This window comes from Gordonia sp. 852002-50816_SCH5313054-c (assembly GCF_001665925.1).
Taxonomy (GTDB): domain Bacteria; phylum Actinomycetota; class Actinomycetes; order Mycobacteriales; family Mycobacteriaceae; genus Gordonia; species Gordonia jacobaea.
The window spans coordinates 57,672-111,411 of record NZ_LZTE01000063.1 but is presented as its reverse complement, the minus strand read 5'-3'; the positions used below and the strand labels follow the sequence as shown (position 1 = coordinate 111,411).

General features: G+C 65.2%; 54 protein-coding genes (1 of these 54 running past the window's edge). 16 read left to right on the top strand and 38 right to left on the bottom strand.

The annotated features are described in order from the left end of the window. Window positions 1-204: 204 nt before the first annotated feature. On the top strand, window positions 205-1,185 hold the full coding sequence (locus A5788_RS16670) for an alpha/beta hydrolase (RefSeq protein WP_231894171.1): 981 nt from the start codon (window positions 205-207) through the stop codon (window positions 1,183-1,185). A gap of 29 nt (window positions 1,186-1,214) precedes the next feature. Here the strand turns inward: A5788_RS16670 and A5788_RS16665 are convergent, their stop codons facing one another. Further along, entirely contained in the window at window positions 1,215-1,976 is a 762-nt protein-coding gene (locus tag A5788_RS16665) for a siderophore-interacting protein (protein WP_049699344.1), read from the bottom strand. 147 nt (window positions 1,977-2,123) lie between these two features. On the opposite strand from A5788_RS16665, the gene A5788_RS16660 reads away from it, so the two are divergent. From A5788_RS16660 to A5788_RS16645, 4 genes are read left to right on the top strand one after another with little or no spacing between them, the layout of a single operon-like run. Continuing rightward, window positions 2,124-2,816, top strand: coding sequence for a hypothetical protein (locus A5788_RS16660; protein WP_064865001.1), 693 nt, complete (start codon window positions 2,124-2,126; stop codon window positions 2,814-2,816). After that, window positions 2,813-3,613 carry a carotenoid biosynthesis protein gene (locus tag A5788_RS16655; RefSeq protein ID WP_064864998.1) on the top strand — a complete coding sequence of 267 codons (801 nt, stop codon included), beginning with the start codon at window positions 2,813-2,815 and terminating at the stop codon, window positions 3,611-3,613. The genes A5788_RS16660 and A5788_RS16655 overlap by 4 nt, the downstream gene beginning before the upstream one ends. Beyond that, complete coding sequence (locus A5788_RS16650) at window positions 3,597-4,769, top strand: glycosyltransferase family 2 protein (protein WP_082937938.1); 1,173 nt, start codon at window positions 3,597-3,599, stop codon at window positions 4,767-4,769. Before A5788_RS16655 ends, A5788_RS16650 begins: the two co-directional genes overlap by 17 nt. Continuing rightward, window positions 4,766-6,256 (top strand): phytoene desaturase family protein, encoded by a 1,491-nt coding sequence (locus A5788_RS16645; protein WP_064865045.1) that lies wholly within the window; start codon window positions 4,766-4,768, stop codon window positions 6,254-6,256. The genes A5788_RS16650 and A5788_RS16645 overlap by 4 nt, the downstream gene beginning before the upstream one ends. Before the next feature lie 23 nt (window positions 6,257-6,279). Here A5788_RS16645 and crtI read toward each other — a convergent pair whose 3' ends face one another. Genes crtI through idi form a run of 3 tightly spaced genes read right to left on the bottom strand, consistent with a single transcriptional unit; the run spans window position 6,280 to window position 9,361 of the window. After that, the gene (crtI, locus tag A5788_RS16640) at window positions 6,280-7,890 is read right to left on the bottom strand and encodes a phytoene desaturase family protein (protein WP_082937937.1); all 1,611 of its coding nucleotides are present in this window, start codon (window positions 7,888-7,890) and stop codon (window positions 6,280-6,282) included. Continuing rightward, a complete protein-coding gene (locus tag A5788_RS16635) occupies window positions 7,887-8,801 on the bottom strand; it encodes a phytoene/squalene synthase family protein (protein WP_064864996.1) in 915 nt (304 codons plus the stop codon). The genes crtI and A5788_RS16635 overlap by 4 nt, the downstream gene beginning before the upstream one ends. Beyond that, window positions 8,798-9,361, bottom strand: a complete 564-nt coding sequence (gene idi, locus A5788_RS16630) for an isopentenyl-diphosphate Delta-isomerase (RefSeq protein ID WP_064864993.1) — start codon at window positions 9,359-9,361, stop codon at window positions 8,798-8,800. Before idi ends, A5788_RS16635 begins: the two co-directional genes overlap by 4 nt. Before the next feature lie 222 nt (window positions 9,362-9,583). On the opposite strand from idi, the gene A5788_RS16625 reads away from it, so the two are divergent. Together A5788_RS16625 and A5788_RS16620 are read left to right on the top strand one after the other, a co-directional pair. Beyond that, window positions 9,584-10,444: an LLM class flavin-dependent oxidoreductase gene (locus A5788_RS16625; protein WP_064864989.1), complete on the top strand. Its 861-nt coding sequence runs from the start codon at window positions 9,584-9,586 to the stop codon at window positions 10,442-10,444. A gap of 46 nt (window positions 10,445-10,490) precedes the next feature. Then, on the top strand, window positions 10,491-11,798 hold the full coding sequence (locus A5788_RS16620) for a competence/damage-inducible protein A (protein ID WP_064864986.1): 1,308 nt from the start codon (window positions 10,491-10,493) through the stop codon (window positions 11,796-11,798). A gap of 11 nt (window positions 11,799-11,809) precedes the next feature. Here A5788_RS16620 and A5788_RS16615 read toward each other — a convergent pair whose 3' ends face one another. From A5788_RS16615 to A5788_RS16600, 4 genes are all read right to left on the bottom strand, one after another. Continuing rightward, window positions 11,810-12,634, bottom strand: a complete 825-nt coding sequence (locus A5788_RS16615) for an SHOCT domain-containing protein (RefSeq protein WP_064864982.1) — start codon at window positions 12,632-12,634, stop codon at window positions 11,810-11,812. 224 nt (window positions 12,635-12,858) lie between these two features. Continuing rightward, window positions 12,859-13,923, bottom strand: coding sequence for an NAD(P)H-dependent flavin oxidoreductase (locus A5788_RS16610; RefSeq protein ID WP_064866689.1), 1,065 nt, complete (start codon window positions 13,921-13,923; stop codon window positions 12,859-12,861). A gap of 114 nt (window positions 13,924-14,037) precedes the next feature. Next, entirely contained in the window at window positions 14,038-15,144 is a 1,107-nt protein-coding gene (locus A5788_RS16605; protein ID WP_064866691.1) for an ABC transporter permease, read from the bottom strand. Between the two features lie 79 nt (window positions 15,145-15,223). After that, window positions 15,224-15,844, bottom strand: coding sequence for a TetR/AcrR family transcriptional regulator (locus A5788_RS16600; RefSeq protein ID WP_064866693.1), 621 nt, complete (start codon window positions 15,842-15,844; stop codon window positions 15,224-15,226). A gap of 79 nt (window positions 15,845-15,923) precedes the next feature. Here A5788_RS16600 and A5788_RS16595 point away from each other — a divergent pair, with 79 nt between their 5' ends. After that, entirely contained in the window at window positions 15,924-16,328 is a 405-nt protein-coding gene (locus A5788_RS16595) for a DoxX family protein (RefSeq protein ID WP_049699333.1), read from the top strand. After that, complete coding sequence (locus A5788_RS16590; RefSeq protein WP_064866695.1) at window positions 16,325-16,750, top strand: HIT family protein; 426 nt, start codon at window positions 16,325-16,327, stop codon at window positions 16,748-16,750. The genes A5788_RS16595 and A5788_RS16590 overlap by 4 nt, the downstream gene beginning before the upstream one ends. Window positions 16,751-16,783: 33 nt before the next feature. Here A5788_RS16590 and A5788_RS16585 read toward each other — a convergent pair whose 3' ends face one another. The 4 genes from A5788_RS16585 to A5788_RS16570 form a co-directional block, all read right to left on the bottom strand. Then, entirely contained in the window at window positions 16,784-17,395 is a 612-nt protein-coding gene (locus tag A5788_RS16585; RefSeq protein WP_331436313.1) for a TetR/AcrR family transcriptional regulator, read from the bottom strand. 14 nt (window positions 17,396-17,409) lie between these two features. Beyond that, window positions 17,410-19,575: a 3-hydroxyacyl-CoA dehydrogenase NAD-binding domain-containing protein gene (locus A5788_RS16580; protein ID WP_064866697.1), complete on the bottom strand. Its 2,166-nt coding sequence runs from the start codon at window positions 19,573-19,575 to the stop codon at window positions 17,410-17,412. A gap of 79 nt (window positions 19,576-19,654) precedes the next feature. Continuing rightward, on the bottom strand, window positions 19,655-20,794 hold the full coding sequence (locus tag A5788_RS16575) for an acyl-CoA dehydrogenase family protein (RefSeq protein ID WP_064866699.1): 1,140 nt from the start codon (window positions 20,792-20,794) through the stop codon (window positions 19,655-19,657). 36 nt (window positions 20,795-20,830) lie between these two features. Beyond that, window positions 20,831-22,609, bottom strand: a complete 1,779-nt coding sequence (locus tag A5788_RS16570) for an AMP-dependent synthetase/ligase (protein ID WP_064869635.1) — start codon at window positions 22,607-22,609, stop codon at window positions 20,831-20,833. 117 nt (window positions 22,610-22,726) lie between these two features. Here A5788_RS16570 and A5788_RS16565 point away from each other — a divergent pair, with 117 nt between their 5' ends. Beyond that, the gene (locus tag A5788_RS16565; protein WP_064868651.1) at window positions 22,727-24,082 is read left to right on the top strand and encodes a flavin monoamine oxidase family protein; all 1,356 of its coding nucleotides are present in this window, start codon (window positions 22,727-22,729) and stop codon (window positions 24,080-24,082) included. Between the two features lie 7 nt (window positions 24,083-24,089). Here A5788_RS16565 and A5788_RS16560 read toward each other — a convergent pair whose 3' ends face one another. Beyond that, complete coding sequence (locus A5788_RS16560) at window positions 24,090-24,641, bottom strand: YceI family protein (RefSeq protein WP_064868654.1); 552 nt, start codon at window positions 24,639-24,641, stop codon at window positions 24,090-24,092. Between the two features lie 60 nt (window positions 24,642-24,701). Between A5788_RS16560 and A5788_RS16555 the strand changes: the two genes are divergently transcribed. Beyond that, complete coding sequence (locus A5788_RS16555) at window positions 24,702-25,559, top strand: D-hexose-6-phosphate mutarotase (protein WP_064868657.1); 858 nt, start codon at window positions 24,702-24,704, stop codon at window positions 25,557-25,559. A gap of 10 nt (window positions 25,560-25,569) precedes the next feature. Here the strand turns inward: A5788_RS16555 and A5788_RS16550 are convergent, their stop codons facing one another. The 5 genes from A5788_RS16550 to A5788_RS16530 all read right to left on the bottom strand — a co-directional run bounded on the left by A5788_RS16550 (window position 25,570) and on the right by A5788_RS16530 (window position 29,437). Further along, entirely contained in the window at window positions 25,570-26,610 is a 1,041-nt protein-coding gene (locus A5788_RS16550; RefSeq protein WP_064868661.1) for an NAD(P)-dependent alcohol dehydrogenase, read from the bottom strand. 199 nt (window positions 26,611-26,809) lie between these two features. Continuing rightward, window positions 26,810-27,337: a hypothetical protein gene (locus A5788_RS16545; protein ID WP_152930085.1), complete on the bottom strand. Its 528-nt coding sequence runs from the start codon at window positions 27,335-27,337 to the stop codon at window positions 26,810-26,812. A 59-nt stretch (window positions 27,338-27,396) separates the two neighbouring features. Next, window positions 27,397-27,981: a DUF6611 family protein gene (locus A5788_RS16540; RefSeq protein WP_064868807.1), complete on the bottom strand. Its 585-nt coding sequence runs from the start codon at window positions 27,979-27,981 to the stop codon at window positions 27,397-27,399. A 228-nt stretch (window positions 27,982-28,209) separates the two neighbouring features. Beyond that, complete coding sequence (locus A5788_RS16535) at window positions 28,210-28,509, bottom strand: YiaA/YiaB family inner membrane protein (RefSeq protein WP_064868664.1); 300 nt, start codon at window positions 28,507-28,509, stop codon at window positions 28,210-28,212. 91 nt (window positions 28,510-28,600) lie between these two features. After that, window positions 28,601-29,437, bottom strand: coding sequence for a Cof-type HAD-IIB family hydrolase (locus tag A5788_RS16530; protein WP_064868810.1), 837 nt, complete (start codon window positions 29,435-29,437; stop codon window positions 28,601-28,603). A 137-nt stretch (window positions 29,438-29,574) separates the two neighbouring features. Between A5788_RS16530 and A5788_RS16525 the strand changes: the two genes are divergently transcribed. Next, complete coding sequence (locus A5788_RS16525) at window positions 29,575-30,228, top strand: hypothetical protein (protein ID WP_064868667.1); 654 nt, start codon at window positions 29,575-29,577, stop codon at window positions 30,226-30,228. Window positions 30,229-30,325: 97 nt separating this feature from the next. On the opposite strand, the gene A5788_RS16520 is transcribed toward A5788_RS16525, so the two are convergent. The 5 genes from A5788_RS16520 to A5788_RS16500 all read right to left on the bottom strand — a co-directional run bounded on the left by A5788_RS16520 (window position 30,326) and on the right by A5788_RS16500 (window position 36,709). Further along, window positions 30,326-31,057: a DUF1206 domain-containing protein gene (locus A5788_RS16520; protein WP_064868670.1), complete on the bottom strand. Its 732-nt coding sequence runs from the start codon at window positions 31,055-31,057 to the stop codon at window positions 30,326-30,328. Window positions 31,058-31,272: 215 nt separating this feature from the next. Further along, on the bottom strand, window positions 31,273-32,895 hold the full coding sequence (gene mhpA, locus A5788_RS16515; protein WP_064868673.1) for a bifunctional 3-(3-hydroxy-phenyl)propionate/3-hydroxycinnamic acid hydroxylase MhpA: 1,623 nt from the start codon (window positions 32,893-32,895) through the stop codon (window positions 31,273-31,275). A gap of 60 nt (window positions 32,896-32,955) precedes the next feature. Next, a complete protein-coding gene (locus tag A5788_RS16510) occupies window positions 32,956-34,818 on the bottom strand; it encodes an acetoacetate--CoA ligase (RefSeq protein ID WP_064868676.1) in 1,863 nt (620 codons plus the stop codon). An 82-nt stretch (window positions 34,819-34,900) separates the two neighbouring features. Then, entirely contained in the window at window positions 34,901-35,824 is a 924-nt protein-coding gene (locus A5788_RS16505) for a VOC family protein (RefSeq protein ID WP_064868680.1), read from the bottom strand. A 21-nt stretch (window positions 35,825-35,845) separates the two neighbouring features. Further along, complete coding sequence (locus A5788_RS16500; RefSeq protein WP_049699474.1) at window positions 35,846-36,709, bottom strand: fumarylacetoacetate hydrolase family protein; 864 nt, start codon at window positions 36,707-36,709, stop codon at window positions 35,846-35,848. Window positions 36,710-36,886: 177 nt separating this feature from the next. On the opposite strand from A5788_RS16500, the gene A5788_RS16495 reads away from it, so the two are divergent. Further along, complete coding sequence (locus tag A5788_RS16495) at window positions 36,887-37,588, top strand: GntR family transcriptional regulator (protein ID WP_064868683.1); 702 nt, start codon at window positions 36,887-36,889, stop codon at window positions 37,586-37,588. 39 nt (window positions 37,589-37,627) lie between these two features. On the opposite strand, the gene A5788_RS16490 is transcribed toward A5788_RS16495, so the two are convergent. From A5788_RS16490 to A5788_RS16445, 10 genes are all read right to left on the bottom strand, one after another. Next, window positions 37,628-38,734, bottom strand: a complete 1,107-nt coding sequence (locus tag A5788_RS16490; protein WP_064868686.1) for an MSMEG_0565 family glycosyltransferase — start codon at window positions 38,732-38,734, stop codon at window positions 37,628-37,630. After that, window positions 38,735-39,580, bottom strand: a complete 846-nt coding sequence (locus A5788_RS16485; RefSeq protein ID WP_005203415.1) for a carbon-nitrogen hydrolase family protein — start codon at window positions 39,578-39,580, stop codon at window positions 38,735-38,737. A gap of 57 nt (window positions 39,581-39,637) precedes the next feature. Next, window positions 39,638-41,077, bottom strand: coding sequence for an MSMEG_0567/sll0787 family protein (locus A5788_RS16480; protein ID WP_064868690.1), 1,440 nt, complete (start codon window positions 41,075-41,077; stop codon window positions 39,638-39,640). A 1-nt stretch (window position 41,078) separates the two neighbouring features. Then, window positions 41,079-42,146 carry an MSMEG_0568 family radical SAM protein gene (locus tag A5788_RS16475; protein ID WP_064868692.1) on the bottom strand — a complete coding sequence of 356 codons (1,068 nt, stop codon included), beginning with the start codon at window positions 42,144-42,146 and terminating at the stop codon, window positions 41,079-41,081. A 25-nt stretch (window positions 42,147-42,171) separates the two neighbouring features. Next, window positions 42,172-43,617, bottom strand: a complete 1,446-nt coding sequence (locus A5788_RS16470; protein ID WP_064868695.1) for an AMP-binding protein — start codon at window positions 43,615-43,617, stop codon at window positions 42,172-42,174. Window positions 43,618-43,638: 21 nt separating this feature from the next. Further along, window positions 43,639-44,934: an MSMEG_0569 family flavin-dependent oxidoreductase gene (locus tag A5788_RS16465; RefSeq protein ID WP_064868698.1), complete on the bottom strand. Its 1,296-nt coding sequence runs from the start codon at window positions 44,932-44,934 to the stop codon at window positions 43,639-43,641. Between the two features lie 18 nt (window positions 44,935-44,952). Next, complete coding sequence (locus A5788_RS16460) at window positions 44,953-45,249, bottom strand: MSMEG_0570 family nitrogen starvation response protein (protein WP_064868701.1); 297 nt, start codon at window positions 45,247-45,249, stop codon at window positions 44,953-44,955. Then, window positions 45,242-46,141: a carbon-nitrogen hydrolase family protein gene (locus A5788_RS16455; RefSeq protein WP_049699300.1), complete on the bottom strand. Its 900-nt coding sequence runs from the start codon at window positions 46,139-46,141 to the stop codon at window positions 45,242-45,244. Before A5788_RS16455 ends, A5788_RS16460 begins: the two co-directional genes overlap by 8 nt. 34 nt (window positions 46,142-46,175) lie before the next feature. Next, window positions 46,176-46,700: an MSMEG_0572/Sll0783 family nitrogen starvation response protein gene (locus A5788_RS16450; RefSeq protein ID WP_005203430.1), complete on the bottom strand. Its 525-nt coding sequence runs from the start codon at window positions 46,698-46,700 to the stop codon at window positions 46,176-46,178. Window positions 46,701-47,073: 373 nt separating this feature from the next. Continuing rightward, window positions 47,074-47,457, bottom strand: coding sequence for a DUF5997 family protein (locus A5788_RS16445; protein WP_064868813.1), 384 nt, complete (start codon window positions 47,455-47,457; stop codon window positions 47,074-47,076). 46 nt (window positions 47,458-47,503) lie between these two features. On the opposite strand from A5788_RS16445, the gene A5788_RS16440 reads away from it, so the two are divergent. Next, complete coding sequence (locus A5788_RS16440; RefSeq protein WP_064868704.1) at window positions 47,504-48,265, top strand: LysR substrate-binding domain-containing protein; 762 nt, start codon at window positions 47,504-47,506, stop codon at window positions 48,263-48,265. A 134-nt stretch (window positions 48,266-48,399) separates the two neighbouring features. Here A5788_RS16440 and A5788_RS16435 read toward each other — a convergent pair whose 3' ends face one another. From A5788_RS16435 to A5788_RS16415, 5 genes are all read right to left on the bottom strand, one after another. Then, window positions 48,400-49,680, bottom strand: a complete 1,281-nt coding sequence (locus A5788_RS16435) for an FAD-binding oxidoreductase (protein WP_064868707.1) — start codon at window positions 49,678-49,680, stop codon at window positions 48,400-48,402. Next, window positions 49,680-50,447 (bottom strand): SDR family NAD(P)-dependent oxidoreductase, encoded by a 768-nt coding sequence (locus A5788_RS16430; protein WP_064868709.1) that lies wholly within the window; start codon window positions 50,445-50,447, stop codon window positions 49,680-49,682. Before A5788_RS16430 ends, A5788_RS16435 begins: the two co-directional genes overlap by 1 nt. Further along, window positions 50,444-50,923: a MarR family winged helix-turn-helix transcriptional regulator gene (locus A5788_RS16425; protein ID WP_064868712.1), complete on the bottom strand. Its 480-nt coding sequence runs from the start codon at window positions 50,921-50,923 to the stop codon at window positions 50,444-50,446. The genes A5788_RS16430 and A5788_RS16425 overlap by 4 nt, the downstream gene beginning before the upstream one ends. Before the next feature lie 91 nt (window positions 50,924-51,014). Next, on the bottom strand, window positions 51,015-51,464 hold the full coding sequence (locus A5788_RS16420; protein ID WP_231894350.1) for a winged helix-turn-helix transcriptional regulator: 450 nt from the start codon (window positions 51,462-51,464) through the stop codon (window positions 51,015-51,017). A gap of 80 nt (window positions 51,465-51,544) precedes the next feature. Then, on the bottom strand, window positions 51,545-52,480 hold the full coding sequence (locus tag A5788_RS16415) for an NADP-dependent oxidoreductase (protein WP_064868718.1): 936 nt from the start codon (window positions 52,478-52,480) through the stop codon (window positions 51,545-51,547). A gap of 241 nt (window positions 52,481-52,721) precedes the next feature. On the opposite strand from A5788_RS16415, the gene A5788_RS16410 reads away from it, so the two are divergent. Together A5788_RS16410 and A5788_RS16405 are read left to right on the top strand one after the other, a co-directional pair. Continuing rightward, complete coding sequence (locus A5788_RS16410; RefSeq protein ID WP_064868721.1) at window positions 52,722-53,384, top strand: SDR family oxidoreductase; 663 nt, start codon at window positions 52,722-52,724, stop codon at window positions 53,382-53,384. A 58-nt stretch (window positions 53,385-53,442) separates the two neighbouring features. Then, window positions 53,443-53,740, top strand: partial view of a MaoC family dehydratase gene (locus tag A5788_RS16405; protein WP_064868724.1) — the 5' portion only. 182 nt of this gene lie beyond the right edge of the window; 298 of the gene's 480 nt are visible here — the first part of the coding sequence; the start codon lies at window positions 53,443-53,445; its stop codon lies off the right edge, out of view.

The window sequence follows — 53,740 nt, the reverse complement described above, 5'->3', positions numbered from 1 at the left end:
TCCACTGCACCCGCGCCCAGCGGGCCAACAACCAGCAATTCCACTGCTGAGCAGTGCCCGGCTAACTTCGAAGAGCCGCCAAACTCGTATTACCAATTGATAACGACACGCTGTAGGCTCAATCGCGATTCCTGAATCGACTGTCACCGATCGGACGATCGGATGACTCTCGAATTCACGTTCTTCTAGTGGAAGTGATTGCTCGTGTCCCACACACGTCGTCGGGTTTTGCCCGGTGCAGTCTTGATGGTGGCGCTGGCCCTCGTGGTCGGCTTGATCTCTGGCGCAGGCAGCGCACGTGCGTGGGGTCCGCCCGCCAAGCAGATCAAGGGCTTCATCAACGAGCAGATCTACAACTACGGCATGGACCACCCGGTCTCTGTCCGCGCATGGCCGTCGCAAACCACCAACCCGCGCAATGCGCCGACGGTGATCTTCCTCGACGGCCTGCGCGCCACCAATGACTTCAACGGCTGGGAGCGGGAGACCAACGTCGCCTACCTGGCACTGCGTGGCTACAACGTAGTCATGCCGATCGGTGGCCAGTCGTCGTTCTATGCCGATTGGCAGCGAGCATCGGCCAGCGCGGGCCAGCGCAATCCGTACCGCTGGGAGAGCGTGCTCAAGGGCAGCCTTCCGCGGTTCCTCGACAACCACGGCTTCCGTAACCGCACGCTCGTCGGCCTCTCGATGTCGGCGAGTCAGGCCGTGATCATCGGCAACGAACGGCGTGATCTCTACCAGCGTGTGGTCTCGATGTCGGGCTTCATGAACCTCGTCGCGACCGGCATGCAGACCATGCTGCGCGCGGCGGCCTGGGATGCCGGCCACTACAACCTCAACGACATGTGGGGCTGGTTCCCCAACGGCCAAGCCTTCCAGCATTCGCCGACGGAAAACCTTCCGGCGATGAACGGTCTGCACCTGTGGATGTACGCGGGCACCGGCGTGTGGGGCGATCACCAGCCTCCCGGCGCCAACAACACCGACTTCTACATCACCGGATTCAACTCGACGGCGATCGAGGCGGTCTCCGGTGAGCAGAGCCGCACCTTCGCGCTCGCAGCACCGCTGTTCGGCGTGAACCTGCGCACCGACTTCCCGATCACCGGAACCCACGCGTGGGGTTACTGGCAGCAGGCGATCTGGAACATCTACAACAACGGTTGGTTCCGCAACGGATAAGCGGTGCGCTACCGGCGCCCCCGGATCGGTCAGGACGGATCGATACCGGTGCGCCAGTACGCCTGAGCTTTGACCGCCTTCTTGTCGAGCTTGTAGTCGGTCTTGAACACGCCCGCGATCGCGCGTGTCGCGGTCATGTCCAGCGCCACCCACGCGAAGTGGTCCGACGCGTCGAACGCCGCTGCCCGCACCTGCTCGACGATCGCGCTGCCGTCTGACCCGCGGTCGACGTAGCTCAGCGTGTCGTGCTCACGCACCGCGATCGGCAGTTCCTTGTCGTCGCCGTGGGAGACCTCGAACCAGATCGTCGCGGGAACAGTCGGCGTCGACGCAGTCAGGGCTTCCAGGAGTGAGTTGATCGCCGGTAGCGCTGCGGGATCACCCGCGATGAGCCACCCCTTAGGCGCGGGTTCGGGAAGCGCGAACTTCGATCCCATGAACGTCGCGCTGATCACGTCTCCCGGCTGTGCCGAGAGCGCCCAGCGAGGCGCAGCGCCGTCGTGGATCGCGAACTCGATCGAGAAGGTGTCGGATGCGGGGTCGGGATCGACGAGGGTGTATCCGCGCTGGTGGATCTTGCCGTGCTTGTTCACGAACCACATACGAATCCACATGGTCGGATGCACCGGGCGATCCTTGAGCAGTCCCCCGCCGACGAAATCGACGCGGACATAGTGATCGGTGATCTGCCGCATACCGGTCACGGTGAGTTCGTAGTCGTCGGCCCCCATGAGCTTGAGGACCGCGCCCTGCCAGCCACGCGACTTATTCTTCGTGGGTGATTCGACCATTTCTCGACCTTCCGTCCGCGCATCGCCGCCTGTTTGTGAGGGTAGCCTACCTTTTCTCGGTGTCGTGACCGCTCTCCGTCTCACCCATCCCGACCGATGGCCACTCCGAAGAACGTGTGTGAGTTTCCAGCCAGGCAAGGGTGCGCAATGAGCGGACAGGTCGTTGAGCTGCGAATTTGGGAAACTCCGCGGGTGAGCCGAGCAGTGAGCCGCGTGGCGATCAGCCGGCTGCAACTGCGGCGCATATCCGGTCTACGGTTCGCCAAGCTTCTCGGGACCGGTTCGGGAGAGACTTTCACCATGCGCGACGCCGACCCACATCACTGGGCACTGCTCACGGTCTGGGAAGACGGTCATGCGGCAGATGCGGGAGCGGCGTCGACGGCGATCGGTGACTGGTCGGATGTGAGCACGAACGAGTTGAGGGTTCGCATGATGCCCCTCGCCACCAAGGGTCGTTGGTCGCGTCGAGAACCGTTCACGGTCGACGATCCGTCCCGCAAACGCGAGTGGGACGGCCCGGTCGCCGCCATCACCCGCGCCCGACTCCGACCGACCCGCGCCCTTTCGTTCTGGCGCGCGGTTCCGCCCGTCGTCGCCGACCTCACCGGTAGCGATGGACTGCGCCTCGCCGTCGGAATCGGAGAGTCGCCCATCGGATTGCAGGGCACCTTCTCGCTGTGGGAGAACGCCGCCGCCCTCACCGACTTCGCCTATCGGTCCCCCGCCCACGCGAATGCGATCCGCGAGACCCGGCCACAACGCTGGTACGCGGAGGATCTGTTCGCACGCTTGGCCGTGCTCGATGTCGAGGGCAGCTACACAGGAGTCCGCCCGTGACATCGCGACTGGCGTTGCTGCTCCTGGCGGCCACCATCCTTGTGCAGATCTGCTTTCCGCTGACGTCCGGCGGTACCCCTGCCCTGACCACTGCGGCGGTGCTCCTGTTCGCCTCGGCAATGCTTGTCGACGCCGCGACGACTCGGGGCCTGGGTGCCGCGGCGGTACTGCTCGTCGTCGCGGGCGGTGGCGGACTGCTCGCGGAGGCGATCGGTGTTCACACAGGATTTCCGTTCGGCGAGTACGACTACACCGGAACACTCGGGCTGGAGATCGCGGGCGTACCGATCCTGGTTCCGCTGGCCTGGATCATGATGGCGTGGCCCGCGTGGAACGTCGCCCGACGACTCGTCGGCAGACACGGACACATCGCGACGGTTGCCGTGGGCGCGTGGGCACTGACAGCATGGGACGTCTTCCTCGACCCACAGATGGTCGACGCCGGGCACTGGTACTGGCTCCACACGACTCCGAATCTTCCAGGGGTTGAGGGCATTCCGCTGACCAACTTCGGAGGGTGGCTCCTCGTGTCGGTGTTGATGATGACCGTGCTCGAAGCCACCGTCGGGCGCACCGATAGCGTGCCCACGCTGCACACCGATGCCGTGCCCGTCGCCGCATACCTGTGGACCTACTTCTCGTCGGTGCTCGCCCACGCGGTGTTCTTCGGTCGAGCGCCGGTTGCGTTGACCGGGGCGCTGGTGATGGGGGTGATCGCGGTGCCGCTTGCGGTCTTGGTGGTACGGGAGATCCGCACGGCCCGACGGTCGGGAGGTCACCGTGTCCACGCGGCGTGACCATCGGCTCGCGCATCGGCTGTGGCGCAATCTCATCCGCGTCGGTGCGGTCGGCGCACTTGGTGGTCTGGCCCTGACCGTCGACAACGCACGCCGCATCCGCGTTCCCGACGCCACGCTGCCGTGCGAGCCCGAGCCGCTGTGGGTGCTACTTCCCGTCCGCGACGAAGCCGCTGACGTGACGGACTGCGTTCGTTCCCTGCAGAGCGCCGCCGCGCGCTGGCCCGGCCCGTCGCGGATCGTCGTACTCGACGACGAATCGACCGATGCGACACCGGATTTGCTCGCCCAGTTGAGCGCTGACGACGACGGCCTGGTCGTGCTGCGAGGCGAACCACGCCCCGACGGATGGCTCGGAAAACCCTGGGCCTGTGCCCAATTGACCGCGTTCGCCGCCGCCGATACGGATCCGGACCGAGCTCCCGGTGGAGTCCTCGTCTTCGTCGACGCAGACGTCCGCCTGGCCGCCGACGCGCTCGTGGCGACCGTCGCCACGATGCGCGCCGCCCACCTCGATCTGTTCTGCCCCTATCCCCTGCAGGAAACCAACGGTGCCGCAGAGCGATTGGTGCAACCGCTGCTGCAGTGGTCGTGGATGAGCACTCTGCCGCTTGGACTCGCGGAACGGTCGCCGAGACCGAGCCTGTCGGCGGCGAACGGACAATTCCTCGCCGTCGACAAGAACGTGTATGAACGTGCGGGCGGTCATAGGGCCGTCCGTGCCGACGTTCTCGAAGACATCGGACTTCTCCGTGCCGTCAAGAACGCTGGCGGGCGCGGCGTGGTCGGCGAGGGCAGTGCTGTGGCGAATTGCCGGATGTACGACGGCTGGGAGCAGGTACGTGCCGGCTATCGAAAGTCGTTGTGGGCGGCCTTCGGTTCACCCTCGGGCGCCGTCGCGGTGATGACGTTCTTGATCGTCTCCTACGTCGCGCCGGCCGCAGCGGCCCTCGGAGGCTCGCGGATAGGTCTCGTCGGCTACCTCGCGGGCGTCGCATCGAGAGTCGTGACGGCTCGACGCACCGGCGGCCACGCGTGGCCCGACGCCCTGCTCCATCCGGTGTCGGTGGTGTCGCTGGCGACTCTCACCGCAGATTCGATCGTCGGACATCGACGAGGTGCGCTGCGGTGGAAGGGCCGCCCGGTGCACGCATGAGCGCGATCATCGTCGTCGGAGCAGGTGTCGGAGGACTCGCCGCTGCCGTCCGGCTTTCCGCGCTCGGACATGAGGTCACCGTCCTCGAACAGGCGCGTGAGATCGGCGGCAAGCTCGGCGTGATCTCGCACGACGGGTTCGTCTTCGACACCGGTCCGTCGTTGGTGACGTTGCCGCACATTCTGGAAGAGCTGTTCGCAGATACCGGTGCACCACTGTCGGATTCGCTGACCCTGCAACGACTCGAGACAGCCGCACGCTACCGCTTTCCCGACGGGACAACCTTCGACATGCCGGGCGAGGTGTCGGAGATTCCGGCCGCACTCGACGCCGCTCTCGGTGCAGGTACCGGCCACCAGTGGGCATCGTTCCTTGCGCGTGCAGAACGCATCTGGGACGCGACGCACCGCCCGTTCCTGGAATCACCGATCACCCTGCGCAACATGGCCTCCGGCGCTCTCGATGTGCGCGATCTCGCCACCGTCGCACCGTGGCGTACGCTGCGCGGGTTGGGCAATCAGTATCTGCGCGATCCCCGTCTGCGGATGCTCCTCGACCGCTACGCCACCTACACCGGGTCCGATCCCCGGCGCGCACCCGCGGCGCTCGCGAGTGTCCCCTATGCCGAACAGCGTTGGGGATCGTGGTACGTGCGTGGGGGACTCGGCTCGATCGCGACGGCACTCGCCGATAGGTTGACCGCGCTCGGCGGGAGCATCGAGCTGGGCGTCGAGGTGTCTGCGCTGACCACCGATGCTCGTGGACGCGTCGACGGTGTACGCACTGCCGATGGCAGCGTGCGTGGTGCCGATCTCGTCGTCGCCAATGCCGATGCCGCACAGGTGTATCCGGCACTGGTGGCAACTCGTCAGGCACGGCGCGCCGCACGACGACTGGGCAAGACCACGCCGTCGTTCTCCGGTTTCGTACTCTTGCTCGCGCTCGATGATCCGCCGACCGATCAGCCCCATCATCACGTCCTGTTCACCGACGACTACGACGACGAGTTCGACTCGGTCTTCGGACGCGGCGGTCGCGCTCGTCCGGTCGCGAATCCGACGATCTACATCGCTGCGGCCGACGATCCGGCGGTCAGCCCCGGACCCGGCACCGCCTCCTGGTTCGTGCTGGTCAACGCTCCCCGCCACGATCCGGCGGGCGGAACCGACTGGGACAGCGGCGGATTGGCCGACTCCTACGCCGACCACATCCTCGATCTGATGGCGCACCGCGGGGTCGATGTTCGAGACCGAGTGCGCCACCGCATCGTCGTCAGTCCCGCCGATCTCGAACGCCGGACGCTCACGCCCGGCGGATCGATCTACGGATCATCGTCGAACGGTACGCGCGCGGCATTCCTGCGGCCCGCCAACGCATCTGGTGTACCGGGCCTCTACCTGGTCGGAGGGTCGGCCCACCCGGGCGGGGGTCTTCCGCTGGTAATGCTCTCGGCGAACATCGTCACGGGACTGATCGGACCGGCATGAATCCCCGGGCAAGGATCGCTGCGTCAGCCCTGCGATGGCCCGGGTGAATGATCGCCGCGCAGGCGCTTGCGGATCAGTTCTGCGCTGATCAGACACATCGGCAGCCCGATACCGGGGCGCGTCGTGCCGCCCGCGTAGTAGAGCCCGCCCACTTTCGCGGATCGGTTGTTCGCGCGCAGAAATGCGCTCTGCCACAACGTGTGTGCCGGCCCGAGCGCGCCGCCCGACCACGAGTTGAGATCTGCCTCGAAGTCGCCTGGCCCAGTCGTACGTCGGACGACGATCCGCTCGGCGAGATCGTCCACCCCGGTCCACGAGGCGACGAGGTCGATGGCACGATCAGCGATCTGCTCGATGACCGGGTCGCCCGCGCCGTCCACACCGCCACGTCCCAGGCCGGGGTCGGCAGGTACCGGAATCAACATGAACAGATTCTCGTTACCATCGGGAGCAACGGAGTCATCGGTCGCCGACGGTCGGCACACGTACAACGACGCGGGATCTGGCACAGCCGTTGGTGTTTCGAAGATATCGTCGAAGTTGGCCGTCCAGTCGGCGGTGAAGAAGAGCGAATGATGTTGTAGCTGCGGCAGTTCGCCACGCACACCGAGGAAGACGAGCACCGCACCCGGCCCGGACGTGCGCCTGTTCCACCACCGTTGCGGAAAGGTCTGGAGCGCGCGAGGTAGCAGCCGAGTCTCGATGTGGTGGAGGTCGGCGGCACCGATCACCACGTCGGCGTCGACGATCCGCTCGTCGCCGTCGGCGTCGCTTACGCGCAGACCCGACACGTCGGCCCGGCGTCGGGATACCGAGCGCAGCTTTCCCGCGTGTTCGGTTGGGCGCGTGCGGATCTCCGACACTGCGGTGCCCGTGTGCAGCCGCGCACCCTTTTGTTGCGCCAGCGCGGCGAGCGACTCGACGAGTCGGGTGAACCCTCCGTCGGGGTAACGCACCCCCTCGTCGAGGTCGAGCCAGCTCATCAGGTGGTACATGGCGGGCGCGCGCTCGGGAGACGAGGCGAGGAATACCGCGGGATAGCCGAGGATCTGTCGCAGTCTGCGGTCGGTGAAGCGTTTCGCGATGAACGTGTCCAGGCTGGTGCCCAGCAACTGCACGAGCGTTTTCGCGTGGCGCAGCACCTCCGGGTCGACGAACGCCCGGGGTGTGTCGAAGTTGGTGTAGAGGAATCGGCGGACAGCGATGTCGTAGGCGTGTCGCGCCGACGCAAGGTACTCCGACAGCTGTTGTCCTGCACCGTCTTCGAGCTTCTCGAACAGTTCGACGGAGCGTCGTTCATCGCTGTGGACGTCCACCGGATCGGTGTGGCCCTCGAAGAACACCCGGTAGCCGGGGTCGAGTCTGATCAGATCGAGTTGCTCTGCGGTCGATGTGCCGAGTAACTCGTAGAAGTGGTCGAAGACCTCAGGCATCAGCCACCACGACGGTCCTGTGTCGAACCGGAAGCCGTCGGATTCCCACGACCCCGCGCGCCCACCGAGATCGGCGCGCTGTTCGTAGAGATCGACCTCGTATCCGTCGTCGGCGAGCAGCGCTGCCGTCGCGAGTCCTGCAACGCCGCCGCCGATGATCGCCACGCGCTTCCCCTGGGGTTTAACACGCACTGCTTTCACGCGCCCACCACCACGGTCGTCGTCGTGCGGGGGTGGCCCCGCCGCAGCAAAGCAGTCGCCGCGATACGTGTCTTGGTGGCGGTGGGAACCCGAACACGCTGGCGCGCAGCCATACTCGCCGGTGTCGCGCGCAGTCTGGCGTTGAGTTCCGCGAAGAGATCATGGGCGACACACACCGCTACTCGACTTCCGCGGGGAAGTCGGGGGATGGTGTCAGCGGCGATGGTGAGGTCGGCGTCGATCTCGTCGAGCCAGCGCGTCCACGCGGCGTCGGTGGGGTCGGCAGGGTCGAGACCGATCAGGTATCGACGCCCCAGATCGCCACTGTCCGTGCCGAAGTCGCGCAAGAAGTTCACCTTCTGGAAGGCTGCACCCAGATGCTTTGCACCGGTGTACAACTCGTCATAACGCTGGTCCGGCGCGGCTTCGTCGGCGACGAATGCGCGCAGGCACATCAACCCGACGACCTCCGCCGAACCGTAGATGTACTCGGTGAGGCTGGCTTCGTCGTGGACGGTGCGGGTCAGGTCGGTCCGCATGGATGCGAAGAACGGTGCGGTGAGAGAGGTGTCGATGCCGACATGTCGCGCCGAACGCGCAAACGCATGGACGACGAGATTGGTGCTCGATCCCCGTTCCATCGCCGCGTTCGTCTCGGCTTCCAGCTCGTCGAGCGCCACCTGCCGTTCGTCGACGCCCTGTCCTGGTCGCGGAGAGTCGACGATCTCGTCTGCCACACGGACCAGCGCGTAGATGTTGCGGACGTGCGATCGCGCCGGTTCGGCGAGCAGCCTCGACGCAAGACCGAACGACGACGAGTACGAGCTGATGACCAACGCCGCGCTGGCGTCGGCGACCTCGTCGTATCTGGCGTGCGGTCGCACCAGATCGACACGCGTGCGTCTGCTCATCGGGCATCCCGAAGGTCTGACGCGCTGCGTCCGTAAGCACCGACCGCCGGACCCAGTTCGGCGATCTGGTCGACGAACCACGGGCTGAGCATCCACGGCGTGCGTCGTGCGATCTCCCAGATGTCGTCGATCGACGCCCAGGTGTATTGCATGACCTCGTCGGGGTTGGGCGCCACTTCGCCGACCGGTCGCGCCGCGTAGACCGGGCACACCTCGTTTTCGACGACGCCGCTGGCGTCGACCGCCCGGTATCGGAAGTCGGGGATGACCGGCCGCAGATCAGCGACGTCCATTCCGAGTTCGCGCTGTGAATAGCGCGCTATCGCGTCCTCGACGCTCTCGCCCGGGCGGGGATGTCCACAGAATGAGTTGGTCCACACGCCTGGCCAGGTCTTCTTCTCCAGAGCACGGCGTGTCATGAGAATGCGCCCGTCCGCGTCGACGAGGTGACACGAGAATGCGAAGTGCAACGGGGTGTCGGTGCCGTGCACGGTGAGTCGATTCGCGGTGCCACGCGGGTGGCCGTTGTCGTCGACGAGCACCACCAGGTCGTCGTTCATCGATGCTCGCAGTTCATCGATCCTCGCAGTTCATCGATCCCCACACCTCTCAATTGTCCGTTGCGGAAGCGATTCGTGCTTCGCGGGGGCTTACGGGCGTGCTCAACAGCGTCTGAACTCACGTCGGGCGAGCTCGGAAGTGTTTCGACGCCGCGCCATTTCTGGATGGGAACTCGCGTCTGGACGGGAATTGCTGTCGGGGTCGAGCACTAGGCTGACTGCGTGCGCTTTGGAATCTGCATTCTCCCTGATCTGGACTGGCGGCGCTCCCGCCCGCTGTGGCAACGGGCCGAGCAGATGGGCTTCGACCACGCCTGGACCTACGACCACCTCGTCTGGGGTGGTCTGCCCGATTCCCGCTGGTTCTCCTGCATGCCGATACTGACCGCGGCGTCGACCGTCACCAGCACCATCGGCCTCGGGGCATTCGTCGTCTCCCCCAACTTCCGACATCCGGTCGCCTTCTCCCGCGAGGTACAGACCCTCGTCGACATCTCCGATGGCCGATTCCTACTCGGACTCGGCGCCGGCGGAACCCCCGACGACCGGCTACTCGGTCAGCCGGAGCTCACCGCACGTCAGAAGGTGGATCGCCTGCAGGAATTCTCCCGACTGCTCGACCGCACACTGCGAGACGATCACGTCGACGCCGACGGCGAGTACTACACCGCGCGCGACATGCGGCTTGTCGGCGGATCGGTGCGAGACCGGGTCCCGCTACTGATGTCGGGCAACGGACCGCGATCGGTTCGATTCGCCGCGAGCTTCGGCGACGGTTGGATCACCACCGGTAACACCACAGCCGCCACAACCGAGGAGTGGTTCGCGGGCATCGCCCGCAATTGCGAGATCGTCGACGCCGAGCTCGCGAATCGACCAGACGGCTCCGGCTTCGCCCGGTACCTCAGCATCGATTCCGGACCCGCGCAGTCGATGGAGAGTATCGGGATGTTCGACGAGCTGACCGGCCGCGCGGCCGAGCTGGGTTTCACCGACGTCATCATGCATTGGCCACGAAGCACCCCACCGCACGTCGCCAGCGATGCGGTGCTCGACGAGGTCGCCGCATCGAGACTCTCCTGACCTGCATGGATGCCTCGGCCGTCGCCTCAGCGATAGGCTTTTGCCCGTGACGGTACGCGCGGGCATCGTGGTGACTGGGACCGAAGTCCTGACCGGACGAATCACCGACAAGAACGGCCCGTGGGTCGCCGAGCGGCTGTTCGCGATGGGCGTCGACGTCGCTCACATCACCATCTGCGGCGATCGACCGGAAGACCTCACCGCCCAGCTACGGTTCCTTGCCGACGAGGGCGTGTCCTTGATCGTGACAACGGGCGGACTCGGACCCACCGCCGACGACCTCACCGTGGCCACCGTCGCCGAGTTCACCGGCCGACCACTGCAACTCGACGAACCGCTCCGCGACCACATTGCCGACATCATCCGACGCTGGCAGGGCCGCGGCGGTAGTGAGTCCGCCAGCGCGGCAACCCTGGCCGGCATCGACAAACAGGCCATGATTCCGCAAGGCGCACAACCCATTCCACCGACAGGCACCGCACCGGGAGTTGCCGTGCCCGCCGGTGAGGACCCGCGCGCCCGCGGTCGGCTACCTGCTGTCCTCGTGCTCCCCGGACCGCCACCCGAGTTGCAGGCCATGTGGCCCAACGCCATCACGGCACCGCCGATCGTCGACGCTGTCGCCGGTCACCCCGACATGCGCCAGGACACGATCCGCATGTTCGGGCTGCCCGAGGCCGACCTGGCCGAGGGGCTGCGCGCAGCACCCGACCGCGTCCCGGGTTTCGATCAGCTCGAGATCACCACATGCCTACGACGCGGCGAACTCGAAATCGTCACGCGCTACCCGACTTCCGCCGCCGAGGATTACACCGCCCTGGCCGACTTTCTGACCGAGCTGTATCCCACTCAGACCTTCTCCACCGACGGCTCGACCATCGACGACCAGGTCGCCGCACTGCTGGCCGGGCGACTGATCGCCACAGCGGAATCATGCACGGGCGGGATGGTTGCCGCACGACTCACCGATCGAGCGGGATCGTCGGCCTACGTGCAGGGCGGCGTCGTCTCGTACTCGAACGACGTGAAGATCAACAGCCTCGGCGTACCGGCGTCGATGCTCGACGAGTTCGGTGCTGTGAGCGAACCGGTTGCGGCAGCGATGGCCGAGGGCGCCATGGCTCGCCTGGGCGTCGACACCGCGATCTCCACCACCGGCATCGCGGGCCCCGGCGGCGAGACTCCCGGAAAGCCGGTCGGCACAGTCTGTTTCGGTATCGGCGTCGCGGGCAGGCCCACACTCACCCGGACACTGCACCTCCCGGGCAACCGGGCAGCCGTGCGCGAACGCTCGACGACGATCGCGTTCCATCTCCTCGCCGGCGCGCTGCGCGCGGCTGGGGCGTCGTCGTAAGCGATTCGGGCTCAGAGCCTGCCGAGCAGTTCCGCCTTCTTCGCGGAGAACTCATCGTCGGAGAGAATTCCGCGCTGGTGCAGACCGGCGAGCTGCTCGATGGCCGCGATAATCGCGTCCGATCCCGCGGGCGCGGGCGATGTCGCGGAGCTGTCCGGTGCCGGGGCGTACTGCTGCGGCGCGTCGAACTGCTGCGGCGCGGCGTCGAACTGTTCGGGTGCCGCGTGGCGTGGTTCCGGGGCGGCAGTTGGTGTCGCGGCGACGTCGTTGACGCCGAGTTCTCGCAGGCTCGTGGTGTCGAAGGTGCCGAACTGGCTTGTGAAGCTGACCGTCCCGGGCGGTCCGCTCTGCTGCTGTTGCACGCCGCCGATCTGGTGCTCGCCGGTGTCGAAGACTCGGACCACGCCGTTCACCTGCGTCGCGAGGCGTCGAGTCGCAGGGAACACCGCATACCGCGAGTCGTTCTGACCTCCTGACGAGCTGGGTACTCCCAGGTCAGCGGGCCACCAGGTGTTGGGGGCGGCGTATCCGAACGGCGTGCTGGTCGTCGCTGCCGGCGGGAACACCTGGGTGGTGTTGAGCAGTTGGGAGAGCTCGTTGCAGAGTCCGTCGACGCGGGCTTTGAGGCCGTTGTTGAACATGTCGCCGACCATCGTCATGCCGCCGCGCATCCACTGCCCGGAGCCGCCGAGCTCGGGGATGTTGAACTGGGCCATCGTGCCCCCGCCCGAGTTGACCGCGTAGAGCATGGCCACGACGGCGTCCTGCGAGAGACCGTAGCGCGCGGAGATATCGGAGATGACCTGCTGTGCCTCAGCAGTGACGCCTGGCTCCATTGTGTGCTCTTTCGTCAGCGGAATGTCGCCTACAGCGTAGTGGCCCGCGCCCGCCGGGGTCGGGGCGGAGTGGCCCGCCCGCCGCAGAAACTAGGGGAAGGGTTCTTTCCTCGGGTTTCACACCCTTCCCCGCGAAGCAACTCGAGGAAACGTACAGAACCCGCGGAAAGAACCCTTCCCCTACTTTCTGCCCAGCCGCGCACCCGCGCAGAAGCCCGAGCCGCTCAGCGCCCCGACCCGCGCGCGGCGGCAGTCTGCGACCAGACGCGCGCGATGATCTCGGCGGCGGGGCCGAAGTCGCTCTCGCGGAACGATGTCCCGGCCCACAGGTTGAGGAACTCCGGATCGCCGGCGAGAGCTGCGGCAGAGCGGAGTGGACTCGTCAGATGGTGCAGCTGTGGGTACTCGGCGGGGGCGAGTGGCGAGTAGCGATCGGTGAACTCGTTGCGCAGCGCACGCGCCGGTCGGCCGGAGAACGCTCGGGTCACCACGGTTTCGGTGAACCGCGAATTTCGCAGGGCTGCACGATGCGTCGGCTTGGTGCCGGCCTCCGCACTGTCGAGGAACGCTGTCCCCAACTGCACTGCGACGGCGCCTGCGGCCAGTGCGGCGTCGACGTGCGCGCCGGTTGCGATCCCACCGGCGGCGATGATCGGGATGTCGACGAGTTCGGCGACCTCACGCACCAACTCGACAGTGGACGTCTGCGAAGGTTCCGCCGTCGCAGACAGTGTTGCACGGTGCCCACCGGCTTCGACGCCCTGCACGCAGAGCGCATCAACCCCTTGCGCCGCAGCAGCTTTCGCGTCGATCGGATCGGCCACGGTGGCAACGGCAGCGATTCCGGCGCCGTGCAGACGGTCGACGACGCTCTCGCCCGGCAGCCCAAACGTGAACGACACCATGGGAACTCGTCGATCGATCACCAGATCGACCTTGTCCGCATACGCATCGTCATCGGATTCGACGACCCGCCCGACGTCGACGTTGTACCTTCGCCCGACGGGCTCCAACTCCTCTCGGTAGCGGAGAACCGCACCCAGATCGCGAGCCGGTCCGCCCGGGACGAAGAGGTTCACGCCGTACGAACCCACACCCGACGCGGCAACCTCATCGATCTCGCCGGCAAGGGCGTTGACCGACTTGTAGCCGCCAGCCAATAAACCGATGGCCTCCGCTTGTGCAGCCGCGATCACCAGCGCAGGCGTCGACGGACCGCCGGCCATAGGTGCGACGACGATCGGCACACGCAGGCTCATCAGGTCGAATACCTCTGCGCTGTGAGGCATCTGCAGCTCCCGTCGTACGAGTTGTGGCGGTTGATCCGACCACTGCCACCGTCGCGGCTACTCACCGCAGCCTCGTCTGGGAGCTACTCGCTGAACATGAACTGCGCCCCTGGGTCACGAGGACGCGGACTCACCAGCCTCACGGCGATGCTCGTGATCACCATCATGATGGTGGTGCTCGTGCGTGATCGGGTACAGGACGTCGACGTCGACGGCGGATGTGCGAGAGCTTCTGTTACCCAAGATGTTCCAGACCAGGACCGTCACCGTGCCCAGACCGGCGTAGAGCCCGAGGCAGATCAGCGCAGTCCCCGACCCCGCTTCAGGGAAGTAGAGCGAGTTGCGAATCAGTTGCGCACCGCCGCCGGTGGGTAGCCACTCGCCGAGCCACGCCCAGAAGGCCGGCATGAAGTTCCACGGGATCGACGCACCCGAAAGCGTCGCGCCGATAAGGAAGTAGAAGCCACCTGCCAACGATCCGATCGGCCCGAACAGCGTCACCAGGCCGGCGGTCGATCCCGCGATGGCCAGCGAGATCAGGGTGTACGTGCCGAAGAGCCGCCACTGGTCCGCAGAGCTGCCGACACCGTAGAACCAGGAGAACAGGAGCACGATCCCCGCCGACACCGCGGCATAGGCGATCAGCGCCGCCACGTGGCCGAACCCGCGTCGTAGCGACTGCGGCACTCGCGGCATCAGCCGCCCGAGGCCCAGTGATGCGATACTTCCACCGAGCGAGATCACCTGCAGGATATAGCCGATCGACGCACCGTTGATGTCGTCTTCGGAGAGTTTGACGACGTCGACCGCCAGCGTTTGCGGGAGATTGTTGCTCACATTGGCTTCTGAGGCAACGGTTTTCAATGCAGTTGCGGGTAACGCGCCGCCGGCACTCGCCACCACCGGAACGATGCCCTGCTGCGTCACCTCGAGGCCGCCGTCGACCTCCCGATCGACGATCGCCGCCCGCAACGAGTCCATGGAGGCATAGGTTCGAGCATCGAACTTGCCGTCGGCTTCGACTGCGGCAGTGAGCTTTTGCACCTGCTGCTCCGGGCCGACGATCCCGATGGGTGCGTTTCGCGGCGACGGAGAATGTCCGACGCCGAGATAGAAGGCACCCAGCCCGAGCTGGGTGAGCGCACCGAGGACAACGACGGCGAGCAGCAAGCGCCGGTACTTTGCGCCGAATGACAACGGCTCGGCTTCAGTTTGGAGCATGGTCAACTACCTCAAGGTTTCGTGGACTGGATTCTCGCGAAGAACGGGAAATGAACGAGAAGTACTGGGGAAGATCTGATTACGCGCGGAACCCGTCGACGGCGATGCTCACCTGGGTGCGCACGTCGTCGAACGGATCGCGATCCGAATGCGCACCTGTCGACGCACGGGCGATTGCCAGTGCGGCGACAGCGAAGATCATGTTGGCCGTGAGCGTTGCCCTGTCTGACACCGCGTCGTCACCGGAATCGGCAACGAGTCTCTGTGCGATCCGGTCCTGCAGTTCGGCGACCAACGCGAGTCCCGCTGCGCGGTAACGATCACCGGAGCCACCGAAGAGCAGCTCCCGGTGATAGGCGTTGCCGTTCTCGGGGTTGGCGCGTGCGTATGCGAGCAGTGGACGAACCATCTCGTAGATCGCCTCGGCTGTATCCGTTGTCGACGCCGCCGAGGCCGCGCCGACGTCGAGTGCCCGACGCAACTCTTCGTTGAGCACCATTAGGAGCAGTTCACCCTTGGTCGACGCGTAGCGAAAGACCGTGCCCGCCGCGACGTCGGCGCGGTCGGACACCTGGCCCGTCGACACCGACTCGAAGCCGCGTTCGGCAAACAGGTCGGCTGCCGCGCGGAAGATGCGGTCCTGCTTGTCGCGCATATTGCGGGCGCGCCTACCGTCGGCGGTCGCTGCGTCGGGTGTCATGTCACCTCCAATAATGAGTGGACTCAGGAATGAGTCTACTCATTGCTACGCGCATGACAACGGCGTTAGGCTCGATTTCATGTCACCTCGCACCCTTGTCCGAATCGTCCTCGGCGCATTTATGACCTTTGCCGGAATCTCCCACCTGACCTTCGCGCGCGACGAGTTCCAGGCCCAGGTTCCCGATTGGTTTCCCATCAACACCGACGTCACCGTCCTCGCATCCGGCGTCGCTGAAATCGGCCTCGGAGCGTCGTTTCTGGCGCTGCCCAAGCACAAGCGTGTGATCGGCATCCTGCTCGCGCTGTTCTACGTCGCCATCTTCCCCGGCAACATCGCGCAGTACGTCGAGCACAAAGACGCGTTCGGACTCGACACCGACCGCAAGCGGCTCATCCGGCTGTTCTTCCAGCCGGCACTGATCGCAGCAGCGCTCTACGGGGGCGGCGTCGGTGCGAGTGGCAAGGGCGCAAGCAAGTCATGACCGACTGCGTCTTCTGCGGCATCGTCTCAGGCGACGTACCCAGTGTGAAGGTCGCCGAAACGGCGTCGACCTACGCATTCATGGACATCAACCCCGCCAACGACGGCCATCTGCTGGTGATCCCCAAGCAGCACAGCACCGACCTGCTCGACATCGGCGCCGACGATCTGAGCGCAGTCACGCTCGAGGCTCAGCGGATCGCGCAAGCGATGGTCGACGACGCAGGCGCCGATGGCGTGAACCTACTCAACTGCTGCAAAGCTCCCGCGTGGCAGACGGTGTTCCATTTCCACCTCCACGTGATCCCGCGCTATGCGGACCGCAGCGTCGACCGCCTGTCGCTGCCGTGGCAACCGGGTGTCGCGGGTGATCGGGTCGTCATGTCGGAGTACGCCGAGACGTTGGCAACAGCGCTGCGCTGAGCGGAAACGAACTCCGGGGCGAGACTCGCGAGTTCAGACAGAACCCGACATGACCCGCTCGGCGAGCGGGACGAGCGTCTCGACGAGAATCGTGCGGGCCTGCTTGCGGGAGAGCGTCTTTCGATCGACCCATTCACGGGCGGTAGCCTTCATCATGCCGCCCCAGCTCCGGAACACGGCGAGCGCCACCTGGTGCTCGCTGCCCGACCCGTCGAAACCGATAGCGTCGAGCACGCGTTGGGCCGCGCGATCGTCGGCCTCGTTGAGGATCGCCGCGATCTGCGGGTCGTCGCCGATCCCCTCCACGCCGACGGCAAGCCACGTCTTTCCGTGGGTGTCGAGGACGGTCATCAGCCAGTCGACCGAGGCCTCGACCCGCTCGCGCAGGGTGCCGCCCGGCAGATTCACCGTGTCGATCTCGGGCACGATCATCATGGCACGCACGACTTCGACGTAGAGGTCGCGCTTGGTGCCGAAATAGTGGTTCAGCAGCCCGCGCGCCACTCCGGCCTCACGGGCGAGCTCGGCCATCTGCACCGTCGCGTAGGGCTGCTCACCGAACATCCGGATGGCGACAGCCAAAATTTCATTGCGCCTGGCGTCGGGGCCGAGTCTGCGCCAACGCGGTTCATCTGCGGTGGTCACAGTGTGTGATGTTGTCACACAAGCTCGCTGCCGTCTGCCGCACGGGCGCGCAGAGCCTCACTGACGACGAATCTGTCGCCGTAGCGCGCACGGAGCTCGTCTGCGCGCGCAACGAATCCGCCCATCCCGCCCGGATACTGATTGATGTACTGCAGCGCACCGCCGGTCCACGCGGGATAGCCGATACCCATGATCGAGCCGACGTTGGCCTCGGCCACCGACCCGATGGTGCCCTCGTCGTAGCAGGCGAACGCCTCGAGGGCCGCGGCGACGAGCATCCGTTCTTTCGCGTCGTCGAACGGGATCTCGACGTCGGACCTCGTGTAGAGCTCCGCGAGGTGTGGCCACAGTCCCAGTCGCTTTCCACCGGGACCGTCGTAGTCGTAGAACCCGCGACCCTCCAGGCGACCCGGGCGATCGAACTCCTCGAGCATCCTGTCCACCAACGGATACGACGCACTGGGTACGAATTCGACGCCCCGCGCAGCGGCGTCGGCGATGAATCCCGCACGGATCTTCGCGATGGTCTTCATGTTGATCTCGTCGAACAAAGTCAACGCGCCGGCCGGGAAACCTGCCTGCAGCGCAGCTTGTTCGGCGCTGGCGGGATGCATGCCCTCGGCCACGAGCGAGAGCGCCTCGTCGACGAACTTCGCGATTACCCGATTGGCGTAGAAGCCGTACGTGTCCTGCACGACGATGGGCGTCTTGCGGATCTGCTTCGCGAAATCCAGTGCACGAGCCAGTGATTCGTCTGAGGTCTGCTGTCCGACGACGATCTCGACGAGCGGCATCTTGTCGACCGGTGAGAAGAAGTGCAGACCGATCACGTCGGAGGGCCGGGTCACCGCACCCGCCATCTCGGCGATCGGCAGTGCCGAGGTGTTCGACGCGAGTAGGGCATCGTCGGCGACGTAGCCTTCGACCTCGGCGAGAACCTTCTTCTTGAGTTCGACGTCTTCGAACACGGCCTCGACGACGAGGTCGGCACCCTTGACGTCGGAGATGTTGTCGGTGGCCAGGATTCGGTCGAGGACTCGATCGCGACCCTCCTCGTCGAGGCGGCCCTTGGCGACCTTGGCGTCGAGGATTCGTCGGGAGTAGTCCTTGCCGCGTTGCGTGCCTTCGACCGTGACGTCACGCAGCACGACGTCGACTCCTGCCTGCGCGGTGACGTACGCGATCGCCGCGCCCATCATGCCCGCGCCGAGGACGGCGACCTTGGTGGCCTTGCGTACCGGAACGTCGGCGGGGCGGGCGGTTCCCTTGTTGACCTTGCCCAGGTCGAAGAAGAGCGCCTTGATCATGTTCGCCGAGATCTGGCCACAGATCAGTCGCGCGCAGTAGCGCGTCTCGATGGTGAAGGCGGTGTCGATGTCGACCGACGCGCCCTCGACTGCGGTGGCCAGCACCGAGATCGGGGCGTTCATCGGCGAGCCCTTGAGTTGCTTGCGCAGTGTCGCGGGGAATGCGGGTAGGTTGGCCGCAAGTGCGGGCGACGACGGCGTGCCACCCGGAATGCGAAATCCCTTGCGGTCCCACGGTTGTGTGGCGTCGGGGTTGGCTTTGATCCAGGTGCGTGCGGCGTCGAACATTCTTTCTCGGGTCGAGACGACCTCGTCGATCACGCCGACCTGTAATGCCTTGCGCGGCGTCATCCGCTGTCCCTGGCCCACCACGTTGAGCATCGCGTCGACCACCCCGAGCATGCGCACGACGCGCGTCACACCACCGGCGCCGGGCAGCACCCCGAACGTGACCTCGGGAAGGCCGAGCAGACTTCCTCTGGCGTCCAATGCAATTCGACGATGCGCCGCCAACGCGACCTCGAATCCGCCTCCGAGTGCTGTGCCGTTGATCGCCGCGACGACGGGTCTGCCGAGGGTTTCGAGTCGGCGGAACGTCTCCTTGTAATGGTCGAGCCCTGCCGAGATGGCTTCGATGTCATCGGGGCCCGCGGTCATCAGCAGGTTGAGGTCGCCACCCGCGAAGAACGTGTCCTTGCCCGACGTGATGATCACGCCGGTGATCGAGTCCTTCTCATGCTCAAGGCGTTCGACGACGCTGCGCAGAGCTGCAGACATATCGTCGGTCATCGTGTTGGTCGACTGGGTCTTGTCGTCGATGGTGACCGTGACGATGCCGTCCGCGTCGACGTCCCAGCCGATGATGCCGGACATGTGAGTGGTGAAGTCGGTCAAGGGTTTCGCCTTCGTGAGTGTGTGAATCAGATCGCCCGCAGAACTAGAGGCTGCAGAATCAGAGACTGCGCGCGATGAGGTCTTTCATGACCTCGTTGGCGCCCGCGTAGATCTTCGCGATGCGCCCGTCGACGAAGAGCCGCGCGATGGGGTACTCCTCCATGTAGCCGTAGCCGCCGTGCAACTGCAGGCAACGGTCGACGACCTGCGTCTGCTGCTCCGAACACCACAGCTTGATCATCGCGGCGCCCTTGACGTCGAGTTCGCCACGCACGTGCTTGTCGATGGCATCGTTTACGAAAGCCCGCATCACCTCGACGGTGGTAGCGATGTCGGCAAGCTCGAACCGCGTATTCTGCAGTGCGAAAAGCGGTTTGCCGAAGGCGTGGCGCTCACGCACGTACTCGAGCGTCAGCTCGTACGCTGCTTCGACGACGCCGAGCGCAGCGACGCCGACGATCAGTCGCTCCTGCGGGAGTTGCTGCATCAGTTGGACGAAGCCGGTGCCCTCCGTGCCGCCGAGCAGATGCGTCGCCGGTACGCGGAGCCCGTCGAAGAAGAGCTCTGTGGTGTCCTGGCCCTTCTGGCCGATCTTCTTGAGCTTGCGTCCGCGCTCGAAACCCGGCGGGTTGTCGCCTACTTCGGCGACGAGCAGTGAGACGCCCTTGGCCCCGAGCTCCGGGTCGGTCTTGGCCGCGACGATCAGTAGGTCGCACGTTGCGCCGTTGGAGATGAAAGTCTTTGCGCCCGTGATGACGTACTCGTCGCCGTCGCGCACCGCGCGGGTGCTGATGGCCTGCAGATCCGACCCGGTGCCCGGCTCGGTCATGGCGATGGCGCCGATCCACTCACCCGAGACGAGCTTGGGAATCCACCGCTTCTTCTGTTCCTCGTTCGCGTACGAGAGCAGGTAGTGGGGAACGATCCCGGAGTGCACACCGAGTTGCATGGAAAGGTCGGCGCCGCGGGCCTGCTCGCGGAAGAGTACGGCCTCGTGCGCGAATGTCGCTCCGCCACCGCCGTATTCCTCGGGGATCGACATACCGAGCAGACCGAGTTCGCCCGCACGACGGTAGAGCGCACGGTCGGGTTGACCGGCCGCCGCGAACTCCTCGTGGCGCGGCGCAACCTCTTTGGTGAAGAACTCGCGGGCGAGCGCAGTGAGGTCGGCGAGTTCGGTTGTCAGATCGTTTGTCATCGTGGTCTGCCTTCGTGGTGCTGGTCGGGAGCGCGTTCAGCGCTGATAGAGCGCGTCGATCTCGTCGGCATACTTTTTGGCGATCGGCGAACGCTTGAGCTTCATCGTCGGCGTGAGTTCGTCGCCACCCGGGGCCCAGTACGTCGGCAACACCTGCCACGCGCGGATGTGTTCGACGCGACTGAGCCGCGAGTTGGCCTGTGCTACTGCGTCTTCGATGGCGCCCTGGATCGTCGGGTGCAGTGCGAGCACTTCTGGTCGGACGTCGACGATGCTGGCCTTCTGACCGAAAGCTGCCACCGCATCGGGGTCGAGGGTGATCAGCGCCGACACGTAGGGGCGGTTGTCGCCGATGGCGACGACGCTGCCGATCAGTGGACTGGCCGCGGTGAGCGCGCCCTCGATATTCGACGGTGACATGTTCTTTCCGCCGGAGTTGATGATCAACTCCTTCTTGCGGTCGACGATCGTCAGGAAGCCGTCGGCGTCGAGCGTCCCGATGTCACCGGTGTGCACCCAGCCGTCGGCGTCGAGTGTCTGGCCGGTGCGCTCTGGATCGTTGCGGTAGCCGCGCATCACACCTCCGCCGCGCACCATCACCTCACCGTCGGACGCGAGCGTCACCTCCGTGCCCGGAATTGCCGTACCGACGCTCCCGTACCGCGGTCGGGCGACCGGGTTGACCGTGGTGACCGCGGACGTCTCCGACATGCCCCACGCCTCCATCACCGGAATGCCCAGTGCGAGCATGAATTCGAGCGCCGCGACGTCGACCGGTGCGGCGCCGGAGACGGCGGCGACGAGCGAATCCATCCCGAGCTTTGCACGTAGCTTCGACAGCACCAGCTTGTCGGCGATCGCTGCGGCGACGGTGTCGCGCAGGCCCAGTCGCCGTCCGCCGACCGTCGCCGCAGCCTTCTTCTTGCCTGCAGCGAGAGCCCACGTGGCCAGTGCGCCTTTGATTCCCGGCTCGGCGTCGAGCGTCGTCTCGATGCTGCCCTTGATCTTGTACCAGAGCATCGGAACGGCGACGAAGAACGTCGGGCGGACCTGACCAAGCGTCCCGACGAGTTGTTTGGTGTCGGGGAGGTCGGTGACCGTGATGCCGAAGTACATGGGTGCGTACTGGCAGATCCACCGGTTGATGAGGTGTGCGTCGGGCAGGTACGAGATGACGCGGCCGTCGGAGAGGTCGCCGACCACGTCGGTGATCACCTCGAGTTGGTAGAGCAGGTTGGCGTGCGTGAGCTCTACGCCCTTTGGGTTGCCGGTGGTGCCGCTCGTGTAGATCAGCGTGAGCACGTCCGAGCGTTCGACCTGCTCATACGTGGCGTCGAAATCGAAGTCAGCTGGTGCGGGCGCGGCGATGAGTTCGGCGAGTGTCGTGACGCCCGCGGTTCCGTCCGGCGCGTCGACGACCACGACGGCGGCGGAGCCGTCACCCGCCTCGACGATCCTCTCGAGGAACTGTGCCTCGGTGATGACGACCGACGGCTCCGCGTTGTGGAAGAGGTAGGCGATCTGCGGGGCGGCGTTGGTGTTGTAGACCGAGAAGGTCACAGCGCCGAGGTGCATCGCCGCGGCGTCGACAATGTGGAACTCGGGTCGGTTGGTGAGCATGATGCCGACGGTGTCGCCGCGTGTGACCCCGAGTGCGGCGAGGCCTGCAGCCACCTCGCGCACCCGTTGCCCGTACTGCGCCCAGGTCAATGACGTCGTGCCGTCAGCGGTGCGGATGGCCACCCGATCCGCATGGTCGACCACACGCCGCTGGAAGTGCGTGCACAAGGTGTCTGGTTTCGGGGTACCGGTCATCGTCGTCCTCACTCTATTGGCGTCGCGCCAACAATCATCGAGGCTCGTTGGCGGGATGTCAATAACTCGGTCGACGCTGCGGTGGCCCCACCTCTCGTCGCGGTGTAGACCGATCTCATGGAGACCTCACGGGCCGGATCGCCACTCGACTACGACACCGTCGTTGTCGGGGCGGGAATCGCGGGCTTGACCGCCGCCCGACTACTCGCCCGCGCCGGCCAGCGGGTCACTGTTCTCGAAGCGCGTGACCGGATCGGCGGACGCGTGCACAGCGACCGATCGGGTGGCACGGTGACCGATCGTGGCGCCTCGTGGATTCACGGGATCAACGACGCCCCGCTGCACACCGTCACCGAGGCCTTCGGCATGCGCACCGTCGAATTCACGGTTGGTAGTTACCAACCCGACAGTCGGCCGATCGCCTACTACGACCCTGACGGCAGACGACTCGACGACGACGCCGTTGCCGCCTTCGCTGCCGACGTGCATGCCTTCGACGACGCGCTGTCGAAGTTCGTCGCAACGATCGGCGCCGGGGTGTCATACGGCGAGGCGACGGAAACGACGCTCACCGCGCTCGATTGGGATGACGCACGAGCACAACGTGTTCGAGAGTTCGCTCGCCATCGCACCGAAGAACAGTACGGCGTGTGGATCGACGAGCTCGATGCCCACGGACTCGACGACGACGAGACGGATGGCGACGAAGTCGTGTTTCCCGACGGCTACGACCAGCTGGCCACCCACCTGGCAGACGGGCTCTCGGTGACACTCAATCGTTCTGTCGCCCACATCCATTGGGATGAGAACGGCGTCACCGTGATCGATGCCGCGGGCGATGAGACGTCGGCCGCACGGGTCGTCGTGACCGTATCGGTCGGAGTTCTCAAATCCGACGCCCTGACCTTTGACCCGCCGCTACCGGAACCCGTTGCCGGAGCGCTGGATCGGCTGGAGATGAATGCGTTCGAGAAGGTGTTCCTGCGATTCGAATCGAAGTTCTGGGATGACGGGGTCTACGCAATTCGTCGACAGGGACCGGCCGCCCAGTGGTGGCACTCCTGGTACGACCTCTCTGCACTTCACGGCGAGCCGACGCTACTCACCTTCGCCGCCGGCCCCTGCGCTCGCGCGGTTCGCGAGTGGAGCGACGAGGACATCGCGGCATCGGTCCTCGAATCGCTGCGCGAAATCTACGGCGACGCTGTCCCCGAGCCGACTCGCATCGACGTAACCCGTTGGCAGGATGACCCTTTCGCGCATGGTTCCTACGCATACATGACCGTCGGCTCGACGACAGCCGACCACGACGTGCTGGCGACACCGCTGGGCGGGGGCGTCGTGCATCTGGCGGGCGAGGCCACGTGGACCGACGACCCGGCAACGGTCACCGCTGCGCTCGAGTCGGGACGCAGAGCGGCGTCGAACATTCTCGGGCGCGACGTGCAGGTCGCCGAACTGTGGTCGCGCTGAATAACTTTCAGTGATCTGACGGCAGCTCGACGCTGATGGTCACGCGCACCTCGTCGTCGACCTTGAGCGCCCCCATCATCATCGAGTACGGCTTCAGCCCGAAGTCGCGGTGGGAAACTGTGGTTTCGATTGTGGCGGTGCGCTTCCCGTCCGCATCGGCAACCTCGACGTCGAGGGGATGCTGACGTTGCTTGCCGTTGATCGAGAGCGTCCCGTCTATGCGATAGCCGGCCTCGATGGTCGTGATCGACGCGGCGTCGTAGGTGATCGTCGGCGACTTCGACGCGTTGAGCGACTTGAGCGCATTGCTTCTGGCAAGCGACTTTTCCGGCCCGGTCAGCGGCGTGACCCCGCCCTCACCGGAGACGACGGTCAGCGAGTCGACGTCGATCGAGGCGGACACGTCGGACGGCACGCCGTCGCTGAGGGTGACCGTCGCCGACCACTGCTGCATCTCGATGGTCAAGCGGTGGCCTGTTCGCGATGCCGGGCCGGTCACACCGGTGTGAAGGGTCAGCGTCCCGTTGGCCGGGCCGAATTGCCATGACTCCTGCGCCATTGCGCCTCCTCGAGTGTCGACGACCACCCTAGGCGCTTCTGCTGTGTCAAGGTTGTCGATGTGACTGCATCGGAAAGCCAGGGAGTCGTGCTCGGGACAGCATTCGGATTCGACGCGTGGCTCGTGACGACGCCGCACGCCACCGCGGCGATCTCGATCTTCGGTGGGCAGGTGCTCTCCTACCGGCCGACCGGAGCCGACGACGTGCTGTGGGTATCGCCGCTGGCCGCGACGCCGCCGACGCCCATCCGTGGTGGCATTCCCGTCTGCTGGCCGTACTTCGGGAAGGAGAACCAGACCGGTGACGTGCCCTCGCACGGTTACGCGCGCACCGCGACGTGGCAGGTCGTGGACACCGAGGTTCTTGCTGACGACGTGACGCAGGTGCGGTTGGCACCGCAGGGACTCGAGCAGCTCACGCTGCGCCTGGAGCTGATCGTGCGCGTCGGCACGACGCTGGAAATCGGTGTGCGCACCACGAACCTCGCCGACGAGCTCGCGGTGCTCACCGAGGCGCTGCACAACTACCTGCGTGTCTCGGATGCCACCGACGTCCACGTGGAGGGACTCTCGGGTAAGTCGTACGAGGACAAGTTCGACGACCTGAAGGTCAAGACCCAGGAGGGCGACTGGCGACTGCCTGACGACGTGCCGCGCAGCGATCGGCTCTACCCCGATGCGGGTGAAACCTACCGGCTGGTCGACCCTGGTCTTGGCCGGACCATCCGCGTGACCGGCGATCGCGCGCGCACCGCCGTCGTGTGGAACCCGGGGCCCGACGTCGCCTCCGGGATGGCCGACGTCGGGCCGCACTGGCGCGAGTTCGTGTGCGTCGAGACGGCCAACGCCGGTCCGGATCTCCTCACCGTCGCTGCGGGCGCGACCGTCGAGATGTGGCAGACGATCGCTCTGGAGTGAGGCTCAGGCTTTACGGAACGACGACCGCTCGTCCGCGCAGGTCGTTGGCCGCGAGCTTGCGGTACGCAGCGACGCCGTCGTCGAGGCTGAACCGCTCCACCGCGACGTCGAGGACGCCGTCGCGCGCGAGGTCGAGGACCTCGATCAGCTCCGCACGGGCGCCCCAGTAGGGCGTGCGGACCGACACCTCGTAGGGCTGTGACCAGAAGCCAACGGTCGCCGCAGCCTTGCCGTCGCCGAGTCCCACGATCGTGACGTCGCCCATCGTGCCGACGACACCCATCGCCGTGTTGATCGTCGGCTGATATCCGACGAAGTCGAAAACGGCTGTCGCGCCGTCTTTTCCGGTGATCTTGCGGACGTTCTCGACGGCGTCGGCGTCGCTGAGCACTGTCTCGTGCGCACCGACCTGCTTGGCGAAATCGAGCTTCTCCTGCGTGACGTCGAGTGCGATGACCCGCGCCGGGGTGAGGTGCCGCAGCATCTGGATAGCGACGTGCCCCAGGCCGCCCGAGCCGATCACGACGGCGGTTGTGCCGCCGAGAAGCTTGCTCAATGACGGCTTGATCGCGTGGTAGGGCGTAAGGCCGGCGTCGGTGAGCGGAACCGTGGTGACGGGATCGAGGTCACCGATGGGGACGAGGTGCCGCGGGTCGTCGACGACGACGTACTCGGCCATCGCGCCGTCGTGTCCGAGTCCGGGCGGCGTGATCTGCAGGTCGGCGGCCCGCGAGCAGTAGTTCTCGAGGCCCTGCGAACAGAAGTGGCAGACTCCGCATCCCCACGGGCCGTAGATGGCGACCGCCGTGCCCTCGCTGACCGTCGAAACACCCTGTCCCAGTTCGGCGATCACGCCGACGCCCTCGTGGCCGAGCGTCATCGGGAGCGGATACGGGAATGCGCCTTCCGGCGCGTTCAACACGAAGTCGTCGGAGTGGCACGCGCCCGCCGCGGTGACCTTGACGAGCACCTGCCCCGGACCCGGCGTGGGCTTCGGAACGTCGCGGAGCTCGGGTTCGGCTCCGGCTTTGACCATCTGGACGGCCTTCATCGGTGAACTGCCTTTCGGATCGGCGTACTCCCCTCCCTGATCTCAGGTTTACTCTCCCATCAAGAACTGTGCTTATGAGGGGTGCCGACCCGGCTCGTGGGGTCCGCAGCGGGTGCGAGCACTCCCAGCGGACTCGCTGCCAGCCGAGCCCGATCGCGGGCAGTCGAGCTCATCGACCACCGACTGCGCAACCACGTTGTCACTGCCACGGCCGTGGCTCCGCACGATGCTCGGCGTGGCCACACCACGACGTCACCGCATTGGCGATGTAGTCGCATGATGCCCTGTTCGAGAACAACTTCGACGTGATCGACGGCGCAGGGAGTCCGCCGTTCATCGTCAGGTGATACCAGCTGTCGGCACACACCTGGCCGAACCAGTGCTTGAAGATGACCGGTTCCGTCGGCTCGATTCCCGGGGTGCAGACGACCAGGACGCGGTCGACGTCGGTGTCGAGCACGAGGTCGGTCAGTGAGGAGACCACGACGTTGCGCAGCGCTCGCGTTGGGCGTGCCAGCGTGTCCAGTCCGAAGCGCGATGTCGATCTCTTGATCGAACCCCCGTCGACGAGGATCAGTCCGATCCGTGCTTCGGGCGACGGCTCGGCGTCGACGCGCACTCCCATGTCGCCCAGCGCCGCGGCGATATCGGGATTGATCGGCCCGAACGTGCGGACGGCGACATGGTGACGCGAGACCCGCGCGGCACGTTCCATCGCGATGGTCATGAGATCTCCTCCTGGTCTGCGGTACAGCGTGATGTGGGATGAGTTTCGGATCGCCCGGGTCATCGGCGTACCATTCGCGGGAGTCGACGGCGCCGCTGCGGAATGGAGTCGTAGACGCGCTGCCAGATGAGCTCGTGCTCAACAGGATCGATCACGCCTCGCTCCAATCGACGGTCAGCGGAACGTAGTTCGGCGAGGGTATCGGCGATCGACTTGGGAGTCGGCATCCCTGCGGGGAGGTCGTATCCGGGAATGGTGGTGAGGTCGACGGTGCGTACGGCACCCGGCAGAGTTCCTGCGGTACGTCGCGCGGCCACACCCGAAACGACGAGCACGGCGGTGGCCGTCGCGAGAACCGTCGTACCCGACGCGCCGATGGAACTGAGACCGACGGCCACGGCCAGCCACGCGACGAGGCCCCAGACCGGCCACCCGCGCCACAGGCGCAGACGTCGACGCTGCATCGAGCTGATCCCGGGCGGGAAGACAACCAGGCGGTAGCGGCACACGCCGTAACGGCCCGCGCCTGCACTGAACGATCCCCACACCGCAGGCCCCTCGGCGAGCCGGTCGATGATCGCGGAACCCGTTGTTTCCGTGCCCAATCGCCCCGTACCCAATCCTTCGGAGCCGTGTGAACTCATCGTCGTCATTCCGATAGTGCTACGCCGCGCGCTCGACGTCGGGAAGAGTCTTGACGGGTCTTTGACGAGACTTTGACGCGGCGTCGAACAGCCTTGACGAGTTGCTGACAGTCGGGGTGCTTGCAGTCGAATTGCAGGCGGCGCGCATGAGACCGCCCCGGAGTCGAGTGACGCCGGGGCGGTCGGGGGGATTGTTGACGGGTGGGTTGCTGACGGGTGGAGTGCGGATTATCCGGCGACCCGGTTGAAGGGGTCGTGTTCGGCGATGAGCTTGTCGACGCGGGCTTCGTCGATGCGGGCACGGACCGTTGTGAGTTCTTGGCGGTCACGGACGACCTTGGCGAGCGTGAAGGTGCTGGAGGTGAGGAACAACAGCGTGATGGCGAGGAATCCGCGCTGCCAGGGGTCGATCGGGAGGTAGAGGATGCCGACACACGCGGTGGCGAGGCTGACGGCGAAGGCGATGGCTGCTTGGAGGAAGAAGGCTGCGGTGGTTGCGGTCTGGGGAACTTCGTTGGAGGAAGACATGCGTCAACGGTGTCAGCGGCGGCAGGCGCGGCGGATGCGTAGGACTACGCGGTTCCCCTGAGTGTTCTGGGCGACTGAGTTTTCCGGGCGGTCAGGAGCCGGCCGCGTCGAGTGCGGCGCGGATCGTCCGCACCACCCCGTTGTCGGTGTTCGACGGCGCGACGTACCGCGCGGCGTCGAGGATACTTCGGTGCGCGTTGGCAACCGCGTACGACCAGTCGGCGGTGCCGAGCATCCCGAGGTCGTTGAGGTAGTCCCCGAAGACCATCGTCTGCGCCGGGCTGATTCCGAGCCGACGCTGCACCGCCCGAACGGCTTGCGACTTGTCGACGCCGCTCGTCATCACATCGAGCCAATGTTGCCCGGACACAACGACTTCGGCGTCGATCGGCAGTGCTGAAATCGCCGGGGCGGTGGTGTCCTCGATTCCGTCGAAGTCGTAGACCGCCACCTTGACCAGTTCGGCGTCGATGGCGGCGAGGTCGTCGACGATTCTGTTCGCGTAATAGTAGGGGCGGATCTGTTCGAGGAACCGCTCATCGGAACGCTCGACGTACGCGACCTCCGGGCTGCACAGCACGACGCCGATGTCGGCGCCGTCGGACTGCAGCGACCGTGCGCGGGCGAGGACCGCGGCGGCGCTGCTCGCGGCGAGCGGTTGTGTCCGCAGGATCTCGTTCTGTCGCGCCACCACCGCACCGTTCTCGGCGATCACGACGAGCCCGGGCACTGCTTCACCGAACTGGTGCAGCAGGGTCGCTGCCTGGCGTCCGCTCGCGGGACTGAACACGATGTCGCGGCTGGTCAGCTCGTCGAGCAGCGGCCAGAGGTCGTCGGGGATGTGCTTGGCGTCGTCGAGCAGAGTGCCGTCGAGGTCGGTGACGACGAGGCGCAGGTCAGCGGGTACGGGCGGAATCGTGGTGGACATCGTGGTCCATTGTGGCAGTTCGGTGTCGCAGTCAGGTTTCGCAGTCAGGTGTCGCAAACCCGGCCGGAACATTCTCCGGGTCCGGCCGCATCCAATCGGTACTTGCTTACGAGAAGCCACCCGAGAGGACCCCAGACGTGAAGACCACCCCGCCCCACACAACAGCCATCCGACGCACCATTCTTGCCCTGCTCGCAGGTATCGCGGCACTCCTCGCCACCGCCGGGGTCGCGGCAACCGCCCACGCCGATACCGGTGGGCGTTACCCGTCAGCGCCGATGCGCGGCGTCGACGGCGGTGCGGGCCCGGTCAAGGGCAGCAACTTCAGCCCGTCGGATCGTCCGTACGTCATCTCCAACGACTTCGCAGGCATCGAGTACACCTTCGGCATTCCCGGCGACTGGTCGTGCGGCGCAGGATCGTCAGTTGTCTCGGCCAACGGCGAAGCAACATGTTTCGAGGAGGGCACCACGAAGACGACCGCGGCCGGAGGCTTGGTCGCCTACCAGAAGTGCGCGGAGTCGCGGTGCACCACAACCGACGTCAAGCGCGCCACCTCGCAGCTGCGTGTCGACCGTGAAGCGTGGCGAGCTGTCGACGAAACCACCTGGTACGCAGAGCAATCCGGCACCCTCAACGGCGTTCGCAAGGTCCGCGTCGCAGTTGCCCACGTGTTCCACACCGCAGACGGCGAGCACGGCGTCGCCTTCGCCCAGTTCGACGGTCCGCCGTCCAAGCGCGGCGAACTCCTCAAGATCATCAACAGCATTCGCGCCAACACTCCGCGATAGCACCGCCGACGCCGAGCCCCGGCCTCCCCTGCGGGAGGTCGGGGCTGGGCCATGACATACGCGCGTACCGCAAGTCACATGCGCGCGTACCGCCCAGCTACATGCGCGCGTACCGCGCCATGACGAAGCAGTAGATGCCATACGCCGCAAGGCCTATCGCCGCCAGCACGAGGAAGAACTGCCCGGCAGGCCATCCCGCAACGGTTTTCACCGCACCATCGACGCCAGTGGCTTTCGACGGGTCGGCCGTGATCGCCGCGACGATCACCAGAACTCCCGCTCCGACAAGGACAAGGCCTTTCGCCGTATAACCCACGATGCCAGTGGCATTCACGACAGGATTGCTGTCGATGGTCAGATCGTCGAAGAACGACCTCGTGACGCCCTTGTAGATGTGGTAGGCGCCAACAGCAATGATGACGATGCCTGCTACGACGAGCACGAACTTCCCGAAGCCCGAGCCCATCAATTTCGCGCTCATGCCGGCGTTCTGCTGGCCACTCGACTGCCCGTGCCCCATCGCGAATTGTGCTGCCGTCCAGGCGAATGCGAAATAGACGACAGCGAGCGCACCCGCCTTGGCGCGATCGAGCCAGCCGTCATCGTCGTCGGCCTTCGGATTGGCCGGGTGCGGACCGATGATGACTTCGGCGATACGCCACAGAGCCATCGCCACGAAGGCGATCACCGCGAGCCACAAGGCAATTCGACCGCCGGTTGACGACGCAAAGATTCCGAGCGCCCCCGACTGGTCTGCATTGCCCGCATCGCCGAACGCCAGCCTCAGCACGATGTACGCGATCAGCAGGTGCAGCAGACCGCTCACCACATGCCCGCCGCGCGCAAGCGCCTCAAACCAACCTGAATCCGTCGCTTCTTGGACGGCCTGCTTACCCGTATGTGTAGGGATGGTGATCGCCGCCCGTCAGTAGTTCAGTCGATTCGCGAGTCAGCCGACCCGCATCCACGAGGAATCCTAACGTGTCGACCGAGGCGGTTTGCACCGCACGGCAAAACCGGCAAAGTACGCGGCAGACGAAGGGCTCATAGCTCCGACAGCAAACCGACCGTCGAACCCAACTGATCACGAAGAGCGTCGACGACGAGTCCGATCTCGTCTCCGCTGCGCGCGACTCCGAAGAGGTAGTGGTCGGGTCGGACGAGCGCTGCGACGTGACCGGTCTCCGTCATGTGCGGTAGGTATGTTCCGTCGAGATCGACTGCGTCGTCATCGGATTCGACGTCGGCTTCTGTCGCGACGAACCGCACGAACTTCGCGCCGAGCCTGTCGAGAAGCGCGCGCTGGTCGTCGGTGAGGAGTTCGCGCGCATTGATCGTCGAGGCGAGGACGAAACCGATTCCGACGACGTCGTCGAGCAGTCCGGTGGCACCGCGGTAGGTCAGGCGGCCCTGCGGTGAGAGGTTGCCTGCTCCAGGTCCGGGCGTTCCGTCCGGCAGCCGGTACAGCAGGCCGTCGGTCAGCGTCGCCGGTGGTAGCGGCGGCAGGATCTTGTCGGGGTCGCCGCCCTGGCTGAGCATGAAGGTGTCGCGTTCGGCAACCGCGGCCGGGTCGGTGACGCAGATGACCTTGCCCAACTCGATGGAGAGGTCGATCGCGTGACGGACGTGTCGCGAGCGTTCGACGCCGTAGGTGTCGAGAAGCGCGTCGTCGGCGAGTCCGCGCAGGACGAGGTCGAGCTTGAAGCTGAGGTTCGCGGCGTCGCGGATGCCGGAGCACATGCCCTGCCCTGCGAAGGGAGGCATCTGATGGGCCGCATCGCCGGCGAGAAGCATTCGCCCGGAGCGCCATTCGTCTGCCCAGCGCGCCTGGAAGGTGTAGACGGCGTGTCGCTCGAGGGTGGAGTTGCCGCGGTTCAGACCCCACGGCGTGAGCAACTCCCACGCCGTTTCCTCGGTGTTGAGGTCCTCAATGGTCTCGCCGGGCATGCGCATGAACTCCCAACGACGACGACCGGGACCGCCCGATACCGCGGTTGTCGGTCGCGCTGGATCGCAGATCTGGAGATTGATCGGATTCCACTCGCGCTCGTCGTGGGGTAGGACGTCGACGATCAGCCAGTCGAAGAAGAAGCCGAGATCGGTCATCTGCGTCGGCATGTGTGCGCGCACAAAGCTATTGGCACCATCGCAGCCGATCACGTAGGAGGCGGTGAATTTGGCCAGTTTGAGGGTCGGTCCGTGGGCGGTGACAACCACCGAGTCGTCGGATTGCGTCAGCTCGACGGCCTCGTGCCCGCGTCGAATGGTGATGTTCTCCGACGCCTCTGCCGCTGCGACGAGTTCAGCCTCGAGCGACGGCTGGTTGAACATCGAGGCGCGTGGCCATCCCGACTCACCCGTGCCGCTCCAGTCGAAGCACAGCAGGGTGTTGCGGTCGGCGTTCTGCCACTCGTAGGTATCGGCCGCCTCGGAGAACTCGCCGAGGCGGTCCCGGAGTCCTGCGCGTGCAAGTAGGCGCGCGATCTCGTCGTCGTAGTGGACAGCACGAGGCTGTGCGTACGGTGCTGGCCAACGTTCCAGAACGGTTACCTGCCAACCATATTGGGCCAGGTACAGCGCCGTGGTGAGTCCCACCGGACCTGCTCCGACGATGAGGACGTCGCTTGTTCGTCCGACGTGGTTCCGCTCTGAACTGTTGTCTGACATTTCATTTCCTTGCTACTGAAACTGTCGTGGTTTATGTGGGCTTGCTGAGGTGGGCTTGGATCACCAGGTGTGCTGATCGCCGACTCGCTGGTACCAGGCCAGAAGGTCGGGGTTGTCGACGGACTTGGCGTCGATGCTGACCTGCCGTCCGGCGAGCATCGCGGTCACCGGAACCTCGAGCTTCTTTCCGGTGCGGGTGTGTGGGATGCCGGGAGCTTCGATCACCTCGTCGGGAACATGCCGTGGCGACAACCGAACTCGCACCGAGTCGCGGATGGTTGTCACCAACTCGTCGGTCAGGCTTACACCCGGCATCAGTGTGAGGAACATGGGCATCCAGTACGTCGCGTTCGGTCCGTCGACGCCGACGACCATCGCCTCGGCGACGTCGGGGATGGCTTCGACCACCTCGTAGATGTCGGCCGACCCCATACGAATACCGTTGCGGTTCAACGTCGCGTCGCTGCGTCCGTGGATGATGACCGAGCCGCGGTCGGTGACCTCGAGCCAGTCTCCGTGCCGCCACGCGTTTGGGGCGACGCCATCTGCCCACTCGTGGTCAAAGTAGGCGGCTCGATACTTTGCGTCGTCGGGGTCGTTCCAGAAGGAGATCGGCATCGACGGCATGGGCTCGGTGATGACCATCTCGCCGACCTCGCCGATCAGGGGCGTGCGGTCGGGAGCCCACGATTCGAGAGCGCATCCGAGGTAGCGCACCGTCAACTCGCCGGGTACGTACGGCACCGATGGCGTGCCACCGCAGAACGCGCTGCACACGTCGGTACCGCCGGAGGTCGAGCTCACGGGCAGGCCGGCGGCCACGTGCTCGTCGACCCAGGTGAACAGGTCGGGGGCCAGTGGTGATCCCGTGCTGCCGATCGCGCGGAGCGATAAGTCGTGATCACGCCCCGGCTCGAGTCCGGCCTTGCGCGACGCCTGAAGTTGCCCGGGACTGGTACCGAAGAACGTGACCTGGTTGTCGTCGCAGATCTGCCAGAGCCTATCGGCGTTGGGCGCCAACGGATGTCCGGAGAACGTGACGATCGTAGCTCCCATAAGAAGGCCAGCGCCCTGGAAGTTCCACATCATCCACGAGAGTGCGGTGTGCCAGAAGAACACGTCACTCGGACCGATCTCGTTGTGCAGTCCCAGTACTTTGACGTGCTCGACGACGATGCCCCCGTGTCCGTGCACGATCCCCTTGGGCTTTCCCGTTGTGCCCGAACTGAACAGCACCCACAGCGGGTGATCGAACGGCACTTGCACCGGTGCCAGCGCGGGAGTGTCATTGGTGGGTTCGGGTAGCTCCGTGATCACGTGGCTAAACGGAATATCAAGCAACCCAGCCAGTTCGGCAGTGTCGGCGCGCTTATCCACCTGCTTGTCACCGAAGTGGTATCCGTCGCTCGCAAACAGAACCTTGGGCTTCAACTGTGCCAGGCGACTTGCCGCGCCCTCGGGTGCGTAGTCCTGACCGCAGCCCGACCAGATCGCGCCGAGCGATGCGGTGGCCAGAAACGCGATCACCGCGACCGGTTCGTCGGGAAGGTAGGCGGCAACGGTATCGCCGACGCCAACGCCGTTCTCCCGCAGTAGTTCTGCCGTTGCAGAGACCCGCGCCGGAAGCTCCGACCAGGGGATGGCCACCCGATTGCCGTCGTCGGACACTCCGACGATGGCGTCTCCTGGCAACGACGACCACCGCATCACCCGGTCGACATAGTTCAGGTGCACTTCCGGAAACCATTGCGCACCAGGCATCGTGCGGGAAGCCAACACGGGTCCCGTGCGCTCGCCGAGGTCGAAGAAGTCCCACACCGCACCCCAGAACCGGTCTGGCTCGTCGACGGAGAATCGGTGCAGGGCGTCGTAGTCGCCGGGGGCGACACCAACGGTCTTGGCGAACCGGTCGATGGTGAACATGTGCGGATTTCCTTCTCGGATCAGTCTTCTCGGCCGGCGCTTCTTCTTTCGGCTCAGCGCCGTGAACGCAGTGGTAGAGCGCCTACTCGGAGCTGTGGGAGCCGGTCATCAGGGCGGCGAGGTCTTCTGGCATGAGGAACGACGGCGGTGGCGGCGGACCCCAGTTGAACAGGCTTCTGGCGCCCTCCCACACGCCTGGCTTCCAGAGCGCGTCGTCGACGATGCAGTCGATGTCGGAGTAGTACTCGGAGAAGTTCCCTGCCGGGTCTTTCAAATACCAGAAGAAGTTCGACCCGATGTGGTGGCGGCCGAGTCCCCAGACGTGGCGTTCCGGATTGCCTTCGAGCATTGCCATTGCGCCACGGCCGATTTCGTCGATGTCGTCGACCTGCCACGAGGTATGATGCAAGAAGTTCAGCGGCGCCTGCTGGACGAGCACGTTGTGGTGGTCTGTCGAGCATCGCATGAATGCGGCCATCGAGGGCACGGTGTCGCTGATCTTGAAGCCGAGGCCGTCGGTGAAGAACTTCTGGGTGGCTGCCTGATCGGTGGACCCGATGACGACGTGTCCGAGCTTGTGCGGGACCACCTGGCCCTGCCGCTCGATTCCGGGTGCGCGACTGTCGGGTCGGTCGACACGGCCGGGACCGTTGTAGGGCGTCGGGTCGACGATCTTCTGCTCGATGCGCGGCGCGATGGACACGACGGCCCTGAACCCGGCGATGGGCTCGGTTGCGGTGAGTGAGCCGTCGGACCGCTCGGTGTCCAGACTCAGCGCGTCGAGTTGCCGTTGAACGCGGTCGAGGTCGTCGGGATCGTCGACGCCAACACCGATTTCGACGAGTCGACGCTGCGTCGAATGTGTGAGACGGAACTGTTCGCCGCCGTCCGAGGTGGCAAAGGCGTTGTCGCCCAGCGGGGTGAGGCCGAACTCGGTGTAGTACGCCGCGGCGGCGTCGACGTCCGGGACGCCGATCGTAATGGTGGTCAGTCTGTGCAGAGGCATGTGCTTTCCTTTCTCCGCTGGCTACGCGAACGCCGTCGTGTGTCGCTTGCCGGGGACGCATTTCTGGCGCAGCTCCCCGATTCCCTCTATGCGCGTGACGATTTCCTCGCCTACGCGAAGGAACCGTTTCGGGCTGCGTCCACCGCCGACGCCGCTGGGCGTTCCGGTGAAGATCAGGTCGCCGGGCAGGAGCGGCAGAACCGCCGAGAGTCGTTCGATCAGAACGGGAATCGAGAAGATCAGTTCACTCGTTCGACCGTGCTGCATCGTCTCTCCGTCGACGGTGCAACTGATCTCGAGGTCGGCGGGATCGGCGAACTCGTCGAGTGTGACCACGGCCGGGCCGATCGGCGAGAAGCCGGGGAATGACTTGCCGAGGCTGAACTGCGGTGCCGGAGGGACCAATTGGCGGGTCCGTTCGGAAAAGTCTTGTCCGACGGTGAGTCCGGCGACGTGGTCCCACGCGTTCTCCGCAGACACATCGCGTGCGGCGCGACCGATGACGACGACCAGTTCGGCTTCCCAGTCGACGGTGTCGGTGGGCAACTCCAGGTCGCCGACCGGGCCGGCCAGCGAGGTGCGGAACTTGGTGAAGACGGGTGGTTCGGCGGGGAAGTCCAGCCCGGATTCGACGGCGTGGTCTCGATAGTTGAGGCCGATCGCGAAGATCTGCGCGGGCTCGGGCACCGGCGCCCCCAGATCGGCGTCGTCATATGACGTGCCTGCCGGCAGGTCGGCACTTCGAGCCCACGCCACGAACTCGTCCCACTTCGCGTAGACGGCCGTCGGGTCGGCGCCGAACTGTCCTGCGCTGGCCTTCTCGACGTCGACCGCACCCGTATCGGTGAGCAGCGCCAACCGCCCGCCGAGATTGCTGATTCTCATTCGCTTCGTCCTTAGTCAGGTCTCGTGTACTGCAGCCCACGCCATTCTTGGTTTCAAACGTGAGCTGGCTCACTAGCTCGATGCCAGTATGCAGGCATCTCCGTCGGCAAAGCAAGTAAAAAAAGATATTCATGCCGAACATCGGCTGAGTGTCGGTTTGTCGGATACCCTCGGTTCATGACCCTGAGTCCCGAGAAGGCGACGCTCGCCGCGACAGTCCACGACAGACTTCGCGACGAGTTGCTGCGCGGCGACCTGCCGCCGGGATCGAAGGTGCACATCAGTGAGACCGCCACGCGCTATGGCGTGAGTCCGAGCGTGCTGCGCGAGGCGTTGACTCGACTTGCCGAGCGGGGGCTCGTCGTCGCGATGCCGCAGCGCGGGTTCACCGTCGCCGACCTTTCTGTCGATGCACTGCTCGATCTGACTCGTGCGCGCACCCTCATCGAGGCGATGGCGTTGCGGGAATCTATCGCCGACGGCGACCTGAACTGGGAAACCGACGTGCTGGGCGGACATCACCGACTTCAGCGCACGCCGTTGACCGATGCGGACGGAATCATCAACCCGCAGTGGTCAGTTGCCCATCGGCAATTCCATCACGCGTTGCTCGCCGGAGGAACCAGTACACGTCTCACCGCAATAGCCGACGGATTGCGGGACTGCTCGGATCTTTACATCCACTGGTCGAGGGCGCTCGCCCACGACGATCATCGCGACGCCGCCGCCGAGCACCAGCAGATCGCCGATCTGACCCTCGCCCGCGACGCCGACGGCGCCGCCGCCGCGCTCGTCGCACATATCGAGCGCACCACCGAAGCGCTTGTCGGGTACGCGAACTCGGCGTCGAAGCTTGGCGAGGGGTCGGATCGGGAGTGAATAGCTCCAGCCATCAGGGGTGGGCTCCGCACGTATCGGTCAGGCAGCGGCCCGGGGGTAGGGGTGTTTCTCGTAGAACCGAAGGTGGGCGCGCGCCGCGGCGTCCCACGTCAATCCGCGCGCGAGGCGCCGACCCGCGTCGACGTCGGGATGATGTCCGTTGAGCGCGGCGCCAAGGTGCATGGCCAATGACCTCGGATCGGTCGCATAGGTGACGACGTCACCGAAAACCTCACGCAGGATGGGTAGTTCACGCACGGTCACCGGTCGGCCGGCTGCCAAGGCCTCCATCGCTGCGAGACCAAAGCCCTCCTTCACGGACGGAAACGCGAAAGCGTCACATGCCGCGACGAGTGAGGGGAGCACGTGCTCGTCGACGGCCCCGAGGACTATCGGTGTCACGCCGAGCTCGGCTTGGCGGCGGTCGAACTCGGCACGATAGCCGCGATAGTCGAAAAGCGTTTCGCCACCGGCGAATACCAGCGATAGGTCGGGGTGGTCGTGACGGAGCAGCGCGTACGCCTCGAGAAGATCGATACTCCCCTTGCGCGGTTCGATGCCCCCGACCGCCAGGATGTAGCTACCCAATTTCGTTTGCCACTGCTCTCGTGCGACAACGGCCGAGCGGCTGTGCTCGGCGGCCGCTGCGAAGCGTTCATAGTCGACGCCGTTGGGAATGACGGTTGGAGTGAAACCCCATCCGTCGTTGACCTCCTTGGCGACGGCCTGCGACACGCAGATGCGGGCGTAGGGGTTCACCACAGCCTTCTCGTGGCATTCGACGAGCACCGGCGTGGTGAATTGGTCGAGGTGGTGAATCGTGCGGATGCATGTTCCGACCGCGTTCGCGCTGATGCAGTCCTGAGCATGCACAATGTCATAGTCGCTGGGGTCGAACGCATTTCGGATCGCATCGATCGATCGCAGGATGCGATCGGTGACCGTCTCGTCGGGAATGTCGTCGAACGGGACCAGGTGTTGGGTGACTGCGGCGTCGACGCTGCGGAAGAACCCCGAGTCGCCCCCTCGCGCAAGACTCCACACATCGACTTCGACACCTTGCTCGACCAGAGATTCCGCGAGGTTGAGGGTATGCACGACTCCACCGCGCGGTTTGGTCGAGTAGGTCAACAGTGCGATGCGCATTCAGCGAGACTCCGCACTCGACGCGGAATAGATGTCCGGCCGGAGTTCGGACAGATGGTTGAGGACTCTGCGGGCACGAGCGATGTCGGCCTCCACGTCGACCTCGACCTTGGCCAGTCCACCCTTGGATCGCGTGGTCGCCAGGATGTCGCCACCGGGACCGACGACCTTGGCCTGTCCGAGGAATTGCAGCGACCCGGTCACCCCGGTGAGGTTGGAGGACACCATGAATACCTGGTTCTCCGCGGCGCGAGCGCAGTCGTAGAGATCGAACAGCCGAGACTGCCGGTCAGCGGGCAGCCGAGCTGCGCGGTCGGTGACGCTGGCCGGCCACGCCGAGAGAGACGCGATGATCCCGGCGCCGTCGAGCGCGAGCTTTCGGGCCGACTCGGGGAATGTCTTGTCGTAGTCGATCAACATGCCGATGCGTCCGACCGGTGTGGAGAAAGTGGAGAACCTGTCACCAGCCGCATACGCCTTCGATTCACCGGCGGGCTGATGCACTTTGCGATGCCAGCCCAGCACGCCGTCACCGGTCAAGCACGCCGCCGCGTTGTAGTGGACGTCGCCATCGCGCTCGGTGTACCCGATACACACGGTCATGTCGCGGGCGGCCTCGGCGATGGCAGCCAGCTCCGGTCCGTCAGGGTCCAGTGCCGGCGGTAGGTCGTCGAGATCCGGGGATCGCAGATCGCCGATATAGCCGCCGAGTGCAGCGTCGGGAAAGACGAGCAGATCGACTCCGTCACGCGCGGCCGCCTCGATAATGCCGACTGCCTTGGACACACCTCGATCAACGTCGCGGCCGAAGTGGCCCGCGAGCGCGCCGATCGTGACGGTTCCCATGTCAGCGCACTTTACTCACGTCACACGAGGTGCGCCGGTGCACATTCGACGGCTTTCTCATGCTCGACCCAGTCCCGTCACAGCAGAGGCGATCGCTTCGGTGCGACGACCGTCGGGCCATTTCAGCCGGATTCCTGTCGTTTCGGTGAGGCGACCGCAGCCGGCCGCGACGGCAGGCCCGTGCGCCCGAGTGATCGGACTGCGGTCGGCCATCAGCATCGCGTAACCCGGGAAGCAGGTGAGCCAGGCACCCATTGCGGCGTCGGCCGGTCGCGGGATCGCGGCCACGTCGAGTTCGGCCCCGGTGCCCGACGCCTCGGCCAGCATTCCCAACGTTCCGACCAGTCCGGCCATGCTGACGTCCTTGGCGGCGGCGGGTCGCAGCTGAGCCACGGCGGATGCCATCTCACCGAGCTCATGTGCTGTTCGCGAGCTCGTCGAATCCCACTGTTGCCCGAAATAGCTTGGGCGCCAAGAGCCTCCGAGATCGGCGAGCAGCGACACGTGGTCGCCGACCCGTCCACCGCCAGCGGCGACCGGGGATTCTGTGCGACCCATCGCAGTCAGCGAGAGCGCCGCGGGTACACCGACCTGAGTGTGGCCGCCCAGAATCGGGGTTCGCCAGGCGTGTGCCGCTGCCGAGATGCCTCGCACGATCCGATTCAGATGCGCAACGGTTGGCGCGCCGACCGCGTCGAGCATGCCGACAGCATGAGCACCCATGGCCGAAAGGTCGTTGATGTTGACCAGGACCGAGCACCACCCCGCCCATTCGGGGTCACGCTCGACCATCGACGGGACGATCGCGTCGCAGGCGGCAAGTATGTCGCTGTCCGGTACGGGGACTGCGTCGTCGCCACGGAATCCCGCGGGGCCGAGACCGCCTTCCTGCTCAACGAAGGGACGAAGTGATTGGGCGAGAACCGCTTTGGTGGAATCGACCTGGCCTTGGATTCGGCCGATCGGCCACGACTTGTGGCGGTGTGCCCGGCCGTTGATGGTGGGACCGGCACCGTGGTCCTCCCAACCCAGCGAGGCAAACAGCCGGCTGTAGCGGTCCTGGACGGTGGCATCGAAACGCAGAACGTCGCGGCTCTCGACCAAGGCACAGGCGGCCGTGATCAGTGCGGCACCGATGCCGGCCGCGTGTGCGCTGTCCGCGACAACCAGCCGACTCCCCGACCACCAGCCGATGTCGATCGAGGTACACGGCGACACCCGGACACCGCCCAGGACAGCGTTGTCTGCGGAGACTGCGATCAGGATCGTGGTGCGTGGATCGTCGTCGCAGTCATCGTGATCGGAGTGCGTGAACAGCCCCTGCTGCTCGACGAACTCGGAGTGGCGCAATCGTCGATAGTCGCCGATCTCGGAGTTCGTCTCGGCGACCCGGATGAGAAACGGTGGTGCTGAGACTCGGGGAGAGCCGGCAAGAATCGACAATTCTGTTGCGGCTGGGCGTACGGACTGGGTGGGCGTGGTGCGGCCGTCGAGCATCTCATGCCCCTACGCTCTGCAGAATGCTGCAGGCACCGCATGCCGCGCAGCCCGCTCGTTGGTCAGCCCCGGCCATCCCGATCAGTTGCAGGTGCGCAGCGACTTCTCGGCTGACCTGCTCGACGATACGCGGCTCGGGGGCGGTCGCTCCGTCGATGTCGACGGCAAGTGTCCCCTGATGGGGGCGGAACGGGACGATGAAGGGATAGATTCCGGCGTCGGCGAGTTCCTTTGCCCCCGAGATCATCTCGTCCACATCTTCGCCGAGCCCGACGAGCAGGTACGTCGAGACCTGGTTGCGTCCAAAGACGCGTACGGCCTCACGCCAGGCATCCCAGTACTCGCTGAGCGGCACGGTTGACTTGCCCGGCATCCAGCGCCGTCGGACGTCGTCGTCGAGTGACTCTACGTGGATGCCGATGGCGTCGGCCCCGGCCGCACGCAGGTCACTAATGGTCGACAGATCGGCCGGCGGCTCGCATTGCACTTGAATTGGTAGCTCGGGGACCGCTGCTTTGACCGCTCGGACACATCGCGCCAGGTGCCGTGCGCCGCGATCCCGGCCAGCCGATGTTCCGGTGGTCATCACCATGTTCGTCACACCATCGAGGTCGACTGCTGCTCGCGCCACTCGGGCGAGGTCCTCTGGCTTCTTGACGGCGACGGTGTCGCCGGATCGCAGCGACTCCTCGATCGAGCAGAAGCGGCACCGCTGGTCTTCGCCGTAACGAATGCAGGTCTGCAGCACGGTGGTCGCCAAGACGTTACGTCCGTGCAGTTTGGCGATCTTGTCGTAGGCGACGCCGTCCTCGGTCTGCAGGTCATAGAAGCGTGGTCGGACGATGACTGCGACGTCTAGCCCGGAATCGACTCCGTCGTAGAGGATTTGATCGCCGTCGAAGACGAACGGGCTGTTGGGATTTCGGGGTATTGCCGCATGCAGTCCGTCGATGACGAGGTGACCATCGTCAGTCGGTCCGGCTCCGCCTGAGCGGTTCACCGGTGGGGTGCCCCGGATGCCGAGGAGCGCCAGGTCGACGCGGGTGGATGTTGTGGTGGATGCGGTCATCGTGGGTTCCGTTCGTGTCGAGGGGTCAGGCCGACGCGCGCTGGCCGCAGCCGGTCAGCGCGCGTCGTCGAATCTTGCCCGCGTCGTTGCGGAGTGGCGATGTGGTGAGGATGACGCGCACAGGACGCCAGTCGGAGCCAAAGTGGTGTTGGACATGATCTGCGATGAGTGCTGGGAACGCATCGTTGTCGGCGATGTCGACGCTGACCGAGAGATGTTGCCTGCCAGCCGAATCCACATCGGCGAACGCAACCGCGCCGCGCACGAAAGGCAATTGTTCGACGACTTGCTCGATATCGGCCAGGTACACCGCGGCGTCTCCACTACGAATGACGTCGGCTGCTCGGTCCAGCACGTAGAGATAGTCGTCGGCGTCGAGAAAGCCGATGTCGCCGAGGGTATCCCAACCATCTGTGCCGCGGCGCGACTGCGCACCCAGGTAGCTGTAGGACGGTCTGTCTCCGCGGCGCATCCAGATCAATCCCGTTTCGCCGGTGTTCGCACGGGTGCCGTCGTCGCGTCGGATAGCGATCTCGGTGCCCCCGATCGGCCGACCGACAGTGCCGGGGTGCGCAAGCCACTCGCGACCTGTCGCCATTGTGACGCCGTTGGATTCGCTCCCCGCGTACACCTCGATCACGCGGTGCGCGCCCAGCCACTTGATCAGTGCGCGCTTGTCGGGCACAGGACACCGTCCGCCGATGTGCAGAATCGATGCCAACGAAGTGATGTCGTGTTCCGCACGTATCTCCTCCGGTAGGCGGACCAGCCGCCGGATCGACGGAGGCGAGAGGACTGTCCAGGTCACCGAATGTCTGTCGACCAGTTCGAGGAATCGGCGCTCGTCGAAGTCCGGTTCGATGATCAGGCGATGGCCGGCGGTCAAGCCCCGGAACGCGTAGGTGAAGGCGGTCGAATGCCACAGCGGAGAGGTGACCAACTGTGTTGCCGCGCAGGGGAAGAACGGCGCCACTCGAGCACCAGGGTCAACCAGTGCGGGAGTCATAGAACGAACGATCTTCGGGAGTCCTGTGCTCCCGGAGGATGCGGGCGCCTTCCACGAACTTGCCCAGACATCGGGAATCGCGTCTGCAGGCAGCTCGCGGGCATCGTTCTCGTCGACCGTGACTGTATGCGGAGATACGTTGTCGCCGATGACAACTCGAGGCTGGGCGATCTGTTCGAGTATCTCCCGCTCTTCTGCGGGCATCGCCGGGTCGAGCGGCATCGGCGTGGCGCCCGCACGCCACACCGCGACGCACGCAACCACGAAGGCGGCACCGTTGGGTAAGGCCACTTCAACGAGATCGTCGTGGGCGACGTGATGGCGCTGCAAGAGGTGGGCCAGCCGGTTGGCCCGCACGTCAATCTCACCGGCGGTCACAGGCCCGTGGGCGTCGATGACCATGACTTCGCCCGGCGAGGTACGGGCGCGATCAGCGAATACCGAGGAGATCGACTGCACAGTCATGTCGGTTACCTGTGGTCCCGGTTAGCCGACGGCGAGTCTGAGCCCGGGCAAACCGAGTGTGCCGGTGACGGATTCAGCGATGTGGCGTGCGTCGCGGTCGATCCCGAGGAACCGTCCCGAGCCCCAGGTATGCATCCACGGGAGGCCGATGAAGCTCAGTCCCGGTACCTGGGTGATGCCGCGGGTCTGCATCGGCCGGCCCGCACCGTCGAATGCGCTTGCCTCGATCCAGCGGTAGTCCGGTCGGTACCCGATCGCCCACACGATGCTGGTGATGCCCTCGGCAGCCAGGTCGACCGCGGAGGGTTCGGTTTCGGGTTCCCAGACGGGCTCGTAGCGCGAGGCGGGAGGCGCGTCGATTCCGGCTTTCTCGATGTAGCGGTCGATGTCGGCGCAGATCGAGTTGTACACCGAGTCGGCCTGATCGAGTGATTCGGTCAGCGTCGGCGCGAACCGCAAGACAGTGTCCTTGCCGTCGGTCAGATGCCCGTAGAGCTTCATCCCTTCGACGGCGAACTGCCGCAGATCGACGTCTCGTCCGCCGTCGCGGCCGGTGACGTAGTGATTTGTCTTCTCCTGTGCCGCTTTGCCTCCGGGGAACTGTTCGGTCGGTGTGTCATAGATGCCCATGTCCGCCAACCAGGTCATGCAGTCACGGCCGCGGTACGTGCGCGCAACCCTCGGCGCGTTGCCGATGGCTAGATGCACCTGCCGGCCTGCGAGGTGGAGGTCTTCGGCGATTTGTGCGCCGGATTGTCCGGAACCGACGACGAGAACGGCGCCGGGTGGCAGCTGATCAGGTGTGCAGTACTGCTCTGAGTGGATCTGCTTTACAGAAGCGTCCAACGACGGCGCGAACGACGGCACCACCGGCAGCGGGTAGCCGCCAGTCGCGACGACGACCTGGTCACAGGTCAGCAATTCGACAGATTCCTCGGTGGTGAGGGTGAGCTCGAAGCCTGTATCCCCGATAGTTCGCAGGCGAGTTACCGTGGTGTGTTCTCGCAGTGGGGCAGTGAAGGTTTCACGCCATCCGGCCAGCCATTCGACAACTTCGTCGCGGGTCATGAAGCCGTCGGGGTCCGGGCCGTCGTAGGCGTAGCCGGGAAGCCGGCAATGCCAGTTCGGAGTGACGAGGGTGAAGTTGTCCCACCGCTTGGACTGCCATGCATGGACGGCGGTCCGAGATTCGATCACGGTGTGCTCGATACCCGCGCGGCCGAGATACCAGCTGACCGACAGGCCTGCTTGTCCGCCGCCGATGATCGCCACCGGGATGTGGGTGGTGTGGGGTGTGGAATGAGCTGGTGCGCTCATGATGTCTCCAGAATGTGGTCAGGAAGTGGGTAGTGCCGGATGCATGTCGAGAACCTCGACGGTCGACTCATCGTCGTATCGGCGGGCTGTGTTGTTGATGTCCTCAGCGGTTGCAGCGGCAGACGTACAAGCGAATCCATACTTGGCGCGGACGCGCTCAGCGGCTTCGCCGAGGGCGGCTTCGGTACGGGTTCGGAATTCAGCCACCGTGTAACTACTGCCGACATTGAGGTGGTCGCGCATGACGAGACTCGGCGAATAGCACTGCTGCACAGCACCATCGGGCCACCTCACGGTGAACGTCATCTCAGGCATGAGCGAGGTCCCGCCATCCCGCGGTTCCGGTCGGGTCCACCTCGACGAGTTCACCGTAGACGTCCGGACGACGATCTCGCAGGTGGAACATCCCGCCTCGCATCGCTCTGAAGGTCCCGGCGATGTCGACGTCGGCTACGGCGAGTCCGCTTTCGAGCAGCGTGGTGTCGAGGATGTTGCCGCCCGGATCGACGATCTTGGCGTTGCCGACGTACCGCAACGAACCGAACGTTCCCGATTGGTTTGCGGCAACCCAGAACACCTGGTTATCGAGGGCACGGGCTGTATCGAAGAGATTGAACCGGTAAGTCCAACGATCGTCCTGCAGATTCTCCGCGGTCGCGGTACGCGCCGCCGGCCACGCCGAGAGACTTGCGATGATCTCGGCACCGTTGAGTGCCATGATGCGCGCGGCTTCGGGAAATGCTTTGTCATAACAGATTTGAAGTCCGACGCGCCCCACAGGGGTGTCGAAGACTCCGTACTCCGAACCCGACGAGTAGGACATGTTTTCGCCAAGCGGTTGGTGCACCTTGCGATAGTTGCCGTAGATCTGGTCGCCGTCGAGGACTGCGGCCGCGTTGTAGCGTGTCACGCCGTCCTCAGCGAGTTCGCAGAAGCCTATGGCGATCACCATGTCGCCGACAATCTCCTGCACGCGTGCGATTTCGGGACCGTCGAGGCGGATGGCCGGCGGCAACGATCGCTTGGTGTTCTTGACGGTGTCGCCGTGGTTACCGAGCGATGAGAGGTATCCCCCGATCGCGGCCTCGGGAAACACCAGGAACTCGACACCTCGTGCGCGGGCCTGCGCCACATAGTCGGCGATTGTCTGATAGTTCTGTTCAAGGTCGCGCGTGAAGTTCGCGGCGACTGTACCAATAGTGGTCACGTGAATATCTCTCGGGGAGTGGGGATCTCGACGATCAGACCATGTAGGTGGAGTTGATGATCGCACCCTTGCGGGCGTAGTGAATCAGCGCGTCCTGCACGTCGAGCGGATGTGCCGGAATGACGCCCTCGATCAGATCTTCTTCCCGACCACCGTGCAGCGCGAGACCGAAGCGACACGCAAAGACGGTTCCACCCTCCTTGATGAAGGTCTCCAACGCGTCGTTGATGTTCTGCTCGCCGGGGAAACCGGAGTCACCGGTCTTTGGAAACCCGCGTGTGGCAAGGCAATTGATTGCTCCGGGACCGTAGAAGTAGATAGCCGACTCGAAGCCCTTGCGTAGCGCGCGGGTGGCCTGCAGCACTGCGACGAACGATACCGAGGACTCGTGCGCGATGCCGTGGACGAGCGTGAAGTAGGTTTCGCCCTCCTCCGCCTGGTAGTCGGGGAAGATCTTGGTGCCGCCGTAGATATTCGAACCCTTGGGCAGGGAGGGATGCGGAATCTCGGCAAGAGACTTCGCAATGTTCTCGGTGATGGTGTCGTCGAACATGGCCATGGGGTTACTCCTCGATGAGACGGGCGAGACCGCCGTCGTGTGATGGGGGTGTGCGGGCGACACTGCCCACTGGCGAAGAAGTGATGGTCGGATGGCTTGGGATACTTGACGTTCCGACTGATGACAGTTCACGCCCGATTTATTACGTGATGGTTACTGATGGAAAAATTGGCGCCCGGATCGAGTTAACGTGAGCGTGCGGGTTCCACCCCTCACGATTCGGGGAACCTCTGAATACTCAAACGGTGCGTTCGGCCCTGCGCTGAAGGCAAGAGGTACCTAGCTTCGTCTCGTGAGTATCGGCGGCTATTCCTGCGCGCGGTTGCATCTGCGGGAGAACCACCAGGTGTATGTCGGCCGGACCGGCGGAGGCTCACACCTCGCTGCTGGGCTCCTCACGCTCGCGCCGACGGTCGGCTTGCAAGGATTTGATCCGACGCTCCTCGCGTAGGGCCTCGACGTGCTTGGTGCGCTCGGCGGCAAGCCAGTCTGGCATCTCTTCGAGCAACGCGTTGATCTGCTCGGTCGTCAACGCCTCGGTCACCTCGCCCCGGACCAGCCCGGAGTTGGAGATCCCGAGTTTGGCGGCTACCAGATTCTTCGGGTGCGGTCCGTTGGCACGCAGATCGCGCAACCACTGCGGCGGATCGGCCTGCCAGGCCGACACCTGTTCCCGGGTTATCGTTCCGGAGCGAAACTCGTCGGGTGTCGCGGGAAGGTAGATGTCGAGCTTCTTGGCGGCGGTGGCCGGCTTCATGGACTGCGAGCTCATACTCGCAGCGTATCCCCGGTAGCCTCGGGGCGTGAATTCGACCGTCGATCCCGATGAGTCCAGTGCTGTGGTCTTCCGGCTCGCATTTGTGCCGGGTGCCACACCGGGGAAGTGGATCCGCATTTTCGGGGAGCGCCACCCGGACGTTCGACTCGACCTTGTACCGATTGCGGTCGCCGACACCGCCGCAGCGCTTATCGACCGCAGCGTCGACATTGCGATCACCAGGCTGCCCGACGCGCTCTCCCATGCCGAACTGGGTCCGCACCACATCATCGCGCTGTACGAAGAAACAACGGTGGCGGTGATGGGCAAGGACAACGTGCTCACCGCAGGTGACGAGTTGTCGCGGGCCGACCTTGCCGACGAGAACGTGCTCTGGCCCCTCGATGAACCGCTCGTCGTCACCGAACGTCCCGGTAACGCCGTGGACCATCGGCCAGAGACGACCGCCGACGCGATCGAACTCGTGGCCAGCGGGATGGGGGTGGTGCTGGTGCCGCAATCGCTGGCGCGTTTGCACCACCGCCGCGACCTCGACTATCGCCCGGTCACCGACGTCCCGACAAGCACCGTCGGACTGCTGTGGCCGCAGCCCACTTCGGATCTGGCGGCGGAGTTCATCGGGATTGTGCGTGGACGCAAGGCCACATCGTCGCGTGGCACGTCCGAACCGCCACCGAGGCGGTCGGCGAAAGAGAAGGCGGCCGCCAAGCGAGCATCTCGCGAAGCGGCCGGAACGATACCGACACGCGGAAAAGCGAAGGCGCGTAAAACTCGACGGTCGCGGTAAAACCTACTGTTGGCCTGCGCATCTCGAATCCAAACTTCTGCACGGCTGTCCACCTCGACCACCGCTCAGGCGAACCGCTCAACGGACTCGCCGATCCGTTACCGCCGCGCGTCCCTGTTGCGCGAGAAGGCTTCTCAGCGAACCGTGGCGTCGAAGTTCTGGGTGAACACGCCATCGGGATCCCACTCATGCTTGATCGTGCGCAGCCGCGCGAGGGTCGGCGCGGGGAACGCAGCGTCGATGTCTTCTGGCCGGTGGTTTGACTCGAAACTGAGGTAGATGCCGTCTCGGCGAGCGCGGATCGGTTCCCACGCGTCGTCGAACGCCTGGGTGGCGTGGTCGGCGACAGCGGTGACCGAGAAGCTCTGGTGGCGGTGGGCATACGCGGTGGCATCTGCAGGCACGTCGTTGATCGCCCCTCCCGCAGAACGGATCTGGATCATCTGCGCACCGTTGGATGCGAGGAGTTCGCCGATGTCGGCAGCGAGATCATCGTCGAGATGATCGACGAGTGCCGTGTGCATGACAGCGGGTTGCTGGCCGACATGCGGCGCACCGGAGGTGAGCGGGACGGCCGGGTAGGGAACCAATTCGGCTCGTGCGCCGACGATGTCGGGCAACTCCGTGAACGGTGTGAGCGCGCGGGTCGCCGCCGCCGCGTCGTCGCCGGCGTAGACGACCGTCGCTTGCGCGAATGGTCGCGCACCGGCACCGATGTACAGGAACGCCGAGATTTCGCGAGGAGCGGTCTCGACCTCACGTCCCCAATCGGCGAGAAACGTTGCCACGTCGGAGATGTCGTACGCCAGCGCCGCCCGCGCCACCGTGGGCGTGGTGCCGGCCTCGAACTCGAATCGGGTGACGATCCCGACGTTGGCGCCTGCGCCGCGGATCGCCCAGAACAGGTCGGGCTGCTCGTCGTGCGACACCCGCATGATGCGCCCGTCGGCGGTGACGATCTCGGCCGCGCGTATGCGGTCGATCGTCAACCCTTGTGCTCGTCCGAGCAGTCCGATTCCGCCGGTGGTCGCCAGGCCACCAACACCGACATCGCCTGAGTCTCCGGAAGTCAGGGCCAGCCCCCAGCCGTAGAGGCTGCGAGCGACAGCGCCCCACCGCGCACCTGCTCCGATGGCCACCGTCGCCGAACCCACATGCTCCACATGATCGAGGTGCCGCAGATCGATGACGGTCCCTCCGTCATTGGTGGCGATGCTGCTGATCCCGTGCCCACCGCTGCGGATCGCGAACGGATCACCCCGCCCCACAGCGATTTCCAATGCACGAGCCGTTTGGTCTGCGTCGACCGGCAGAAGCACACGGGCCGGACTGCCCGTGGCCGAGTAGACGTGCCGAACATCTTCGTAGCCGGGGTCGCCGGGAGTAATGATGCGAAGCTCATCGGTCGTGCCCATCAGTGCGCCTCCGGTCCGACACGCTTGTCCGTGAGGTAGTGCACCGTGGTGTCGGAGAGGGGGCTGGTCCCGACGACCAACGCCGCGACATGTGCGCCGACCTCCTCGCCCTCGAGCCACGTCGGATCGTCGACGCCTGCACGCTGCCGCGCACGCGTCCGTACGACGCCCAAGATCACCTGATAGAACCGCGGGCCACGACCATCCAGTTCCGCGGCGATCGTCCGCGTCAGCGACTTCGACGCCGCCGCACTCAATGCGACACCGGCCGCTCCGGGGAACGGGATGTCGGCACTCATTCCGTTGAGCTGCAAGATCATTCCGGTGCGCGCTGTGTGCGGCAGAAAGCCGCGAAAGAGCCGGAAGACGGTCGTCAGATTGGCATCGAGCAGGTGTTGCCACTCGTCGTCGTTGAGGGACAGTGCGGGTCTGCGCCCCTGATTCCCCCACGACGCGACCGCGACGACGACTCCGTCGAACGTTCCATAGGTTGTGGCGAGTGCCTCGATCTGCGCGTCGAGATCGGGCGCTGACGCGTCCAGAATCTCGGTGTGCAGCCGCTGATCGGTCTCCGCGTCGACGACGTTCGCCCGCAGCTCATCGAGTCGGGCGCGATCACGGCCGGTCGCGATGACCGTCGCGCCATCGTCGAGCAGTGTCCGAACGACGCCTTCGCCCACGCCCCCGGAGCCGCCGACGACAACGACTGTCTTTCCCTGAAGGTCCGGTGTGGTCAATTCCCAGGCCGGGTGTACTGCAGTGGTCATGCTTGCGCTCCTTGCGTGTTGGCGGCGACTCGCGCCGCGTTGGTTTCCAGTGCGGTCAGGGCGTCTCCGAGCGCGGCCAGCTGCGCGTCGGTGAGTGCATCACCGAACCACTGTTTGGCCGCCCGCAGATGTGGTCCGACGGCCCTTCGGTGGGCGCGGCGACCGTCATCGGTCAGCGAGATCGTCGACGCGCGACCATCACCATCGATCTCCGGTCCGCGCTCGAGCAGGCCCCGTTTCTCCATCCGACCGAGTTGGTGTGCAAGTCGGCTGGAGTCCCAACCCATCTCCCGTGCGCAATCCGACGGCCGCGCAGATCCGCCGGCCTCGACGAGATGAGCCAACACGGTGAATTCCTGCTCGGAGAGGCCAGCGTCTTTCAGTCCCCGACCAACCTCGCGTCGCAGGGTCTCGGTCACGGTCTGTAAGCGCTGCCAGACGTCGAGCTGGCGAGCCGATAGGTGATTAGCTGACATGTCAGGTAAAACCCAGTAGGCGTCGATCTATTCCCGTTAGTTCAGAGCGGTATGCCCCACGCCTCGCTGACGCGGAACCAAGGAGCCCGAATTACTGCCCCTTGCGCACCAGAGCCACAGCTGCGGGGTCGGCAATTTCTCCGCCCCGACGACGCAAGCTGGCCAGCACCGGTTCCTGCGTTGCCGAGTCGACAAAGCGGTACCCGTTGTCTGCGGCCCGAGGTAGATAGCTGTATCCCCACTGCGCGAGCGAGGCCATGACAGTACTCAGCGCGTGGCCGGCCTCGGTCAGCTCGTAGGCCTGCCGACGACGGTCACCGACTTCCTGATACTCCACCTGCTCGAATACCCCTGCAGCAACCAACGACGCCAACCGCGCACTGAGGACGTCGGGCGCGATCCCGAGTTCTGATCGGAACTCCGAGAACCGCGTTCTACCCCGCAAGGCCTCTCGGATGATGAGCACCGACCACCGCTCGCCCAACACCCCCATGGCGCGAGCTATCGGGCACGCATCGTCCGTCCACGCTGTTCTTGGCACGCGTCGATTGTCACACACCCTAACTTGGCTTATGCAACCCAGGTGTTCTCTTACCGCTTCACATGGCGGCCTGGGATTGATCAGGAATCGTCCTCGACCACGGTGAGGACGGTCTTGCCGGGTCCGGCCTTACTGGCCTGTGCCTGCCCGGCGTCCGCCAACGGGAAAGTGGCTGCCACCACAGGCTGCAACCGCGCTTCCGATACCAGTTTCGCCAACTCGGTCATACCGAGCCGGTCGGCCTCCACGAACAGGCCTGCCAATCGAATTCCCTTGCCGGTAGCCGATTCCGCGACGTCGGGCAATGACTGGGGAAGAGTGGATACGAGGATGCCGCCGGGCTTGAGTGCCTGCACAGCCTTGCTCGGATAGTCGTGTCCGATGACGTCGAAAACCACATCCAGATCGGTGACGACATCAACGAAATCTGTTGTCGTGTAATCGATCACCTCGTCGACGCCCAACCCGGTGAGAAAGTCGGCGCTTGCCGCGCCTGCCACTGCGTAGACGTAGGCGCCGCGGGCCTTGGCGATCTGGACTGCCAAGTGCCCGACTCCACCTGCGGCGCCGGTGATCAGGACTCTGCTCCCCTGCCCCACGTGTGCCGTCTCGACCAGCGCTTGCCACGCGGTGAGTCCTGCCAGTGGCAATGCCGCCGCGTGCACGTGGTCGAGTGCCGCGGGCTTCGGCACGAAGACACGGGTGGGCGCGACGACGTACTCGGCGTACGCGCCGTGCCCCTGCGGAAATGGCAATAGCCCGACCACTTCGTCTCCGGGCGCAAACAGTGTCGACCCGAGTCCGACCTTTTCGACCGTCCCCGACACATCCCAGCCGAGGACGAATGGCGGGTTTCCGACGAACATGCCGGTTTCGCGGTTCATCGCATCGACGGGGTTCACGCCCGCAGCGTGCACCCGAACGAGGATCTGGCCGAGCCCTGGAGTAGGGGTGTCGATATCGACCTCGGTAAGCACTTCTGGTCCGCCGAGCCTGTCCTGGCTGATAGCGCGCATGAGAATCGGAGTCCTTTCATCGAGGTGTCAGGTCGAACAGTTGGTCCCAAGAGCTGGTCGAGGTCTGCAACGACTCTGTGCCCACCCTTGCTCATACTGGCGGCGACGGGTATCCGTCAGATGACTGTGGCGGACCGACGCACAGTCATCTGACGGATACCTGTCGCGACGTACTTTGGATCAAGCTCGTCCGTGGAGACCCCCGAGCGATAGCGAGACTGAAGTGGCGACAACAACAACGGTGAGCGGAGCAACTGCCGTAGTGACAGGTGGACGACGCGGATTGGGTAAGGCCATCGTCGACGAACTGCTCGCCCGCGGAGCGGCCAAGGTGTACGCAACCAGCCGGACACCGGAAGCAAGCGACGACGCACGGATCGCCAACGTCGCACTCGACGTCACAGTTGAATCGTCGGTATCGGCCCTGGCAGACACGGCGGCCGATGCCACGATCATCGTCAACAATGCAGGTCTACTCGCCGGGCAGTCGCTGCTGAGGTCACCGATCGACGACATCGAAGCCACCATGGAGACCAACTTTTTCGGCCCGCTGCGTGTGACTCGTGGGTTTGTGCCGAAACTCGTAGCGGCCGACGAAGCCGCCACGATTGTCAATGTCGCCTCGGTGCTCGCGTGGATACCCGGCTCCGGGGCGTACGGCTGCTCCAAAGCCGCACTGTGGTCGGCGACGAATTCACTGCGCTTGGAGCTCGAACCGCAGAACATCAACGTCGTGGGGGTGTATCTCGGCTACACCGACACAGACATGGTGTCGGGCCTCGACGTCCCGAAGAACGATCCTGCAGATGTCGCCCGTCAGATCGTCGACGCCATCGAATCCGGCGCACCCGAAGTGATTGCCGACGACGTCACCCGCGCCGCCCGCAGTTCCGTCTTTCGCTGACGTCTGCGCGATGAGTTGCAACGCATGACCGACGAAACGACACACGGAAGGATCCTCGATGCCAACGTTGTTCCTCGAAGACCTGACGCCGGGCCAGAGCTTTTCCGGCACAACGACGATCCAGATAACCGCGGAGGACATCCAGCGGTTCGCTGCCGAGTTCGATCCTCAACCGTTCCATCTCAGCAACGCGGGTGCGACCGATTCCGTCTTCGGGACGCTGGCCGCCAGCGGCTGGCACACTGCCGCAGTCACCATGCGGTTGCTCGTCGACAGCGAGTTCCGGCCCTCCGGAGGAGTCGTCGGAGCCGGATTCGATGATCTGCAGTGGCCGCTACCGGTGCGTCCGGGCGACG

What these genes read in the sequence shown, in the direction of transcription:
- A5788_RS16665 (WP_049699344.1), bottom strand. Translation starts at nt 1,976, where the DNA reads ATGGTCGAATCACCCACGAAGAATAAGTCGCGTGGCTGGCAGGGCGCG.
- A5788_RS16550 (WP_064868661.1), bottom strand. Translation starts at nt 26,610, where the DNA reads ATGAAGGCCGTCCAGATGGTCAAAGCCGGAGCCGAACCCGAGCTCCGC.
- A5788_RS16505 (WP_064868680.1), bottom strand. Translation starts at nt 35,824, where the DNA reads ATGCCTCTGCACAGACTGACCACCATTACGATCGGCGTCCCGGACGTC.
- A5788_RS16605 (WP_064866691.1), bottom strand. Translation starts at nt 15,144, where the DNA reads ATGCTCCAAACTGAAGCCGAGCCGTTGTCATTCGGCGCAAAGTACCGG.
- A5788_RS16490 (WP_064868686.1), bottom strand. Translation starts at nt 38,734, where the DNA reads ATGCGCATCGCACTGTTGACCTACTCGACCAAACCGCGCGGTGGAGTC.
- A5788_RS16450 (WP_005203430.1), bottom strand. Translation starts at nt 46,700, where the DNA reads ATGGCCATGTTCGACGACACCATCACCGAGAACATTGCGAAGTCTCTT.
- A5788_RS16425 (WP_064868712.1), bottom strand. Translation starts at nt 50,923, where the DNA reads ATGTCAGCTAATCACCTATCGGCTCGCCAGCTCGACGTCTGGCAGCGC.
- mhpA (WP_064868673.1), bottom strand. Translation starts at nt 32,895, where the DNA reads ATGTCAGACAACAGTTCAGAGCGGAACCACGTCGGACGAACAAGCGAC.
- A5788_RS16460 (WP_064868701.1), bottom strand. Translation starts at nt 45,249, where the DNA reads ATGCCTGAGATGACGTTCACCGTGAGGTGGCCCGATGGTGCTGTGCAG.
- A5788_RS16540 (WP_064868807.1), bottom strand. Translation starts at nt 27,981, where the DNA reads ATGAGTTCACACGGCTCCGAAGGATTGGGTACGGGGCGATTGGGCACG.
- A5788_RS16635 (WP_064864996.1), bottom strand. Translation starts at nt 8,801, where the DNA reads ATGAGCAGACGCACGCGTGTCGATCTGGTGCGACCGCACGCCAGATAC.
- A5788_RS16580 (WP_064866697.1), bottom strand. Translation starts at nt 19,575, where the DNA reads ATGTCCGGCATCATCGGCTGGGACGTCGACGCGGACGGCATCGTCACG.
- A5788_RS16535 (WP_064868664.1), bottom strand. Translation starts at nt 28,509, where the DNA reads ATGTCTTCCTCCAACGAAGTTCCCCAGACCGCAACCACCGCAGCCTTC.
- A5788_RS16470 (WP_064868695.1), bottom strand. Translation starts at nt 43,617, where the DNA reads ATGACTGTGCAGTCGATCTCCTCGGTATTCGCTGATCGCGCCCGTACC.
- A5788_RS16595 (WP_049699333.1), top strand. Translation starts at nt 15,924, where the DNA reads ATGTCACCTCGCACCCTTGTCCGAATCGTCCTCGGCGCATTTATGACC.
- A5788_RS16475 (WP_064868692.1), bottom strand. Translation starts at nt 42,146, where the DNA reads ATGACCGCATCCACCACAACATCCACCCGCGTCGACCTGGCGCTCCTC.
- A5788_RS16575 (WP_064866699.1), bottom strand. Translation starts at nt 20,794, where the DNA reads ATGACAAACGATCTGACAACCGAACTCGCCGACCTCACTGCGCTCGCC.
- A5788_RS16660 (WP_064865001.1), top strand. Translation starts at nt 2,124, where the DNA reads ATGAGCGGACAGGTCGTTGAGCTGCGAATTTGGGAAACTCCGCGGGTG.
- A5788_RS16565 (WP_064868651.1), top strand. Translation starts at nt 22,727, where the DNA reads ATGGAGACCTCACGGGCCGGATCGCCACTCGACTACGACACCGTCGTT.
- A5788_RS16645 (WP_064865045.1), top strand. Translation starts at nt 4,766, where the DNA reads ATGAGCGCGATCATCGTCGTCGGAGCAGGTGTCGGAGGACTCGCCGCT.
- A5788_RS16485 (WP_005203415.1), bottom strand. Translation starts at nt 39,580, where the DNA reads ATGGGAACCGTCACGATCGGCGCGCTCGCGGGCCACTTCGGCCGCGAC.
- A5788_RS16610 (WP_064866689.1), bottom strand. Translation starts at nt 13,923, where the DNA reads ATGCCTCACAGCGCAGAGGTATTCGACCTGATGAGCCTGCGTGTGCCG.
- A5788_RS16430 (WP_064868709.1), bottom strand. Translation starts at nt 50,447, where the DNA reads ATGACCACTGCAGTACACCCGGCCTGGGAATTGACCACACCGGACCTT.
- A5788_RS16570 (WP_064869635.1), bottom strand. Translation starts at nt 22,609, where the DNA reads ATGACCGGTACCCCGAAACCAGACACCTTGTGCACGCACTTCCAGCGG.
- A5788_RS16435 (WP_064868707.1), bottom strand. Translation starts at nt 49,680, where the DNA reads ATGGGCACGACCGATGAGCTTCGCATCATTACTCCCGGCGACCCCGGC.
- A5788_RS16600 (WP_064866693.1), bottom strand. Translation starts at nt 15,844, where the DNA reads ATGACACCCGACGCAGCGACCGCCGACGGTAGGCGCGCCCGCAATATG.
- A5788_RS16545 (WP_152930085.1), bottom strand. Translation starts at nt 27,337, where the DNA reads ATGACCATCGCGATGGAACGTGCCGCGCGGGTCTCGCGTCACCATGTC.
- A5788_RS16530 (WP_064868810.1), bottom strand. Translation starts at nt 29,437, where the DNA reads ATGTCCACCACGATTCCGCCCGTACCCGCTGACCTGCGCCTCGTCGTC.
- A5788_RS16415 (WP_064868718.1), bottom strand. Translation starts at nt 52,480, where the DNA reads ATGCGCGCTATCAGCCAGGACAGGCTCGGCGGACCAGAAGTGCTTACC.
- A5788_RS16615 (WP_064864982.1), bottom strand. Translation starts at nt 12,634, where the DNA reads ATGGAGCCAGGCGTCACTGCTGAGGCACAGCAGGTCATCTCCGATATC.
- A5788_RS16495 (WP_064868683.1), top strand. Translation starts at nt 36,887, where the DNA reads ATGACCCTGAGTCCCGAGAAGGCGACGCTCGCCGCGACAGTCCACGAC.
- A5788_RS16560 (WP_064868654.1), bottom strand. Translation starts at nt 24,641, where the DNA reads ATGGCGCAGGAGTCATGGCAATTCGGCCCGGCCAACGGGACGCTGACC.
- A5788_RS16445 (WP_064868813.1), bottom strand. Translation starts at nt 47,457, where the DNA reads ATGAAGCCGGCCACCGCCGCCAAGAAGCTCGACATCTACCTTCCCGCG.
- idi (WP_064864993.1), bottom strand. Translation starts at nt 9,361, where the DNA reads ATGAACGACGACCTGGTGGTGCTCGTCGACGACAACGGCCACCCGCGT.
- A5788_RS16510 (WP_064868676.1), bottom strand. Translation starts at nt 34,818, where the DNA reads ATGTTCACCATCGACCGGTTCGCCAAGACCGTTGGTGTCGCCCCCGGC.
- A5788_RS16500 (WP_049699474.1), bottom strand. Translation starts at nt 36,709, where the DNA reads ATGAGAATCAGCAATCTCGGCGGGCGGTTGGCGCTGCTCACCGATACG.
- A5788_RS16590 (WP_064866695.1), top strand. Translation starts at nt 16,325, where the DNA reads ATGACCGACTGCGTCTTCTGCGGCATCGTCTCAGGCGACGTACCCAGT.
- A5788_RS16465 (WP_064868698.1), bottom strand. Translation starts at nt 44,934, where the DNA reads ATGAGCGCACCAGCTCATTCCACACCCCACACCACCCACATCCCGGTG.
- A5788_RS16480 (WP_064868690.1), bottom strand. Translation starts at nt 41,077, where the DNA reads ATGCTCGACGGCCGCACCACGCCCACCCAGTCCGTACGCCCAGCCGCA.